At 71.2% G+C, this 56,840-nt stretch carries 51 protein-coding genes and 1 pseudogene (2 of these 52 running past the window's edge); 29 read left to right on the top strand and 23 right to left on the bottom strand.

Annotated elements, in window-relative coordinates:
* Positions 1–862, bottom strand: partial view of a helix-turn-helix domain-containing protein gene (locus ACGFWE_RS07460; RefSeq protein ID WP_352381406.1) — the 5' portion only. The gene continues 335 nt to the left of window position 1, outside the view; the window shows 862 of its 1,197 coding nt (coding positions 1–862); it begins with the start codon at positions 860–862; its stop codon lies off the left edge, out of view.
* A gap of 180 nt (positions 863–1,042) precedes the next feature.
* On the opposite strand from ACGFWE_RS07460, the gene ACGFWE_RS07455 reads away from it, so the two are divergent.
* Genes ACGFWE_RS07455 through ACGFWE_RS07435 form a run of 5 tightly spaced genes read left to right on the top strand, consistent with a single transcriptional unit; the run spans position 1,043 to position 5,858 of the window.
* Complete coding sequence (locus ACGFWE_RS07455) at positions 1,043–1,837, top strand: ABC transporter ATP-binding protein (protein WP_352381404.1); 795 nt, start codon at positions 1,043–1,045, stop codon at positions 1,835–1,837.
* 5 nt (positions 1,838–1,842) lie between these two features.
* Positions 1,843–2,628, top strand: coding sequence for an ABC transporter ATP-binding protein (locus tag ACGFWE_RS07450; protein ID WP_393598543.1), 786 nt, complete (start codon positions 1,843–1,845; stop codon positions 2,626–2,628).
* Positions 2,625–3,515 carry a branched-chain amino acid ABC transporter permease gene (locus ACGFWE_RS07445; protein WP_393598541.1) on the top strand — a complete coding sequence of 297 codons (891 nt, stop codon included), beginning with the start codon at positions 2,625–2,627 and terminating at the stop codon, positions 3,513–3,515. The genes ACGFWE_RS07450 and ACGFWE_RS07445 overlap by 4 nt, the downstream gene beginning before the upstream one ends.
* The gene (locus ACGFWE_RS07440; protein ID WP_393598539.1) at positions 3,508–4,590 is read left to right on the top strand and encodes a branched-chain amino acid ABC transporter permease; all 1,083 of its coding nucleotides are present in this window, start codon (positions 3,508–3,510) and stop codon (positions 4,588–4,590) included. Before ACGFWE_RS07445 ends, ACGFWE_RS07440 begins: the two co-directional genes overlap by 8 nt.
* Complete coding sequence (locus ACGFWE_RS07435) at positions 4,587–5,858, top strand: ABC transporter substrate-binding protein (protein ID WP_393598537.1); 1,272 nt, start codon at positions 4,587–4,589, stop codon at positions 5,856–5,858. The genes ACGFWE_RS07440 and ACGFWE_RS07435 overlap by 4 nt, the downstream gene beginning before the upstream one ends.
* Before the next feature lie 57 nt (positions 5,859–5,915).
* On the opposite strand, the gene pssA is transcribed toward ACGFWE_RS07435, so the two are convergent.
* From pssA to ACGFWE_RS07370, 13 genes are all read right to left on the bottom strand, one after another.
* Positions 5,916–6,734, bottom strand: a complete 819-nt coding sequence (gene pssA, locus ACGFWE_RS07430; protein WP_280854046.1) for a CDP-diacylglycerol--serine O-phosphatidyltransferase — start codon at positions 6,732–6,734, stop codon at positions 5,916–5,918.
* Between the two features lie 22 nt (positions 6,735–6,756).
* A complete protein-coding gene (locus ACGFWE_RS07425) occupies positions 6,757–7,413 on the bottom strand; it encodes a phosphatidylserine decarboxylase (RefSeq protein WP_393598963.1) in 657 nt (218 codons plus the stop codon).
* Between the two features lie 170 nt (positions 7,414–7,583).
* A complete protein-coding gene (locus ACGFWE_RS07420; protein WP_352381393.1) occupies positions 7,584–8,798 on the bottom strand; it encodes an acyl-CoA dehydrogenase family protein in 1,215 nt (404 codons plus the stop codon).
* Between the two features lie 4 nt (positions 8,799–8,802).
* Positions 8,803–9,309 (bottom strand): MaoC family dehydratase, encoded by a 507-nt coding sequence (locus tag ACGFWE_RS07415; RefSeq protein ID WP_007385824.1) that lies wholly within the window; start codon positions 9,307–9,309, stop codon positions 8,803–8,805.
* 5 nt (positions 9,310–9,314) lie between these two features.
* Positions 9,315–10,277 carry a CoA ester lyase gene (locus tag ACGFWE_RS07410; RefSeq protein WP_352381390.1) on the bottom strand — a complete coding sequence of 321 codons (963 nt, stop codon included), beginning with the start codon at positions 10,275–10,277 and terminating at the stop codon, positions 9,315–9,317.
* The gene (locus ACGFWE_RS07405; RefSeq protein ID WP_393598534.1) at positions 10,274–12,301 is read right to left on the bottom strand and encodes a protein meaA; all 2,028 of its coding nucleotides are present in this window, start codon (positions 12,299–12,301) and stop codon (positions 10,274–10,276) included. The genes ACGFWE_RS07410 and ACGFWE_RS07405 overlap by 4 nt, the downstream gene beginning before the upstream one ends.
* A 16-nt stretch (positions 12,302–12,317) precedes the next feature.
* Complete coding sequence (gene ccrA, locus ACGFWE_RS07400; RefSeq protein ID WP_352381386.1) at positions 12,318–13,661, bottom strand: crotonyl-CoA carboxylase/reductase; 1,344 nt, start codon at positions 13,659–13,661, stop codon at positions 12,318–12,320.
* Between the two features lie 335 nt (positions 13,662–13,996).
* Positions 13,997–14,797: a hypothetical protein gene (locus ACGFWE_RS07395; protein ID WP_393598532.1), complete on the bottom strand. Its 801-nt coding sequence runs from the start codon at positions 14,795–14,797 to the stop codon at positions 13,997–13,999.
* Complete coding sequence (locus ACGFWE_RS07390; protein ID WP_393598530.1) at positions 14,794–16,857, bottom strand: polysaccharide deacetylase family protein; 2,064 nt, start codon at positions 16,855–16,857, stop codon at positions 14,794–14,796. Before ACGFWE_RS07390 ends, ACGFWE_RS07395 begins: the two co-directional genes overlap by 4 nt.
* 100 nt (positions 16,858–16,957) lie before the next feature.
* Positions 16,958–18,454, bottom strand: coding sequence for a glycosyltransferase (locus ACGFWE_RS07385; RefSeq protein ID WP_352381378.1), 1,497 nt, complete (start codon positions 18,452–18,454; stop codon positions 16,958–16,960).
* Positions 18,451–19,728, bottom strand: coding sequence for a nucleotide sugar dehydrogenase (locus ACGFWE_RS07380; RefSeq protein WP_393598528.1), 1,278 nt, complete (start codon positions 19,726–19,728; stop codon positions 18,451–18,453). Before ACGFWE_RS07380 ends, ACGFWE_RS07385 begins: the two co-directional genes overlap by 4 nt.
* Positions 19,729–20,041: 313 nt before the next feature.
* Positions 20,042–20,875, bottom strand: coding sequence for a TetR family transcriptional regulator (locus ACGFWE_RS07375; protein WP_352382513.1), 834 nt, complete (start codon positions 20,873–20,875; stop codon positions 20,042–20,044).
* Between the two features lie 142 nt (positions 20,876–21,017).
* A complete protein-coding gene (locus ACGFWE_RS07370; protein WP_352381374.1) occupies positions 21,018–22,823 on the bottom strand; it encodes a 3-hydroxybutyryl-CoA dehydrogenase in 1,806 nt (601 codons plus the stop codon).
* A 378-nt stretch (positions 22,824–23,201) separates the two neighbouring features.
* Here ACGFWE_RS07370 and ACGFWE_RS07365 point away from each other — a divergent pair, with 378 nt between their 5' ends.
* Complete coding sequence (locus ACGFWE_RS07365; protein WP_352381372.1) at positions 23,202–23,777, top strand: adenylosuccinate lyase; 576 nt, start codon at positions 23,202–23,204, stop codon at positions 23,775–23,777.
* Positions 23,778–23,892: 115 nt separating this feature from the next.
* Here the strand turns inward: ACGFWE_RS07365 and ACGFWE_RS07360 are convergent, their stop codons facing one another.
* From ACGFWE_RS07360 to ACGFWE_RS07345, 4 genes are all read right to left on the bottom strand, one after another.
* Positions 23,893–24,423, bottom strand: coding sequence for a GNAT family N-acetyltransferase (locus tag ACGFWE_RS07360; protein ID WP_393598525.1), 531 nt, complete (start codon positions 24,421–24,423; stop codon positions 23,893–23,895).
* A 40-nt stretch (positions 24,424–24,463) separates the two neighbouring features.
* Entirely contained in the window at positions 24,464–24,862 is a 399-nt protein-coding gene (locus tag ACGFWE_RS07355) for a RidA family protein (RefSeq protein ID WP_393598523.1), read from the bottom strand.
* A 57-nt stretch (positions 24,863–24,919) separates the two neighbouring features.
* A complete protein-coding gene (locus ACGFWE_RS07350; RefSeq protein WP_393598521.1) occupies positions 24,920–26,491 on the bottom strand; it encodes an alpha/beta hydrolase in 1,572 nt (523 codons plus the stop codon).
* A 136-nt stretch (positions 26,492–26,627) separates the two neighbouring features.
* A complete protein-coding gene (locus ACGFWE_RS07345; RefSeq protein ID WP_352381365.1) occupies positions 26,628–27,665 on the bottom strand; it encodes an Rv2578c family radical SAM protein in 1,038 nt (345 codons plus the stop codon).
* 144 nt (positions 27,666–27,809) lie between these two features.
* On the opposite strand from ACGFWE_RS07345, the gene ACGFWE_RS07340 reads away from it, so the two are divergent.
* The 4 genes from ACGFWE_RS07340 to ACGFWE_RS07325 all read left to right on the top strand — a co-directional run bounded on the left by ACGFWE_RS07340 (position 27,810) and on the right by ACGFWE_RS07325 (position 34,207).
* On the top strand, positions 27,810–28,253 hold the full coding sequence (locus ACGFWE_RS07340) for an SRPBCC family protein (protein ID WP_352381363.1): 444 nt from the start codon (positions 27,810–27,812) through the stop codon (positions 28,251–28,253).
* Positions 28,254–28,401: 148 nt separating this feature from the next.
* The gene (locus ACGFWE_RS07335) at positions 28,402–30,753 is read left to right on the top strand and encodes an MFS transporter (protein ID WP_393598519.1); all 2,352 of its coding nucleotides are present in this window, start codon (positions 28,402–28,404) and stop codon (positions 30,751–30,753) included.
* 132 nt (positions 30,754–30,885) lie between these two features.
* Positions 30,886–33,342: a SpoIIE family protein phosphatase gene (locus tag ACGFWE_RS07330; protein ID WP_393598517.1), complete on the top strand. Its 2,457-nt coding sequence runs from the start codon at positions 30,886–30,888 to the stop codon at positions 33,340–33,342.
* A 139-nt stretch (positions 33,343–33,481) separates the two neighbouring features.
* On the top strand, positions 33,482–34,207 hold the full coding sequence (locus ACGFWE_RS07325) for a class I SAM-dependent methyltransferase (RefSeq protein ID WP_393598515.1): 726 nt from the start codon (positions 33,482–33,484) through the stop codon (positions 34,205–34,207).
* 21 nt (positions 34,208–34,228) lie between these two features.
* Here the strand turns inward: ACGFWE_RS07325 and ACGFWE_RS07320 are convergent, their stop codons facing one another.
* On the bottom strand, positions 34,229–35,344 hold the full coding sequence (locus ACGFWE_RS07320) for an acyltransferase family protein (RefSeq protein WP_393598513.1): 1,116 nt from the start codon (positions 35,342–35,344) through the stop codon (positions 34,229–34,231).
* Positions 35,345–35,490: 146 nt separating this feature from the next.
* Here ACGFWE_RS07320 and ACGFWE_RS07315 point away from each other — a divergent pair, with 146 nt between their 5' ends.
* The 5 genes from ACGFWE_RS07315 to ACGFWE_RS07295 are packed head-to-tail and all read left to right on the top strand — an operon-like array spanning position 35,491 to position 41,103.
* Entirely contained in the window at positions 35,491–36,324 is an 834-nt protein-coding gene (locus ACGFWE_RS07315) for a M55 family metallopeptidase (protein WP_393598511.1), read from the top strand.
* A complete protein-coding gene (locus ACGFWE_RS07310) occupies positions 36,317–37,621 on the top strand; it encodes a M20/M25/M40 family metallo-hydrolase (protein WP_393598509.1) in 1,305 nt (434 codons plus the stop codon). The genes ACGFWE_RS07315 and ACGFWE_RS07310 overlap by 8 nt, the downstream gene beginning before the upstream one ends.
* Positions 37,622–37,637: 16 nt before the next feature.
* Positions 37,638–39,587, top strand: coding sequence for an LpqB family beta-propeller domain-containing protein (locus ACGFWE_RS07305; RefSeq protein WP_393598507.1), 1,950 nt, complete (start codon positions 37,638–37,640; stop codon positions 39,585–39,587).
* A complete protein-coding gene (locus ACGFWE_RS07300) occupies positions 39,584–40,507 on the top strand; it encodes an LD-carboxypeptidase (protein WP_393598505.1) in 924 nt (307 codons plus the stop codon). The genes ACGFWE_RS07305 and ACGFWE_RS07300 overlap by 4 nt, the downstream gene beginning before the upstream one ends.
* A gap of 20 nt (positions 40,508–40,527) precedes the next feature.
* Entirely contained in the window at positions 40,528–41,103 is a 576-nt protein-coding gene (locus ACGFWE_RS07295; RefSeq protein WP_393598503.1) for a GNAT family N-acetyltransferase, read from the top strand.
* On the opposite strand, the gene ACGFWE_RS07290 is transcribed toward ACGFWE_RS07295, so the two are convergent.
* Positions 41,075–41,422 carry a DUF6204 family protein gene (locus ACGFWE_RS07290; RefSeq protein WP_393598501.1) on the bottom strand — a complete coding sequence of 116 codons (348 nt, stop codon included), beginning with the start codon at positions 41,420–41,422 and terminating at the stop codon, positions 41,075–41,077. The two genes, ACGFWE_RS07295 and ACGFWE_RS07290, sit on opposite strands and share 29 nt — an antisense overlap.
* A gap of 59 nt (positions 41,423–41,481) precedes the next feature.
* On the opposite strand from ACGFWE_RS07290, the pseudogene ACGFWE_RS07285 reads away from it, so the two are divergent.
* Positions 41,482–42,374: pseudogene (locus ACGFWE_RS07285) on the top strand (arginase family protein).
* Between the two features lie 46 nt (positions 42,375–42,420).
* Positions 42,421–44,346 (top strand): DUF5107 domain-containing protein, encoded by a 1,926-nt coding sequence (locus ACGFWE_RS07280; protein ID WP_393598499.1) that lies wholly within the window; start codon positions 42,421–42,423, stop codon positions 44,344–44,346.
* A gap of 13 nt (positions 44,347–44,359) precedes the next feature.
* Here ACGFWE_RS07280 and ACGFWE_RS07275 read toward each other — a convergent pair whose 3' ends face one another.
* Positions 44,360–44,710, bottom strand: a complete 351-nt coding sequence (locus ACGFWE_RS07275) for a VOC family protein (RefSeq protein ID WP_352381340.1) — start codon at positions 44,708–44,710, stop codon at positions 44,360–44,362.
* A gap of 57 nt (positions 44,711–44,767) precedes the next feature.
* On the opposite strand from ACGFWE_RS07275, the gene ACGFWE_RS07270 reads away from it, so the two are divergent.
* Together ACGFWE_RS07270 and ACGFWE_RS07265 are read left to right on the top strand one after the other, a co-directional pair.
* Positions 44,768–45,232: a phage holin family protein gene (locus tag ACGFWE_RS07270; protein WP_352381339.1), complete on the top strand. Its 465-nt coding sequence runs from the start codon at positions 44,768–44,770 to the stop codon at positions 45,230–45,232.
* Positions 45,233–45,264: 32 nt separating this feature from the next.
* A complete protein-coding gene (locus ACGFWE_RS07265; RefSeq protein WP_393598496.1) occupies positions 45,265–46,272 on the top strand; it encodes an SDR family oxidoreductase in 1,008 nt (335 codons plus the stop codon).
* A gap of 23 nt (positions 46,273–46,295) precedes the next feature.
* Here ACGFWE_RS07265 and ACGFWE_RS07260 read toward each other — a convergent pair whose 3' ends face one another.
* Both ACGFWE_RS07260 and ACGFWE_RS07255 read right to left on the bottom strand, forming a co-directional pair.
* The gene (locus ACGFWE_RS07260) at positions 46,296–47,387 is read right to left on the bottom strand and encodes an enolase C-terminal domain-like protein (protein WP_393598494.1); all 1,092 of its coding nucleotides are present in this window, start codon (positions 47,385–47,387) and stop codon (positions 46,296–46,298) included.
* A gap of 3 nt (positions 47,388–47,390) precedes the next feature.
* Positions 47,391–48,350, bottom strand: coding sequence for an LLM class F420-dependent oxidoreductase (locus tag ACGFWE_RS07255; RefSeq protein ID WP_352381333.1), 960 nt, complete (start codon positions 48,348–48,350; stop codon positions 47,391–47,393).
* 149 nt (positions 48,351–48,499) lie between these two features.
* Between ACGFWE_RS07255 and ACGFWE_RS07250 the strand changes: the two genes are divergently transcribed.
* The 10 genes in view from ACGFWE_RS07250 to ACGFWE_RS07205 are tightly spaced (at most 60 nt apart) and all read left to right on the top strand, a layout consistent with a single transcriptional unit that may run on beyond the window.
* Positions 48,500–50,227 (top strand): FAD-dependent oxidoreductase, encoded by a 1,728-nt coding sequence (locus ACGFWE_RS07250; RefSeq protein ID WP_393598492.1) that lies wholly within the window; start codon positions 48,500–48,502, stop codon positions 50,225–50,227.
* Positions 50,224–52,071 carry a transketolase gene (locus tag ACGFWE_RS07245; protein ID WP_393598491.1) on the top strand — a complete coding sequence of 616 codons (1,848 nt, stop codon included), beginning with the start codon at positions 50,224–50,226 and terminating at the stop codon, positions 52,069–52,071. Before ACGFWE_RS07250 ends, ACGFWE_RS07245 begins: the two co-directional genes overlap by 4 nt.
* Positions 52,068–53,000, top strand: coding sequence for a non-homologous end-joining DNA ligase (gene ligD / locus ACGFWE_RS07240; protein WP_393598489.1), 933 nt, complete (start codon positions 52,068–52,070; stop codon positions 52,998–53,000). The genes ACGFWE_RS07245 and ligD overlap by 4 nt, the downstream gene beginning before the upstream one ends.
* A gap of 44 nt (positions 53,001–53,044) precedes the next feature.
* Positions 53,045–53,413 carry a gas vesicle protein gene (locus tag ACGFWE_RS07235; protein ID WP_352381326.1) on the top strand — a complete coding sequence of 123 codons (369 nt, stop codon included), beginning with the start codon at positions 53,045–53,047 and terminating at the stop codon, positions 53,411–53,413.
* A gap of 60 nt (positions 53,414–53,473) precedes the next feature.
* Positions 53,474–53,899, top strand: a complete 426-nt coding sequence (locus ACGFWE_RS07230; protein WP_352381324.1) for a gas vesicle structural protein GvpA — start codon at positions 53,474–53,476, stop codon at positions 53,897–53,899.
* Positions 53,896–54,666, top strand: a complete 771-nt coding sequence (locus ACGFWE_RS07225) for a GvpL/GvpF family gas vesicle protein (RefSeq protein WP_352381322.1) — start codon at positions 53,896–53,898, stop codon at positions 54,664–54,666. Before ACGFWE_RS07230 ends, ACGFWE_RS07225 begins: the two co-directional genes overlap by 4 nt.
* A gap of 7 nt (positions 54,667–54,673) precedes the next feature.
* Positions 54,674–54,937 (top strand): gas vesicle protein GvpG, encoded by a 264-nt coding sequence (locus ACGFWE_RS07220; protein WP_352381320.1) that lies wholly within the window; start codon positions 54,674–54,676, stop codon positions 54,935–54,937.
* The gene (locus tag ACGFWE_RS07215) at positions 54,934–55,665 is read left to right on the top strand and encodes a DNA primase (protein ID WP_393598486.1); all 732 of its coding nucleotides are present in this window, start codon (positions 54,934–54,936) and stop codon (positions 55,663–55,665) included. The genes ACGFWE_RS07220 and ACGFWE_RS07215 overlap by 4 nt, the downstream gene beginning before the upstream one ends.
* A complete protein-coding gene (locus tag ACGFWE_RS07210) occupies positions 55,665–56,813 on the top strand; it encodes an SRPBCC family protein (RefSeq protein WP_393598484.1) in 1,149 nt (382 codons plus the stop codon). The genes ACGFWE_RS07215 and ACGFWE_RS07210 overlap by 1 nt, the downstream gene beginning before the upstream one ends.
* Positions 56,810–56,840 carry the start of a gas vesicle protein gene (locus ACGFWE_RS07205; RefSeq protein WP_007385866.1) on the top strand. Its footprint extends 308 nt past the window's final position, so the window shows 31 of its 339 coding nt (coding positions 1–31); its start codon is at positions 56,810–56,812; the stop codon falls past the right edge of the window. Before ACGFWE_RS07210 ends, ACGFWE_RS07205 begins: the two co-directional genes overlap by 4 nt.

Raw genomic sequence — 56,840 nt, 5'->3', positions numbered from 1 at the left:
CGTCCGGCGGACACGTGCGCAGCGCCAGCTCGGCGAGCCGCCGGGCCCGGCCCAGCTCGGCCAGCCCCGGCACCACCGGACTGATCCCGCCCGGCCCCGAACAGCGCCCCTCCAGCGCACGCGCCACCCCGTCCAGGCCCTGCCCGGGCGCGAGCGCCACCACCGCCACCTCGCCGTCCGCCCGCATCCGCCAGATGAACCGGAACCCGGCACCCCGCACCGGCCGCTCGGCCGCCTCCCGCCGCTCGGCCCGCAGCACCACCACCGCGTACCGCCCGTGCTCCGGCAGATCGAGCCCCGCCGCCGCCCGCGCCGCGAGCCCGGGAGTCGCCTGGCCCTCCAGCAGGGCGTCGAGGAGCGCCTGGAGCTGTTCGTCGGTACGCCGTCTGAGCTCCGCCTCGGTGGCCCGGTACGCCTCCGACGCCGCCTGCGCCTGCGCGTCCACCGCCGACCACACCATCGTCGTCGACCGCATCAGCGCCGCGAGCCGCTCCGGCTCCCGCCCGGCCGTCCCCTCCACGAGCGCGTCCCACACCAGATAGCCGGCGTTCCGGTAGGCGTGCACCAGGAGGTCCAGCGGCAGCCCCTGGTGGGCCCGGCGCCGGCCCGCGTCCTCGGCGTACTCCAGGTCGCGCCGCGGTGAGTCCCGTGGCGCGGAGATCGTCTCGATGCCGATCCGTATCGCCTCCTCCGCCTCCCGCCACTGCTGGTCGTACGCCAGCACCTGCCCGTAGACGGGGGAGTGGTCGGTGAGTTGTCGCAGGTGCTCGTCGACCAGCTCCGGCACCCGATCCAGCAGCGCCGTGCAGGACTCCGCGAGCAGCTTCCAGTCATGACCGGTCCGCGGCCGTCGCCCTCCCATGGCCGGAGGATGCCACCCGGACCCGCCCGCGCACAGGCCCCTGACACGCGGTGTTGTGCGCGCGCACAACGGCGGCACCGGCCCGCTGGGCACCCGCAGCGATTGTGCCGCGGGCCGTGGACGCACGCCCGCGCCGGTGCTGGGGTGAGCGCCACACCGAGTCGGACAAGGGGGGAGTCCATGACCGGAGCCGGACTGGTCGTCCGAGACCTGTCGGTCGGATACGGCCCCGTGCGCGCCCTGCGCCGGGTGTCCCTGAACATTCCCGCGGGCGCCGTGGTGACGGTGCTCGGCGGCAACGGCGCGGGCAAGTCCACACTGCTGCGCGCGATCAGCCGGACCCTCGCCTTCCATGGCGGCGCGGTCACCGAGGGCACGGTCACCCTGGACGGCCGCCGACTCGACGGGCTGAGCCCGGACCGGGTGGTCGCCGCCGGCGTCTGCCAGGTACCCGAGGGGCGACGGGTGTTCGCCCGCATGACGGTCGCCGACAATTTGCGCGCGGGCGCCCTGGGCGGCACCCGTCAGGGACGGTCCGCGGCCCTCGACCGCGTCCACGAACTGTTCCCGGTACTCGCCGAACGCGCCGCGCAGCGCGCCGGACTCCTGTCCGGCGGCGAACAGCAGATGCTCGCCGTCGCCCGCGCCCTGATGGCAGCCCCGCGCGTGCTGCTGCTCGACGAACCCTCCCTAGGCCTCGCCCCGCTCATGGCCCGGCGGATCGCCGACACCGTCCGCGAGATCAACACCCAGGGCACCTCGGTCCTCCTCGTCGAACAGAACGCGGCCCTCGCCCTGGGGCTCGCCACACGCGCGTACGTCCTCGAAGTCGGCGAGGTCACCCTGTCGGGTCCGGCCGCCGAACTGTCCGCCTCCGACGAGGTCCGCCGCCGCTACCTGGGCGTGGTCGACGAGGACGCGGCCGCCGACGCGGACCGGGCGACGGGCCGGGTCCTCACGCGATGGAAGGGGTGACGGCGATGGAATCCCTGCGGATCCAGGAGGATGCTCTGGAGGTCCGGGGCCTGACCGTCCGTTTCGCCGGACTCACCGCCCTCGACGACGTCGGCTTCACCGTCCCCCCCGGCACCGTCCACGCCCTCATCGGCCCCAACGGCGCCGGAAAGTCCACCTGCTTCAACGTCCTGTCCGGTGTCCACCGGGCCACCGCCGGCAGCGTCCGCTTCGGCGCGCACGAGCTGACCGGCATGCCCGCGCACCGCATCGCCGCCCTCGGCGTCGCCCGCATCTTCCAGAACCTCGCGCTGCCGCCCCGTGCCTCGGTCGAGGACTGCCTCCTCCTCGGCCGGCACCGGCTGACCCGGACCGGCTTCCTCGCCGCGGGACTCCGGCTGCCGTCGGCGGCCCGCGAGGAACGGCTGCACCGCGAACGCGTCCGGGAGATCGCCGAGTTCGTCGGCATCGCGGACTGTCTGGGACAGCCGGCGGGCTCCCTGCCGTACGGCCGGCAGAAACTCGCCGAACTCGCCCGCGCGCTCTGCATGGAACCGCGCCTGCTGCTCCTGGACGAGCCGGTCGCAGGCATGACCGCCGACGAACGGCGCCGAACCGCCGCCGTGATCGCGGGGGTTCGCGACTCCCTCGGCATCTCGATCGTGCTGGTGGAACACGACATGGGGGTGGTGATGCGGCTCGCGGACGCGGTGACCGTACTGGACTTCGGGCGCCGGATCGCCGACGGCGCCCCCGCCGACGTACAGAACGATCCGGCCGTCGTGCAGGCCTACTTGGGGGCAGCGTCATGAGCACCTTCGCCGAGATCCTGCTGAACGGCGTCTCGTTGGGGTCGGTGTACGCGCTCATCGCACTCGGCTTCGTGGTGATCTTCCGGGCCACCGAGGTCGTCAACTTCGCCCACGCGTCCCTGCTGCTGGCGGGCGGATACGTCACCGCGGTCCTCCACGACGACATCGGTTTCTGGCCCGCGCTGCTCGTCGGGATCGCGGGTGCCGCGCTGGTCGGGGCCGCCGTGGAGTTCCTGGTGATGCGGCGCTACCGGGGCGGCGACCACAGCGTCCTGGCCATCGTCACCATCGGCGTGGACATCCTGCTCACCACCGAACTGACCCGCCGTATCGGCACGGACGTCCTGACGCTCGGTGACCCGTGGGGCGACACGGTGCTGAGGCTCGGGCCGGTCTCCCTGGCCCACACCCGGATCGCCGCGTTCGCGGCCGCCGCGCTGCTCATCACGGCGTTCCTGCTGGTGTTCCGGTACACCTCGTGGGGAGTCGCGATGCGGGCGGCGGCCGAGAGCCCGGAGACGGCCGCGCTGATGGGGGTGCGGCTGGGACGGGTGTCGCTGGGCGCCTGGGCGGTGGCGGGCGGACTCGCCGCCGTGGCCGCCCTGTTCCTCACCGTGTTCCCGACGCCGGGTCTGGAGCGGGCGACCTCGCTGGCCGCGCTCAAGGCGTTCCCGGCCGCCATCCTCGGCGGCCTCGACTCCACGACGGGTGCGCTGGTGGGCGGCCTGCTGGTCGGCGTCACGGAGTCCCTGGCGACCGGCTACCAGAGCGATCTGACCTTCCTGGGCCGCGGGCTGGGAGACCTCGCCCCCTACCTCGTGATGGTCGCGATCCTGCTCGTACGGCCCGCCGGGCTGTTCGGCACTAAGGAGCTCGCCCGTGTCTGAGGCCCTGGCGAGACCGCTCAGGCTCCTGAGCACGCGGACGTACCTCTGGACCGCCGCAGCCGTCCTTCTCCTGGCCCTGCCCTTCTACCTGGACCGCTTCTGGCTCCAGGCGGGCCTGTTCGCGATGGCCGCCGCGATCGGCGCGATCGGCATCAACCTCCTCACCGGCGCGACCGGCCAGCTCTCCATGGGGCACTCCTTCTTCCTCGCCGTCGGGGCCTACGGCTACTGCGTGTTCGCGGCGGACGGCGGCGACGGGCTGACCGGACTCGGGCTGCCGGCCTGGCTCGCGGCCGTGCTCGCGGTCGGGGTCACGGGCGTCGCGGGCGGACTGTTCAGCCCCATCTCCGGGCGGCTCAGCGGCGCCTACCTGGGCATCGCCACGCTCGCGCTCGTCTTCATCGGCCAGCACGTCATGTTCAACGCCCACGACCTGACCGGCGGCGCCAACGGCCGTGACGTCCCGCCGCTGAGCCTGTTCGGCCTCACCTTCGACGACCGGGAACTCCTCGTCGCCGCCGTGCCGTTCGGGTCGGCCGAGAAGCTCTGGTACGCGGGTCTGGTCCTGCTGGCGGCAGGCGCCCTGTTCGCGCGGGGCGTCCTGCGCGGCCGGCCGGGCCGGGCCATGAACGCGATCCGTGACCACCGCATCGCCGCCGGTGTGCTGGGCGTGCCCGTCGCCCGGCAGCGGGCCGCGGTCTTCGTGCTGTCGTCGATGTACGCGGGTCTGGCGGGCGTACTGCTCGCGCTGGTCTTCCAGCGGACGGTGCCCGACTACTTCGGCATCACCCTCTCGCTCGAATACCTCGCGATGATCGTCATCGGCGGGCTCGGCTCGGTCTCCGGGGCGGTCGCCGGGGCCGTGTTCGTGTCCCTGCTGCCGCAACTGCTGACCCGCTACAGCGACGCGCTGCCGCTGGTCTCCGCCCCCGGCACGGGCGGCGTCGCACCGGGCGAGGCATCCCGGTACCTCTACGGCGCCGCCGTCGTGCTGGTGGTGCTGTTCCTGCCCGGCGGCCTGACCGGGACGGCCGTACGGCGTCGAGTCACCACCCACCCAGGGGAGAAACGATGATCAGGACATACGGCGCCAGGGCCGCCGCGGGCGCGCTCGCCGCGCTGCTGGTGCTGGCCGGATGCAGCTCCAAGGCCAAGGACTCCGACAACGGGGACGGCGACAAGGCGGCCGCGGGCGGGGTGAAGACCGGGGAGGGCATCTCCGGGAAGACGATCACACTGGGCGCGCTCACCGACATGACCGGCGTCTACGCGACCCTCGGCAAGAGCGTCACCCAGGCCCAGCAGCTGTACGTGAAGCAGCTGAACGCCGCCGGAGGCGTCTGCGGCTACAAGGTGGCCCTCTCCGTCCGCGACCACGGCTACGACCCGCAGAAGGCCGTCTCCGGCTACACCGAGCTGGAACCGAAGGTGCTGGGCTTCACCCAGTTCATCGGCTCGCCCTTCGTCGCCGCGGTCAAGCAGCGCATCGACGGCCAGGACAAGGGGCTGGTGCTCCCGCAGGCATGGTCGGCCGCGCTGCTCGGCAGCCCGTACATCCGGGTCATCGGATCCACCTACGACATCGAGACCATCAACGCGGTCGACTTCCTGATCAAGGAGAAGGGGCTGAAGAAGGGCGACAGGATCGGCCACGTCTACTTCGAGGGCGACTACGGCGAGAGCGCCCTGGCCGGCTCGAAGCACATCGCGAAGCAGGCCGGGCTGACCGTCGTCGAGCAGAAGATCAAGCCCACCGACAACGACATGACCGCCCAGGTCACCGCCCTCAAGCAGGCCGGCGTCAAGGCGATCGTGCTCAGCGCGGGCCCGCGCCAGGCGGCCTCGCTGGTCGGGGTGGCGGCGGCGAGCGGCTTCGCCGTACCGGTCATCGGCAACAACTCCGCCTTCGCACCGCAGCTCCTCGCCACCCAGGCGGGCCCGGCCCTGACGAGGAACTACTACGTGGCCTCGCCCTCGCTCCCCATCGGCGCGGACACCCCGCAGGCGAAGAAACTGGTCGCCGACTACCGGGCCGCCTACCCGGACGCCTCGCTGGACAACGGCATCGTGGCCGGCTGGACCGCCGCGTCGGCCTTCGGCGAGGCGCTGAAGAAGGCCTGCTCCGACAAGGACCTCAGCAGGGAGGGAGTGGACAAGGCCCTGTTGTCGATCGACTCCTACGACATCGGCTTCGGCGTCAGTCAGGACTTCACCGACCCCGCGTCCCCGTCCTCCCGCGAGAGCGTGATCCTCCAGCCGGACAAGAGCGTCACGGGCGGCATGAAGGTCGTACGGGAGGCCGGCGCTTCGGAGGTGGCCAGGACGTACACCCCGGGAGCCTGAGAACGGCTGAGGGGCTCGAACCGGCGTCGGTTCGAGCCCCTCACCCATCAATAACCGCTACGGCAGCTGCGCCGCCCGCGCCTCGCGCCGGTTGCCCCGGAAGTTGTTCACCCGGCGGGCCGTGGCGAACAAGGGGATCACGGCGCCCATGACGAGCTGCAGGGCGCAGCCGGTCTGGAGCAGGAGCTGGCCGCTGGGAGCGCCGAAGGCCCAGGCCGCGAGCAGCCCCATCGCCAGCACGATCCAGGAGAGCATCGCCACCGCGAGCCGCCCCCGCGGCTTCGGGTACTCCACCCGGCTCACCATCAGCCACGCGGTGCCCAGGATCGCCAGGAGCGTCGCCACGAAGGGCAGCTCCAGCAGCACGATCGCGACCACCGTGAGCGCGCCGAACGGGGACGGCATGCCCTGGAACATGCCGTTCGCCACGGTCACGCAGGAGAATCTGGCCAGGCGCAGGACCACGGCAAGCAGCACCACCACGGCACCCACCGCCGCCACCCGCTGCGAGGCGTCGTCGGCGACCATGCCGTAGACGAGCACGAAGTACGCCGGCGCGAGGCCGAAGCTGATCAGGTCCGAGAGGTTGTCCAGCTCGGCGCCCATCGGCGAGGAGCGCAGCTTGCGCGCCACCAGGCCGTCGAAGAGGTCGAAGACCGCCGCGCACAGCATCAGGATGACCGCCGTGGCCGCGCTGTTGCGCGCCATGCCGGATTCCTGGCTGTCGGTCAGGTGCGGGATCAGGATGCCGGTGGTGGTGAAGTACACCGCCATGAAGCCGCACGTGGCGTTGCCGAGGGTGAGGGTGTCCGCTATCGACAGGCGGAGAGAAAGAGGCATCTCCTCGTCGTCGTCGACCTCGTCGGCCTCGGGCACCCAGCCCGCCTGGGTCTCAGGATCAATCACGGTCAATGCGAGTCACCCCAGCCACCGTCTTCTGCCCGACCTCGACCGCGACCTCCACGCCCTCGGGCAGGTAGATGTCGACGCGCGAGCCGAACCGGATCAGACCGATGCGGTCACCCTGCTCGACCTTCGTGCCCTGCGGGATGTAGGGGACGATGCGACGGGCCACCGCGCCGGCGATCTGGATCATCTCGATGTCACCGAGTTCGGTGTCGAAGTGCCAGACGACGCGCTCGTTGTTCTCGCTCTCCTTGTTGAACGCCGGAACGAACCCACCGGGGATGTGCTCGACCGACGTCACCGTGCCGGAGAGCGGCGCGCGGTTGACGTGGACGTTGAGCGGGCTCATGAAGATCGCGACGCGGGTGCGACCGTCCTTCCACGGCATGATGCTCTGCACCACACCGTCGGCGGGCGAGATGACCCGGCCCGGGGCGATCTCGCGCTCGGGGTCGCGGAAGAACCACAGCATGCCCGCCGCCAGCGCGGTGGCGGGCACGGCGACGGCCTTGGCGGCGCCGGACTTGCGCGCGCGTACCAGGCTCAGTGCTGCGGTGGCGACGGTCGGCAGGAGCCACGGCGATGCTCCGCGCGCGAGGCGTACGCCTGCCCGGCTGTCGCGAGGTGCAGAGGTTTGGCTGTGGGGCATGGATGACCTTCGTAGCGGATGATGCCGCGCACTAGACGGGGGACGGCGGCTTACCGGGATCGTACCGGTCGCGGGCCACAACTGGGCAAGCCAGGAAGCCGAGTCGGCGGCTGAACCGTCCTGACGGGGTGTGATCTTCTTCTCCAAGAAAACACCCCGTATCCGGACATCTAGCCCTGGAACCGATACTCTTCGAGCAGCCTGCGACCGATGATCATTTTCTGGATCTCGGCGGTACCTTCACCGATCAGCAGCATCGGAGCCTCACGGTAGAGGCGCTCGATCTCGTACTCCTTGGAGAAGCCGTAGCCGCCGTGGATCCGGAAGGCGTCTTCGACGACCTCCTTGCAGTATTCGGAGGCGAGGTACTTCGCCATCCCTGCCTCAAGGTCGTTTCGCTCCCCGGAGTCCTTTTTGCGTGCCGCGTTGACCATCATCGCATGCGCGGCCTCGACCTTGGTAGCCATCTCGGCCAGCTTGAACTGAATCGCCTGGTGCTGAGCGATCGGCTTGCCGAAAGTGTGACGCTGCTGGGCGTACGAGACGCCCAGCTCGAAGGCACGCTGAGCGACGCCGCAGCCACGCGCCGCCACATTCACGCGGCCCACCTCGACGCCGTCCATCATTTGGTAAAAACCTCGGCCGGTGGTCCCGCCGAGCACCCGATCGGCCGGAAGCCGCAGGCCATCCATGATCATCTCGGTGGTGTCGACGCCCTTGTAGCCCATCTTGTCGATCTTCCCGGGGATGGTGAGGCCGGGGCGGACCTCTCCGAAGCCGGGTTCCTTCTCGATCAGGAAGGTCGTCATTGACTTGTGCGGTTTGGCGGCCGCCTCTTCGGGGGAGTGTCCTTCGTCACTTCGGACGAGAACGGCGACCAGAGTTGACGTTCCGCCATTCGTGAGCCACATCTTCTGGCCGTTCAGGACGTATTCGTCGCCGTCCCTGACCGCCTTGGAGGTGATGGCGGACACGTCGGAACCGAGGCCCGGCTCGGACATCGAGAAGGCGCCCCGCACGTCGCCGGCCGCCATCCGCGGCAGGAAGTGGTCCTTCTGCTCCTGCGTGCCGTGCTGCTTGAGCATGTACGCCACGATGAAGTGGGTGTTGATGATGCCGGACACCGACATCCAGCCGCGGGCGATCTCCTCCACGCACAGCGCGTACGTCAGGAGGGACTCGCCCAGACCGCCGTACTCCTCGGGGATCATCAGGCCGAACAGGCCCAACTCCTTGAGCCCGTCGACGATCTGCTGCGGGTACTCGTCGCGGTGCTCCAGCTCGGTCGCGACCGGGATGATCTCCTTGTCCACGAAGTCCCGGACGGTGGACAGGATCTCCTGCTGGATGTCCGTGAGGCCGTGGGTCTGGGCGAGGCGTGCCATGGGCTCAGCCCTCCTGAAGTTCCGGGCGGCCGGGCTGTTCGCCGCCGCGCTCCTTGATGTAGGTCTCGGTGGGCACCATGACCTTGCGGCGGAACACGCAGACCAGCGTGCCGTCCTGCTTGTAGCCCTTGGTCTCGACGTACACGATCCCGCGGTCGTTCTTCGACTTGGAGGGCCACTTGTCGAGCACGGTCGTCTGGCCGTAGATGGTGTCCCCGTGGAAGGTCGGCGCCACGTGCTTGAGCGACTCGATCTCCAGGTTGGCGATCGCCTTGCCGGAGACGTCCGGTACGGACATGCCGAGCAGCAGGGAGTAGATGTAGTTCCCGACCACGACGTTCTTGCCGAAGTCCGTCGTCTTCTCGGCGTAGTTGACGTCCATGTGGAGCGGGTGGTGGTTCATGGTCAGGAGACAGAAGAGATGGTCGTCGTACTCCGTGACCGTCTTCCCGGGCCAGTGCTTGTAGACCGCCCCGACCTCGAACTCCTCGTAGGTGCGTCCGAACTGCATCGCGCTCAGGCCTCCGGGATCTCGAACTTCGACGTGCGCTGCATGCCGGCCGCACGGCCCTTGCCGGAGATCACCAGCGCCATCTTGCGGCTGGCCTCGTCGATCATCTCGTCGCCGAGCATCGCCGAGCCCTTCTTGCCGCCCGCCTCGGAGGTGTAGTAGTCGTACGCGTCCAGGATCAGCTCGGCGTGGTCGTAGTCCTCCTGGGAGGGCGAGAAGATCTCGTTGGACGCCTCGACCTGGCCCGGGTGCAGCACCCACTTGCCGTCGAAGCCGAGGGCCGCGGCACGCTGGGCGACCTCGCGGTAGCCGTCGATGTTGCGGATCTGCAGGTAGGGGCCGTCGATCGCCTGGAGGTTGTTGGCGCGGGCCGCCATCAGGATCTTCATCAGGATGTAGTGGTAGGCGTCCGCCGGGTAGCCGGGCGGCTGCTCGCCCACGACCAGCGACTTCATGTTGATCGACGCCATGAAGTCGGCCGGGCCGAAGATGATCGTCTCGACGCGCTGGGACGCGGTGGCGATCTCGTTGACGTTGTTGAGGCCCTGCGCGTTCTCGATCTGCGCCTCGATGCCGATCTTGCCGACCTCGAAGCCCATCGTCTTCTCGATCTGGGTCAGCAGGAGGTCGAGCGCCACGATCTGCTCGGCGCTCTGCACCTTCGGCAGCATGATGCAGTCGAGGTTCTGGCCGGCCCCCTCGACGACCGTGACGACATCGCGGTACGTCCACTCCGTCGTCCAGTCGTTGACCCGCACGACCCTCGTCTTGCCGGTCCAGTCGCCCTCGTTGAGGAACTTGACGATGGTGTGCCGCGCCTCGGGCTTGGCGAGCGGGGCGCACGCGTCCTCCAGGTCGAGGAAGACCTGGTCCGCCGGGAGGCCCTGCGCCTTCTCCAGGAAGCGGGGATTGCTGCCGGGTACGGCCAGGCAGGAGCGCCGCGGGCGAAGGCGGTTGACGGTCGTCATGCGGGGACCTCCAGGGGGTCGAGCTTGTTCGCTTTCCGGATCTCGTCGACGATGCGGCCGATGATGCCGGTGATGTCGAAGTCCTTCGGGGTGAAGACAGCGGCCACTCCGGCTGCCCGCAATTGCTCGGCGTCTCCATTGGGGATGATCCCACCGGCGATGACAGGTACCTCTGTGGCGCCTGCCACATGGAGCCTCTCGAGCACGTCCGGCACCAGCTGGGCGTGCGAGCCGGACAGGATCGACAGTCCGACCGCGTGCACGTCCTCGGCGAGAGCCGCGTCCACGATCTGCTCGGGGGTCAGCCGGATGCCCTGGTAGACCACCTCGAAGCCCGCGTCACGCGCGCGTACGGCTATCTGCTCGGCCCCGTTGGAGTGACCGTCCAGGCCCGGCTTGCCGACCAGGAAGCGCAGCTTGCCGACGCCGAGGTCCTTGGCGGTCACCTCGACCCGGCGGCGGACGTCGGCCATGGGCGAACCCGCCTCCGCCGGAACCGCGACCGGCGCCGAGGAGACGCCCGTGGGCGCCCGGAACTCGCCGAACACCTCCCGCAGGGCCCCGGCCCACTCCCCGGTCGTGACACCCGCGCGGGCGCACTCCACGGTGGCTTCCATGAGGTTGTCGGTGCCCTTGGCGGCCTCCTTCAGCCTCTCCAGCGCCTTGCAGGGGCGCGGGTGGTTGAAGGGCGGCTGGTAGCGGGTGTCGCGCCAGTGCTGGAGTCCGGCGATGACCCGGGCCTCGACGGCCGGGTCCACCGTCTGGATGGCGGTGTCCAGGTCGGCGGTCAGCGGGTTCGGCTCGGTCGTCTCGAAGATGTTGACGCCGATGATCTTCTCCTGCCCGGCCTCGATGCGGGCCCGGCGCTCGGCGTGCGAGGAGACGAGCTGCGACTTGAGGTAGCCCGACTCGACGGCGGCCATCGCGCCGCCCATCTCCTGGATCCGGTCGATCTCGGCGAGGGACTCCTCGACCAGCGTGCTCACCTTCGCCTCGACGACGTGCGAGCCCTCGAAGATGTCCTCGTACTCCAGCAGGTCGCTCTCGTAGGCCAGCACCTGCTGCATCCGCAGCGACCACTGCTGGTCCCAGGGCCGGGGGAGCCCCAGGGCCTCGTTCCAGGCCGGCAACTGGACGGCACGCGCGCGTGCGTCCTTCGAGAGGGTCACGGCCAGCATCTCGAGGACGATCCGCTGGACGTTGTTCTCCGGCTGCGCCTCGGTCAGTCCGAGCGAGTTGACCTGGACGCCGTACCGGAAGCGGCGGTGCTTGGGGTTCTCGATGCCGTACCGCTCACGGGTGACCTTGTCCCAGATGCGGCCGAAGGCGCGCATCTTGCACATCTCCTCGATGAACCGGACGCCCGCGTTCACGAAGAAGGAGATCCGGCCGACGACATCGCCCATGCGCTCCTGCGGCACCTGGCCGGAGTCCCGGACGGCGTCCAGGACCGCGATCGCCGTCGACATCGCGTACGCGATCTCCTGGACCGGCGTGGCGCCCGCCTCCTGCAGGTGGTAGCTGCAGATGTTGATCGGGTTCCACTTCGGGATGTGGGAGACCGTGTACGCGATCATGTCGGTCGTCAGGCGCAGGCTCGGCCCCGGCGGGAAGACGTGCGTCCCCCGGGACAGGTACTCCTTGACGATGTCGTTCTGGGTCGTGCCCTGGAGCTGGGTGATGTCGGCGCCCTGCTCCTCGGCGACGACCTGGTAGAGCGCCAGAAGCCACATGGCGGTGGCGTTGATCGTCATCGAGGTGTTCATCTGCTCCAGGGGGATGTCCTGGAACAGCCGGCGCATGTCACCGAGGTGCGCGATCGGCACGCCGACCCGGCCGACCTCGCCGCGGGCGAGGACGTGGTCGGAGTCGTAGCCGGTCTGCGTCGGCAGGTCGAACGCCACCGACAGACCGGTCTGGCCCTTGGCGAGGTTGCGCCGGTACAGCTCGTTGGACGCCTCGGCCGTGGAGTGACCGGCGTACGTGCGCATGAGCCACGGCCGGTCCTTCTGACGCTCAGTCATCTTGACCCCGGGTGTCTCAGATGTTGCGGAAGCGGTTGATGGCGTCGATGTGCTGGGCGCGCTTCTCCTCGTCGCGCACCCCCAGGCCCTCCTCGGGGGACAGGCACAGGACGCCGACCTTGCCCTGGTGGAGATTGCGGTGCACGTCGTAGGCCGCCTGGCCGGTCTCCTCCAGGGAGTACACCTTCGACAGGGTCGGGTGGATCTTCCCCTTCGCGATGAGCCGGTTGGCCTCCCAGGCCTCGCGGTAGTTGGCGAAGTGCGAGCCGATGATCCGCTTCAGGGACATCCACAGGTAGCGGTTGTCGTACTCGTGCATGTAGCCCGAGGTCGAGGCGCAGGTGGTGATGGTGCCGCCCTTGCGGGTGACGAACACGGACGCGCCGAAGGTCTCGCGGCCGGGGTGCTCGAAGACGATGTCGATGTCCTCGCCGCCGGTGAGTTCGCGGATGCGCTTGCCGAAGCGCTTCCACTCCTTGGGGTCCTGGGTGTTCTCGTCCTTCCAGAACTTGTAGCCCTCGGCGTTGCGGTCGATGATCGCGTCGGCGCCCATCGCCCGGCAGATCTCCGCCTTCTGCGGCGAGGACACGACACAGATCGGGTTGGCGCCGCCGGCCAGCGCGAACTGCGTGGCGTAGGAGCCGAGTCCGCCGCTCGCGCCCCAGATCAGGACATTGTCGCCCTGCTTCATCCCGGCGCCGTTGCGGGAGACCAGCTGGCGGTAGGCGGTGGAGTTGACCAGCCCGGGGGCGGCCGCCTCCTCCCACGACAGGTGGTCGGGCTTGGGCATCAGCTGGTTGGACTTGACGAGCGCGATCTCGGCGAGACCGCCGAAGTTGGTCTCGAAGCCCCAGATCCGCTGCTCGGGGTCGAGCATGGTGTCGTTGTGGCCGTCGGAGGACTCCAGCTCCACGCTCAGGCAGTGCGCGACGACCTCGTCACCGGGCTTCCAGGCGTTGACGCCCGGGCCGGTGCGCAGGACGACGCCCGCGAGGTCGGAGCCGATGATGTGGTACGGCAGGTCGTGCCGCTTGGCCAGGTCGTTGGTGCGGCCGTAGCGCTCCAGGAACCCGAAGGTCGACAGCGGCTCGAAGATCGAGGTCCACACCGAGTTGTAGTTGACACTCGATGCCATGACGGCGACGAGCGCCTCGCCCGGGCCCAGTTCGGGCAGGGCCACCTCGTCGAGGTGGATCGACTTGCGCGGGTCCTTGTCGCGGGTCTCCAGACCCGCGAACATCTCCGTCTCGTCCTTGTGCACGGTGATCGCGCGGTACGACTCGGGGAGCGGCATGGCGGCGAAGTCGGCCGGCGTCGAGTCCGGCGACTGGATCGCGTCCAGGATGTCCTTCACGGTCACGGTGTTGCCTCCGGCGAATGGCGTCTTGAGGGGAGACGCTGAGGGTTACGTCGGTGCCGTCGGTTCGGCGGTCATGCTGTTCGGCAGCGCTTTGTGGCGCGGGAGGTTGCCTGTGACGCAGGCGTCCGGGCGGGCAAATCGATGACTTGCTGGGACAGCCGGCGTACGTATGGTCTCTGCACGCCGGCCGCCCGGACTCCCCTCAACGTAAGACACCGCGTGCCACCGTGCAAGGCACTGAGTGCCAGAGATTGCTCTCAGATGAAATCTTTACGTAACAAATGAGCGATGATCGATCAAACCTACCGGCGAGTAGGGTGTTCGTCCCGTTTATGTCATTCCGGCTGTGCCGAGAAGTCACGGAACATGAACTCGGTGTTGTCACCGCGGATGCCGACGCCGCCCGGCTGGTACAGGCCTCCAGGTGAGGCGTCGGTCACGTCCAGCACCTGGTGGCCCGCGAGCTCCAGCGTGATGCGTACCCGGCCGTCCGGGAGATCGGTGGCGGTGGCCACCGCGAGGGTCCAGGCATCCGGCGCGAGCACGGCGGACGCCGTGGCGAGGGTCACGTAGGTGCCCCCGTTGGCCGGGCCGCCGGGCGTCTTGCGCTTCACCACGACCTGCCCGTCCCGCCGGACGACGCTGACCGCGTAGCACTCCTGCTCACTGTGGAAGCGCAGCCACAGATGGACACCGTCGTACGGCTGTGCCGGGGTCCGCGGTGTCGTCACCAGGTCCGTCAGACGCAGCCGCAGGGACAGCCGGGTGTCGCCGAAGTCCCGGCGTCGCGAGGCCAGCCGGAAGACCGCCGAGTCCGTGGCCCGGACGGACTCCGCGTCGGGACGCTCACCGTCGGGGTGTCCCGACCAGCCCGCGCCGTCGAGCCCGAACAGCGAGCCGCTGGTCATGGCCCAGTCGGGGGAGTGGCGTGCGCCGGGGGCGTCGGGGTGCCAGTACGCGAACTCGTTGGTGACCAGGCCCCGTTCGGGAAACTCGGGCCGGAACTCCGAGGATGCGCCGCCCCGGCCTGCGTCGCGCAGCGTCAGTCCGCCCGCGAACGCCGACAGCAGCAGCACGGCGAGCAGGACCCCCGTCAGGAGCCCTGCCCGCCGACGCCGCACGAGCCGCCGGATCACGCCGTACGTCCTCCGTCGACCGCGCAGTCCGCGAACCCGGGCCACGGCTGGACCGGTGACCGCCGGTACACGCCGAGGGCGATGCCGCCGGTGCCGCCCGCTGCGGGCACGGACGTGTGCACCAGCCCGGCGCCCACCGTGACGTCCGTCCGCCGCGCCCCGACCGTCACCCGGACGTCGCGTTCCGCGGCTTCCGGCAGCTTGCGGGAGAGCACGGTACGAGGATGGGCGCCGGGGCCGGACAGGAGCGTGATCCAGCCGCGGGAGAGGCGGACCGTGAGCTGGTCCGGGGCGCCGCGGCGCACCACGACCGAGCTGTGCAGGCCCTCCTCCGACAGCCCCGTCAGCCGGGTGTTCAGCGTGTAGCCGGACCAGTGCGCGGTGTTGCCGGGCCGGTAGGCGGCGAGGGTCCAGCCGCGCGGGCCGATCGGCTGCACGCCACCGGCCCCGATCACCGCCCGCGCCCGGCGGCCGTCCCCGTCGGACCAGCCGGCCGGGCCGTCGAAGGGCCGGGCGGCGGCGGGCGGGCCGGGCAGCGCGGCGGTCTCCACGTGGGCGAACGCGGGCCAGGACGGCCCGGTCTCCCCGCGGGACAGAGCCAGGGCGATCCCGCCGGTGCCGCGCACCCCGCTGCTGTTCGGCACCGTGAACCGGTGGCGGCCGTCCACCACCGCCTCGGTCCGGGCACCGTCCACGGTCAGCCGGACCTCGTGGGAGGGGCCGGGAGTCAGCGCGTGCTCGGCCAGGACACGGTTCCGTGTCCGGCCGCCGACCACCTGGGCGGTGCCGTGGGAGACACGCACCCCGACCGTGGCGTCCCCGCCGACCCGCGCGAACACCGTGGCGCTGCCGCCTCGCGCGGGCAGGGCGGTCAGCCCGGCGGTGACCGAGTAGTGGTCCCAGTCGGCGGCGCCGTACGGAGCGTAGGCACCGTAGACGTAGCGGTCGGAGACCGAGCCCTTCCCGGTGAGCACGTCGGTGCTTCCGAGCGGCTTCCAGCTGATGCCCGTCCAGCGCTCCGGGAAGCGCAGCGGGTCGCCCGACGGAGGCACCGGCGTCCGGGCCGCGACCTGCGCGAGCAGGGCGTCGGGGCTGGTGTCCGCGAAGACCTCGAGACGCTGGTACTCCTGGTGGACCGCCGATCTGCGGGCCGCCGGTTCGGGGGTGAACGTCTTGTCCGTCAGGGCCGCGGCGAAGGTCCGCTCGATCAGGTCCCGCACGTACGACGTCTGCTGCGGATCCGCCGATTCCGAGAACGGATAGGCGAACAGGCTGGGCCGGGGCAGGCCGTGCCGCTCGAAGTCCGCCAGGGAGCTGGTGAAGTCCGCCCTGACCCTGCGCCGGTAGTGGTCCGTACTCTCCAGGCCTCCGGTGGAGGCGAGGTACCTGCGGTGGGCGAGCAGCGAGCCCAGTTCGCCGTGCGGGCCGATCCGGGTGCGGCTGTGCAGGTCGTGGGTGTGGTCCTCGAAGTCCCAGCGGCCCGAGCGGGACATCCGGGCGATCTCCTGCCAGGACAGGTAGTAGGGCCGGTGCCGGCCCACCCTGCCGGTGATGAGGAACGAGACGGCGTTCATGCGGTGCCGCGCGAGAATGCGGTCCCCGTAGGTCCACAGGCCGTGCGTGCCGTCGTCGAAGGTCAGCATCACCGAGCGCGCCGGCACCGGGCCGCCGAGCAGGTAGGAGACGAACTCGTCGGTGGTGAGGGTGTGGTAGCCCGCGGCCTGCAGGGCACTGAGCTGCCGTTCGAACACGGCGGGATCCACGATGTAGCGACTTCCGCTGTGCGGCTTCAGGTCGTGGTAGGTGAGGATCACCGGCGCCGCGCGCTCCGGTAGTCCGGCTCCGACGGCCTTCCAGCGCGCGGTGGTCGCCGCGTCGACCCGCGCGGCCGGCACGCTCACCTGGCGGGTGACGTTGCGCTGCTCGACGTAGACGCGCCAGGCGACCACGAAGGGCACGGTGAGCACCAGTGCGGTCAGGGCGGCCAGCGCGGTGCGCACGCTGCCGCGGCGCAGACGGGCGGTGAGGCGGGACCGCCTCCCGGTCACAGGGCGGTCCACGGCTGCCAGCTCCCCCGGGTCAGCACCAGCAGATACAGGGCGATGACGACGCCCGTGGCCAGCAGCGCGGCCAGCGCGCGCCCGACGGCTCGTACGGCCTTCATGACAGCCTCCTCGACCAGACACCGCGCCGGATGGTCAGCAGCGAGTACGGCAGCAGCCAGGACAGCACCACCGACGACAACAGGCTCATCAGCGGCCGGTACCGCCACCGCGTGGAGCGGGGGTTGTCCGCCTTGAAGGCCAGGCCCCACACCACGCCCTTGAGGAGGACACCCGCCAGATACAGCCCGGTCAGGAACCACAGCCCGTGGTACGGCGCCCAAACCAGGTGGCGCACCGCCATCAGCGGGGCACACAGCACCCACAGGACGTGCCCGTAGAAGAGCACCGCCGGACCGAGTCCGCGCCGCCACATGAAGGTGCCGGTGAAGAACAGATTGCGGATGAAGCTCTTCTTCCAGCGCACCTGCTGCCGCATGAAAGGCCTGAATCGAGCCGGCACGGTCGTCCAGACCTTCGCGGACTGCACATAGCCGATACGCCACGGAAGTTCCGGATGGTTCTGCTCGGTGACGAAAGGGGAATCGGCGTACTGCGCCTTGAGTTTGCGCCCCTTCCATTTCTGGCCCAGGACGTATCCGGTCAGCTGCCGGTCGGTGGCGAAACGGAATTCACCGCCGAGGAAACGGTCGCCGGCCCAGGCGGGGAGGTAGTTCACAATGGCGTCCCGGCGGAACACGGCGAGCGGTCCGGACACGCACGAGACGGACCCGAAGGTCGCCTCCGCGGCCTTGGCGACCCGGAACTGACCCTCGTACCAGACGTCCTGAGCCTTGGACAGCACGCTCTCGTCCGCGTTGAGCGCCCGGGCGTGACCGCTGACCGCGCCCAGTTCCCGGTGCACCGTCAGCGCCCTCACGCACCGCCGAAGCGCGTCGGGGGCGAGTACGCAGTCGGAGTCGGTGAAGGCGAGGACGTCCCCGTCGGCGAGCTCGGCGGCCCGAACCAGGGCGTGCTTCTTGCCGACGTTGCGTTCCAGGTACAGCACCCGCAGGGGCAGTTCGCGCGACAGGCGCCGCAGCACCGCGCGGGTGCCGTCGGTGGAGGCGTCGTCGACCACCACGATCTGCAGGTCCGGGTAGTCGCTCCCGGCCATGGAACGCACACACGCCTCGATGCCGTCCTCCTCGTCCTTGACCGCCACCAGGAAACTCACCCGTGGTCGCACGGGAAGCTCGGGGAACCGGTCCAGGTGGCGCGGGCGCCCGCGCAGCGTCCGCCGGGAGGGATCGTCGTAGCGGCTGTAGGCGATGAACAGCATGGAGACCGTCACCGTCAGGACCAGGAAGCCGTACCCGAGCACCAGGGGGGCCTGGACCAGCCGGGGCGCCTCGTGGGCCAGGATCAGCAGCAGCGGGAGCAGCACGATCACCACGAGCAGGCGGCGCGCGGCGTGCCGTACTCCCGGGTCCATGCGGTCGGTCAGTGCGGTGAGGCGGGCCCGGCCGGGACGCGGCGCGCCGCGCTGACCGGGCACGAACGGGGAGGGCTCGGGCCCGCCGGGGGTGGCGGGCCGCTGGGCCTGGACGCTCATACCACCGCCCGGTGCTTGAAGTCCTGCAGCCGGTAGGTGGTGTCCAGGACCGGGAGGTCGTCCCCGATCCACGACAGGTCCTGCCGCGGGTGCACGCCGTGGACCAGCACCAGGTCCCAGTCCCGCTCGCCGGGCTCCGGCTCGGAGAGCAGCAGCCGTCCGCCCAGGGACACCTGCGGGATGAGCGGATCCGTGTACGCCACTTCGGCGCCGGCCTCGCCGAGGGCGCTCATGATCTCCAGGGACGGTGACTCCCGGAGATCGGCCACCCCCGGTTTGTACGTCACCCCGACCACCAGCACCCGGGCCGTGCGCAGCGGTACGCCCCGGTCGGCGAGGACCTCCCGGGCGCGCTGCACCACCGCGTGCGGCCGGGTGGCGATCGCGGTCATCGCCGTGTCGATCAGCGGCGAGGCGACCCGCTTCTCGCGCAGCTGCCACAGCAGGTAGTGCGGGTCGCAGGGGATGCAGTGCCCGCCCACTCCGGGTCCGGGAAAGAACGGCATGAACCCGTACGGCTTGGTGGCCGCCGCCTGGATGACCTCCAGGGCCTCCAGGCCCAACTCCCCGCAGATGGTGGCGAACTCGTTGGCCAGGGCGATGTTCACCGCGCGGAACGTGTTCTCCAGCAGCTTGGTCATCTCGGCGGCCTCGGGCGAGAGCACCTCGTGCACCTCGGCGCCGGTGCGCCGCAGGACGTCGGCGGCGCGCCGGGTGCACTCGGGACTGACCCCTCCGACCACCCGCGGGGTCGTGCTCTGGGTGTGTTCGGTGCTGCCCGGGTCGATGCGCTCCGGGGCGTAGGCCACGCTCAGGTCCTCGGGCACCCGCAGTCCGCGCTCGGCCAGGGGGTCGAGAAGCAGGTCCCGGGTGGTGCCGACATAGCTGGTCGAGGTCAGCACGAGGGTCTGCCCCGGGACCGCGTGGGCCGCGGCGGTGGCACAGGCACCCGACAGGGCCCGCAGGTCGGGCACCAGGTGGTCGTCGACGGGGGTCGGGACGCAGATCAGGATCGCCTCGGCAGCGCGCAGGGCCATGGGGTCCGTGGTCAGGACGAACCGGTCGGCACCGGGGCCGTCACCGGTGTGGGCGCGCAGTCGGCGGTGGTCGTCGGGGACCAGATCGACGCGGTGGGCGCGGATGGCGTCCAGCCGGGCCGGGTCCACGTCGAGGCCTATGACGGTGAGACCCGATTCCAGCAGGGCGAGAGCCGTGGGCAGCCCGACATAGCCGAGCCCGATGATGCCGACGACGGGTGGCGTGGAAAAGGACAAGGAAATCCCCCCTGAAGAATGCCGCGGGCAGGCGGCACAAAGGATTGCGAGGGCGCGCGCCGAGCCTCATTCCCCTGTTTCCCCGAGGCTTTTCCCGGCGTCCGCGCCAATACCGCAGGCCTCCCCAGGCCGCGGTTTTTCTCCGATGGTCCGACAGCCTGCCATGCCGCCGGACCGCGAGAGGGATTTTCGGTGAAGATCGCCAAGGAGCTGGACCATCCTTGGCGAAGAGTTCGAAGAGAAACATTTCTTCGAACGCGAAAAGGGCCGGTACCGGGGTTTTCCCGGTACCGGCCCTCGATGTCCGCGTGCGTCAGGAATGCTCTTTGAGCGCCTGCTCGATGGTGCGCATGACCTCGTCCAGCGGGGCGTCGGTGCGGGCGACCGCGACCAGGACCTCGCCCTGGGCGGAGAGCGTCGCCGCGGCCGGCTGCGCAGAGGCCGTGGTGCGGCCCGCCCCGATGCCCGTCCCGAAGGTCTTCCGCACGATCGCGAAGGCATGGTCCAGCTGCGCCTCGACGTCCCCCTGCCCGCCGGCCCGCAGCCACCGCCGCAGCACGTGGTTGTGCGCGGTGACCACGGCCGACGCGGCGACCTCCGCCAGCAGGGGATCGTCGTTGGCGTCGTCGTCATGGGCGTGCTCGTCGAAGTGCCCGAGCAGATACCGCGTGAACAGCCGCTCGTAGCGGGCCACCGAGGCGATCTCCGCCTCCCGCAGCGTCGGCACCTCGCGCGTCAGCTTGTAGCGGGCCACCGAGATCTCCGGCCGGGCCGCGTACATCCTCATGACTTCCTTGATGCCGCGGCACACCGTGTCGAGCGGGTGCTCGTGCGCGGGGGCCGCGTTGAGCACGGCCTCCGCCCTGACCAGGGTGTCGTCGTGGTCGGGGAAGATCGCCTCTTCCTTGGAGCGGAAGTGGCGGAAGAAGGTGCGGCGGGCGACACCGGCCGCGGCCGCGATCTCGTCGACGGTCGTCGCCTCGTAGCCCTTGGTGGAGAACAGCTCCATCGCGGCGGCGGCCAGTTCTCGGCGCATCTTGAGCCGCTGGGCGGCCGCGCGGCTGCCTGCGGCACTCTCCGGCACATCGGGCGTGGCTGGTGTACGGGACGACTTGGCGGGCTGGGGCATGACCCGAACGTACTGCATGTGCGCAGGTTGGTGCGCGTGTCCGGGGTTTGTCCCGTGCGGGGCGGGCGGGGAGCCGCCGGGTCCCGTGGGCGGGGGAGGACTGCCCGGATCGAGCAGTCCGCCCCAGTCCTCGCCGCCGGTGAACCAGTCGCCGGCGTGCTCAGCGGCGGGCATATTCGCGGAAGCCACGGCCGGTCTTGCGGCCGAGGCAGCCCGCGGCCACCAGGTGCTCCAGAAGCGGGGCCGGAGCCAGACCCGGGTCGCGGAACTCGCGGTGCAGGACCTTCTCGATGGCGAGCGAGACGTCCAGGCCGACGACGTCCAGGAGTTCGAAGGGGCCCATCGGGTAGCCGCCGCCCAGCTTCATCGCCGCGTCGATGTCGTCGAGGGACGCGTAGTGCTCCTGCACCATCTTGATCGCGTTGTTGAGGTACGGGAAGAGCAGGGCGTTGACGATGAAGCCCGCGCGGTCGCCGCAGTCCACGGCGTGCTTCTTGATCCTGACGCAGACCTCGCGGACCGTCGCGTGGACGTCCTCGGCCGTCAGGACCGTGCGCACGACCTCGACCAGCTTCATCGCCGGCGCCGGGTTGAAGAAGTGCATCCCGATCACGTCCTGCGGACGCGAGGTGGCGCGGGCGCACGCGACGACGGGCAGTGAGGAGGTCGTGGTGGCCAGGACCGCGCCCGGCTTGCAGACCTTGTCCAGCGCCTGGAACAGCTGCTGCTTGATCTCCAGGTCCTCGGCGACGGCCTCGACGGCCAGGTCGACGTCCGCGAAGGACTCGTACGAGCCCGCCGCGGTGATCCGGTCCAGGGTCTGCGCCGCCGCCTCGGCGGTCATCCGGCCCTTGTCGACAGAGCGCGAAAGAGACTTGCCGATACGGGCCTTGGCCGTCTGCGCCTTCTCCTCGCTGCGGGCGGCGAGCACGACCTCGTACCCGGCCTTGGCGAAGACCTCCGCGATACCGGACGCCATGGTCCCGGACCCCGCGACCCCGACGGAGCGGACCTCACGGCCCCCGACCCCCGCCGAGCTCTCCAGCGGTGTCAGCGCGTCCCGCACGACCGTCGCGCTGCCCGGAGCCTCGTACGTGTAGAAGCCGCGTCCCGACTTACGGCCGGTCAGGCCCGCCTCGCTGAGCTGCTTGAGGATCGGGGCGGGGGCGTGCAGCCGGTCCTGGGACTCGGCGTACATGGCCTCCAGGACCGTGCGGGCGGTGTCCACGCCGATCAGGTCGAGCAGGGCGAGGGGACCCATGGGCAGACCGCAGCCGAGCCGCATCGCCGCGTCGATGTCCTCGCGGGAGGCGTACTTCGCCTCGTACATCGCGGCCGCCTGGTTGAGGTAGCCGAACAGCAGCCCGTCGGCGACGAACCCGGGCCGGTCGCCGACCGCGACGGGCTCCTTGCCGAGGTCGAGGGCGAGGTTGGTGACCGCGGTGACGGCCGCCGGGGCGGTGAGCACCGAGGAGACCACCTCGACCAGCTTCATCGCGGGCGCAGGGTTGAAGAAGTGCAGCCCCAGCACCCGCTCCGGGCGGGCCGAGTCGGCGGCCAGCCGGGTCACGGACAGGGCGTTGGTGCCGGTCGCGAGGATCGTCTCGGGGCGCACGATCCCGTCGAGCTCGCGGAAGATCTGGTGCTTGATCTCGTACGACTCCGGAGCCACCTCGATGACGAGGTCGGCGTCGGCCGCCGCCCGCAGGTCGCTGGAGGTGCGGATACGGCCGAGGACACCGGCGCGCTCCTGCTCGGTGAGCCGGCCGCGCTCCACGGCGCGGGCGGTCGCGGTCTCCAGGAGGGCGACGGCCTTGGCGGCCTGCGCCTCGCTGATGTCGATGCCGACGACCTCGCGGCCGGCCCGGGCGAGGACCTCGGCGATGCCGGTGCCCATGGTGCCGAGGCCGATGACGGCGATCGTCCTGAGCGGGGACAGGGAGGGGTCGGACAGGGGAGTGGCCATCGCGGAACTCCAGGAATGAGGGTGACGGCTGGGAGCGCGACCCGGTACGCCGAGAGGCGCACCGGGTGCGTGAAGAGAGCTGCTGCATGCGGGTGTTGCCGGGCTGCGAGCGCACACGCCCGGACCGTCGTCGCAGGCCCTGCACGAGCCCGGAGAACGGTGGAACCGACCGGCCCTGTCCCAGGCCGGGTCGTACTGGTGGTACTCGAGGTACCGAACCGACTGCTCTCGCGGCGGCTGCGTCACCAGGCCACCGCAAGGAGTTCCGCGAGTGGGTAACTCGCTCGTCTGAGCTTAACCGGTGGGTAACGAGCGCGCCAGCCCCCGGATTTGTGATGTACGTCCCGCGCCCCGGGCGGGCCGCCTAACCTCGGGTTCATGGACGAAGAGTTGCGATCGCTCACGGAGCGCTTACGGCAGGAGTCGGGAGCGCCGGCCGCCTTCGGCCGTCTGGTGGCGACCGAGGACCTGGACGAGCTGGCCGCAGTGCTCACCGAACCCGGGCAGCCGTTGTGGGCCCGGGAGCTGGCCGCGTTCCGGCTCGGCCTCGCCGGGGACCGCCGGGCCTTCGAGGCGCTCGTCCTGCTCCTCAACCATCGCGATCCGCCGCGCTGCGCCGCCGCCGCGTACGCCCTAGGCCGGCTCGACGACCCGCGCACCGCCCGCGCGGCCGCCACCCTCGCCACCAACGAACTCCGGGTCGCCTACGCCCTGCACCCGGTCCGGCTGCTGGCCGAGCTGCGTGCCCCCGAGTCCGTCCCGGCCCTCATCACCACGCTGGAGCGCCGGCTGCGCCCGCACGACCCCTACCGTCGCGTGGCGCTCGCCTGCGTGGAGGGCCTCGGCACCCTGGCCGACGCCCGCGCCAGACCCGTACTGAACGAGGCCCTCGCACATCCGGCGCTCGCGGAGGCGGCGGTGCACGCGCTGGCGCGGATTCCGAAGCAGCGGTGAGTCGGTGGGCGGCGGGATAGCGCGTCGGCCGCCGCCGGTGAGCTCCGTACCCGGCAGCGCGCCCGCGTCACGCACCGTGCCGTGCGGCGGTGACGGCCCCGGAACCGCCGGGCGGTCAGGCGCTGAGTGTCCGTGCGTACCGCACCTCCGCCACCGGGACGCCGTCCGCCTCGAAGGGCTCCTCGGTGCCGTCGGCCGCGAAGCCCGCCCGCTCGTAGAAGCGCCGGGCACGACTGTTGTCCTTGAGTACCCACAGGAACATGCGGTCGTGGCCCACGGCCGCGCGGTGGCGCAGGGACTCCAGCAGCAGGGCGTGTCCGATTCCGGCGCCGTAGTGCCGAGGGTTCACGTAGACGGCGTACAACTCGGCGTCCGGGGTGCGGACTTCGCCGTCCCGGTACGGGCCGTGACAGGCCCAGCCCAGGACCTCGCCGGCCCGCTCGGCCACGAGGTTCACCACGCTGCCGTCCCCCTGCCCGAAGCGGGCGCGGTGCCGCTCGGCGTCCCGCGCCACGCTCATCGCGTCGAGGTACGACTGCGGGATCAGGCCCTGGTAAGCGCTCTGCCAGCCGCGGACACGGATCTCGGCCACGCGGTCGCAGTCGGCGAGGGTCATCGGGCGGATGAGGAGTCGGTCGTCGTCCATGGCGGCACCCTAGGCAACTTCAGCCGGCGCCGGCCTCCCGTTATTCGCCGAGCACTGCGAACGCCTCGATCTCCATCAGGAACTCCGGCCGCACCAGCCCGGCCACCCGCACGGCCGAGGCCGCCGGCAGCCGGTCGTCGGGTATGTGCTCGGCACGGGCCGCGCGGATCGCCGGCATATGGGCCATGTCCGTGACGAAGCAGGTGAGTTTGACGACGTCGTCGAAGGTCGCTCCGACGGCGGCCAGGCAGCGGCGGAGGTTCTCGAAGACCTGGCGGGCCTGGGCCGCGGCGTCGCCGTCCCCGACGAGCTTGCCGTCCTCGTCGAGGGCGACCTGGCCCGAGACCGCGACGAAACGGCCGCGGCCCAGCACCACGTGGGAGTACTGGGCCGCGGGGGCGACGCCGTCGGGGGCGGGAATCCTGGTCAGCTCACTCATGCGTCCATGGTGGACCACGGCACTGACAACGCCCGTCCCCGACGGAGCGTCAGGCGCTCAGCCGCGTGAGCCGAGCAGCCTGTGCAGCGCCGCGCCGCGCGAGGACGTCGACGCCGCCTTGGCGGTCAGCGGCTTCGGATCGGGCAGCGCCTGGCAGACCGCGTCGGCCTCGCCGCCGCCACGCGGCACCTTGCCATCGGTCAGATACGCGGCCAGGTACGTGTCCAGGCACTTGCTCCCGCTCAGTGTGATGCCGTGGTTGCCGCCGCCCTCCTCGACGACCAGGCTGGAGTCGGCCAGCAGACGGTGGACCGTCGCACCGCCCTCGTACGGGGTGGCCGCGTCGTTCGTCGCCTGGAAGAGCAGCGCCGGCGGCAGCTTGCCGTTGGCGATGTTCACCGGGCTCAGCGACTTCGTGGGCCAGAACGCACACGGCGCGTTGTACCAGGCGTTGTTCCAGGCCATGAACGGCGCCTTTTCGTACACGGCCCAGTTGTCCTTCTGCCACTGGCGCCAGTCGCGCGGCCAGGAGGCGTCACGGCACTGCACCGAGGTGTAGATGCTGTAGCCGTTGTCCCCGGAGGCGTCGACGGCGGCGAAGTTCTCGTACGCCTCGACCAGCGGGTCGGCCTTCTTGTCGTTCACGTACGCGGCGAACGCCTCGGCCAGGTAGGGCCAGTAGCCGTTGTAGTAGCCGCCGGGGATGAAGGTGTCCTCCAGCTCGGAGGCACCGACCTTGCCGCCCGCCGGCTTCTTGGCGAGCGCCGCCCGCATCGCGTACCACTTGGCCTCGATCCTCTCCGGATCGGTGCCGAGCCTGTACTTGGCGTCGTACTTGGCGATCCAGGCCATCAGCGCCCGGTGCCGGTCGTTGAAGGCGTAATCCTGGGCGAGGTTGTCGTCGTACCAGACGCCGGTCGGGTCCACGATCGAGTCCAGGACCAGGCGGCGCACCTGGTGCGGGAAGAGCTTCGCGTAGACCGCGCCCAGATAGGTGCCGTACGAGTAGCCGAAGTAGTTGATCCTCCTGGCGCCGAGGGCCCGGCGGATGCAGTCCATGTCCCGCACGGCACTGACGGTGTCGATGTACGGCAGCACGCTCGCGTACTTGTGGCCGCAGGCGGCGGCGAAGGACTTGGCGCGCTTGAGGTTGGCCCGCTCGATCGCGGGGGTGCTCGGCACGGAGTTCGGGCGCACCGGGTTGAAGTGGCCCGGCTTGCAGTCGAGGGCGGGCTTGCTCTTGCCCACCCCGCGCGGATCGAAGCCGATGACGTCGTACTGGGCCGCGACCGCCTTGGGCAGGCCGGAGGCGATGAACCCGGCGAAGGTCAGACCGCTGCCGCCGGGGCCGCCGGGGTTGACCAGCAGCGGGCCCTGGTACTTCTTCGCGGTGTGCGGGACGCGGGACAGTGCCAGGGTGATCTGCCGCCCGCGCGGGTTGGCGTGATCGAGCGGCACCTTGAGGGAGGCGCACTGGAGCGTTGGGTAGTCGGCGGTGCCGCACTTCTTCCAAGCGACCTTCGCCGGTGATGGGGTGCTCACGGACGGGCTCGCCTCGGCCGGAAGGGCCGTGAGTGTCCCGGCCAGTACGGCGGTCACGCCGCACAGCACGGCTGCGCGTTTTCTCATGCAGTCCTCCCAGGACGGAGGGTTTCTGGACCGCGAAGGTCACGGTCCACGCCGCATCGTCCCGGAAAGTCCGCCCGGAAGAACCTGTTCTGTCAATAGTTGACCCGATTGGTCAGTCCGATGCGCTCGAACGCTATCAGATCAACGTGAGTTGGACAGGTTCGGACACCGGCTCGACCTCGGGCTCCGGCTCCCGGATCCGCCGGGGCATCCCCGCGCCCGCGGGACCGATGCCGTACTCCTCGGCCAGCTCATGGACCTGACGGGTGATCCGGCGCTGGTACCACTTCGGGGCGTAGGAGCCGTCCGCGTAGAGCCGCTCGTAACGGCGTACCAGATACGGGTGCTCCCGGTTCAGCCAGGCCATGAACCACTCGCGGGCGCCCGGCCGCAGATGCAGCACCAGCGGGGTGACCGACGTGGCGCCCGCGGCGGCGATCGCGCGCACGGTGGCCCGCAGTTGCGCGGGGCTGTCGCTCAGGAACGGGATCACCGGCGCCATCAGCACCCCGCACCCGATGCCGTGCTCGCCCAGTGTCCGTACGACGTCCAGGCGCCGCTCCGGGGCGGGCGTACCCGGCTCGACCGTGCGCCACAGTTCCGGGTCGGTGAAGCCGACCGAGACCGAGATGCCGATGTCCGTCACCGCGGCGGCCTGCTGGAGCAGGTCGAGGTCGCGCAGGATCAGCGTGCCCTTCGTCAGGATCGAGAAGGGGTTCGCCCGGTCGCGCAGGGCGGCGAGGATGCCCGGCATCAGCCGGTAGCGGCCCTCCGCGCGCTGGTAGCAGTCGACGTTGGTGCCCATCGCTATGTGGTCGCCGGTCCAGCGGCGCGAGCCCAGCTGGCGGCGCAGCAGCTCCGGGGCGTTCACCTTGACCACGATCTGCGAGTCGAAGCCGAGACCGGTGTCCAGGTCGAGATAGCTGTGGGTCTTGCGGGCGAAGCAGTACACGCACGCGTGGGAGCAGCCGCGGTAGGGGTTCACCGTCCACTCGAAGGGCATGCGGGAGGCGCCGGGCACCCGGTTGATGATCGAGCGGGCCCGGATCTCGTGGAACGTGATCCCGGCGAACTCGGGTGTGTCGAAGGTACGGCTGACCACCGCGTCGGCGCCGAAGAGAGCGGCGTCGGCCCGTCCGTGTTCCGCGGACTCGGTGAGGTTCTCCCAGCGCATGAGGCCTCCTCGGTAGCACTGCCCTTCGAGTGAAACACTTGTTCGATTTTCTGCGCAACCCCGATTTGGGCGCCCGTGGGCGGGGGTGGTTGGCTTGCTCCCAGCCCGAGAACACCCGAGAACCCGAAGTCCTGGAGGAAGTCGATGGCGCAGGTCGAGGCCACTACGGAGCGGATCGTCGCGGCGGACGCGGAGAAGGTGTTCGACGCCGTCGCCGACTACAGCGGCACGCGCGGGAGGGTGCTCCCCGAGCAGTTCAGCGAGTACGAGGTGCGCGAGGGCGGCGACGGCGAGGGCACCCTCGTCCACTGGAAGCTCCAGGCCACCAGCAAGCGGATCCGTGACTGCCTCCTGGAGGTCACCGAGCCCACCGACGGCGAGCTCGTCGAGAAGGACCGCAACTCCTCCATGGTCACCACCTGGCGGGTCACCCCGGCCGGTGAGGGCAAGTCCCGGGTCGTGGTGACCACCACCTGGCAGGGCGCCGGCGGCATCGGCGGCTTCTTCGAGAAGACCTTCGCCCCCAAGGGCCTCGGCCGGATCTACGACTCCCTGCTCGACCGGCTCGCCGCCGAGGTCGAGAAGTAAGTCCCCAGCACTCGGCGGATGTTGCCCTCGGTCACCGGATCGAGTGGATCTCCGTACGGCCCACCGGCCTGCCGTAACTCGTCGCGCTTGCTCGTAGTTGTCGCCTTATGCGGGAAATGCGTGGCAGGCGCGACGAGGGGAGCGGGACGTGGGCGTGACCACTGCGACGCACGGGGAACGGGTCGAAGCGCCACCGCAGGCCCCCGCCCCGGCCGTCGAACTCGGCCCGCGGCGGGTGCGGTTCGTCTTCTTCGGGCTGATGCTCGCGCTGCTGCTCGCCGCGCTGGAGCAGATGATCGTCGCCACCGCGCTCCCGAGGATCGTCGGTGAACTGCACGGCCTGGACCGGATGTCCTGGGCGATCACCGCCTACCTGCTCACCGCCACCATCGGACTGCCGGTCTACGGCAAGCTCGGCGACCAGCTGGGCCGCAAGGGCGTCTTCCAGTTCGCGATCCTCGTCTTCGTCGCCGGCTCCGCGCTCGCCGGACGGGCCGCGACCATGGACCAGTTGATCGCCTTCCGCGCGGTCCAGGGCGTCGGCGCGGGCGGCCTCATGATCGGGGTGCAGGCGATCATCGCCGACATCGTGCCGCCCCGGCAGCGCGGCCGCTTCATGGGCCTGATCGGCGCCGCCTTCGGACTCGCCTCCGTCGCGGGCCCGCTGCTCGGCGGCTACTTCACCGACCACCTCTCCTGGCGGTGGTGCTTCTACATCAACGTGCCCTTCGGACTGCTCACCCTGGCCGTCGTCACCGCCGTGCTGAAGCTGCCGAAGCCGAAAGTGCGGCCCCGGTTCGACGTTCTCGGCGCGCTGCTGCTCGCCGCGGCGTCCACCTGCCTGGTGCTGCTGACCAGTTGGGGCGGCACCGAGTACCCCTGGGACTCGCGGGTGATCCTCGGCCTCGGGGCCGGAGCGGCGGCCGCCACCGCCCTGTTCCTGGTCGCCGAGCACTTCGCCGCCGAACCCCTCATCCCGCTGCGGCTGTTCAGGGACTCCGTCTTCACCGTCACCGGCCTGGTGGGTCTGGTGATCGGGGTCGCGCTCTTCGGGGCCGCCAGCTATCTGCCGACCTTCCTCCAGATGGTCGACGGGGCGAGCGCCACCGAGTCCGGCCTGCTGATGCTGCCCATGATGGCGGGCATCGTCGGCGCCTCCGTCGTCGCCGGACAGCTCATCAGCCACACCGGGCACTACCGGATCTGGCCGATCCTCGGCAGCGCCCTCGCCGCCGTCGGCATGTGGCTGCTGTCCCGGCTCGAGGTCGACACACCCCGGCTGCACTACAGCGTCTGGATGGCCGTCCTCGGCACCGGGATCGGCATGGTGATGCCGGTGCTGATCCTCGCCGTGCAGAACTCCGTCCGCCCGGCCGACCTCGGCACCGCCACCAGCGCCAACAACTACTTTCGGCAGATCGGCGGCAGCGTCGGAGCGGCGATCTTCGGCACCCTCTTCGCCGACCGGCTCGCGGACTCGCTGCGACACCGGCTCCCCACCGCGCAGGGGCTGCCCGACCCCGAGTCCATCACCCCGCAGCTCGTCCACGCCCTGCCCCCCGCGCTGCGCGACGGCTACATCGGGGCCTACGCCGACGCCATGCCGAGGATCTTCCTCTACCTCGTGCCGGTGCTCGTCCTCGGTCTGCTCATCGCCTTCTTCCTCAAGGAGAAACCGCTGGTGACCCACCCCACCGTCGACACGGACACCGCCCCCGTCCCGCACGCCCGCCCGGCACGCACCGCGGGGGCTCCCGTGTGCGGCACCGTGCGGCACACCGACGGGACCGCCGTCCCCCGGGCCGCTCTCACCCTGATCGACATGGCCGGAGCGCAGATCGGGCGCGGCAGCAGCGGCGAGGACGGGCGGTTCGCGCTGTCGACGCCCGGAGCGGGGTCGTACGTCCTCATCGCCGCCGCGAGCGGCCACCAGCCGCAGGCCGTCTCCGTCATGATCGGCGCGCGCCCCCTCGAACTGGACATCGTCCTCGGCGGCGCCGGACGGCTCACCGGCCGCGTGCTCACCGACGGCACACCCGTGCGGGACGCCACCGTCACCCTCACCGACGCGCACGGACAGGTCGTGGCCACCACCCGCAGCGGACATGACGGCGTCTACGTCATCACCGAACTGGTCGCGGGGGAGTACACCCTCGCCGCCGGCGCGCCCGCGTTCCGCCCCGTCGCGCTCCCCGCCACCGTCCGGGCCTCCCGCGACACCCGTCTGGACGTCGAACTCGCCGGCGGCGCCGTGCTGCGCGGCACCGTGCGGGCCGGTGGCGGACGGTCCGTCGAGGACGCGCGAGTGACACTCCTGGACGTCGCCGGCAATGTGGTGGACACCCTCACGACCGGCCCCGACGGCACCTTCCGCTTCGGCGACCTGTCCGGCGGCGAGTACACCGTCATCGCCGCCGGTTACCCGCCGGTCGCCACCGTCCTCCAGGTGGCCGGAGGGGGCCGCACGGAGCGGGATCTCCAGCTGGGGCACGAGGACTGACGGAGCGTCAGCGCGGGGCGCGCGCCGGGGTGAGCCGGTCCGTCCCAATTCCCGTGTTGCCGCACACCCTGACGGCCCGGCGCCGTACGGTGGAGCAGCCGGCACAGATCTTGCGGAGAGAGGGCCTGGGCCATGGACCGTGGCACCGAGAGGGGCGTACCTCCCAGCCGCGGAGCTGGGAACGGCGTGGCGGACGGACCCGCCGCCGCCGGACGTGTCCCGCTGGCCGTGATCGTGGTGGACCGCGACGGTCTGGTCTCCCATTGGAGCCGGGGCGCGAGCCGGCTGTTCGGCGCCGGCAAGGAAGAGGCCATCGGCCGTGCCGCGGCCGACCTGCTGCCCGTCTCCGGAGCCCTCCCCGAGCAGGACTACGGCATGTACGCCGCCTACGACGGACTCGGACCCGGCCTGGAGTCCTCGCTCGACGGCGGCCTGTCCTATCCGGCCGCCGGCCGCGCCCGTCTCACCGTGCCCGGCGCGGACCGCGTCGACGTCCTGTGGTGGGCCTACCCGCTGGTCGGCCCCGGCCGGGAGCGTCTGCTGGTGCTGGCCGCCGACGCGGGCGGACTCCGCCGGGATCCCGACCCGGACGAGCAGGGAGCGGCCGTCGAGCGGATCGCGCCCGCCTTCGCCCTGCACACCGACCTCCCGGGCGCCGACGAACTCGCCCACCGGCTCCCCGAGATCCTGCCCAGCATGAGCGTCGGTGAAAGCGCCCGCATCGTCGCGCAGATCCTCGAACTGGGCTATCCGGTCCTGGAGTTCAGCCAGAACGACCGGGTGCCCGTCACTCCCGACTGGGGTGTGCCCCGGCGCGCCGAGCGCAGGGCCCGCCGCGAGCGGGCGGCCCGGGCGGCCGCACAGGGCCTGCCCGTGCCGCAGGGCGAACCGGACGAGGGCGAGGACCTCGAGTACGTCGCCGTGCGCGAGAGGCTGGAGTTCCTCAACGAGGTCAGCGGGAAGATCGGCACCTCCCTCGACCTGTCGCGGACCATCGTCGAGGTCAGCAGGGCCGTCGTGCCCCGCTTCACCGACGTCGCCGGCACCTATCTGCGTGAACAGGTCGTCGCCGGCGAGGGCTTCCCCGACGGTGTGCCAGACACCACCACCATGTGGCACCGGGTGGCCCTGGAGCACACCGACGAACCCGGCCGCTGGGACGACGTGGTGCCGGTCGGCGAGGCCATGCCGTTCCCCGCGCACACCCCGTTCTTCCAGTGCATGACCACCGGTGAGCCCGTCCTCGTGCCTCGCATCAGCGAACAGATGGGGCACGCGATCGCCTCGCAGTTCGAGAAGCGGGACATCAGGCCGCTGATCACCGGCCGCTCCATGCTCGTCGTCCCGCTGAAGGCCCGCAATGTGGTCCTCGGGTTCATGATCCTGCTACGGCACCCCGAGCGCGTCGAGTTCAACGACATGGACCGCGTCACCGGCGCCGAACTCGCCGCCCGCGCGGGCCTCGTGCTCGACAACGCGCGCATGTACACCTTCCAGGAGTCCGTCGCCGAGACCCTCCAGGACAGCATGCTGCCGCACATCCCGCCGCGCATGGCGGGCTGTGACATCGCCACCCGCTATCTGCCGGGCACGCTCCTCGGGCGCGTCGGCGGCGACTGGTTCGACTCCGTGAAACTGCCCGGCGCGCGCACGGCCCTGGTCGTCGGCGACGTCATGGGACACGGGCTCAACTCGGCCGCCATGATGGGCCAGTTGCGCACGGCCGTACAGACCATGGCCGCGCTCGACCTGCCGCCGGCCCAGCTGCTGCGCAACCTCGACGACCTCGCCCAGCGCCTCGGCGACACCTACCTCGCGACCTGTCTCTACGCCGTCTACGACCCGATCGCCAGCGAACTCCACCTCGCCAACGCGGGCCACATCCCGCCGGTGATCGTGCGGGCCGCGGACGGGCGCAGCGAGCTGCTCGACCTGCCCACCGGCGCACCCATCGGCGTCGGCGGGGTGCCGTTCGAGGCGGTACGCGTGCGCGTGGAGCCCGGAGACCGGCTGCTGATGTGCACCGACGGGCTGGTGGAGGTGCGGGGCGAGGACATAGGAGTGGGGCTCGCGACGCTCACCGAGTCCGCCGCGCACCCGGCCGCGTCCATGGACGACGCCTGCGACGCGATCATCCGCGCGCTCAACCCGCGCGGGGGGCGCAAGGACGACGTGGCGCTGCTCATGGTCCGGCTGGGCGGCATCGAGCCGGACGACGTGGCCGAGTGGCGGATCCTGCTCGATCCGGCCGAGGTGGGGCGGGCCCGTGCGGTGGTGCGGGAACAGCTTCACGACTGGGGCCTCGCGAAGCTGGCCGACAGCGCGGAGCTCATGGTGAGCGAGCTGGTCACCAACGCCGTACGGCACTCGCACAGCCGGCCTGTCGAACTGCGGCTCGTGCGGGAGGACACCTTGCTGTGCGAGGTGGACGACGACGACCACGAGCTGCCGAACCTGCTGAGCGCGGGACCCGCCGATGAGCGGGGACGAGGACTCAGGGTGGTCAGCACACTGGCCCGGGAGTGGGGGGCGAGCCGTACGAAGGCCGGGAAGACCGTCTGGTTCGAACTGACCCTGCCGCGCCGCTGAGCGGTCCCCACAGGGGGCGTGTCTCTCGAACTGGCAGTGAAGGAATGCGCCGTGCGCTTGTCCGAGTGAGTCCGGCGCGATACACCGTACTGGCCCGTCAAGTGTGACGGGTTTGTGGCACATCCTGGGGAGTTGGGGCATGAGCGTGACTGGTCAATACCGGGAGTCCTGGGAGGGCTTCTGGCGGGAGGCCCCGGGACGGCAGGGGGCCGTGTTCTGGGACGCGGAACCGGTGTTGACCGCCGGAGTCCACCTCGCCCACTTCGAGCCGCTCCTGGTCGATCCGGGACTGCCCCTCGTGGACCTGGGCTGCGGGAACGGCACCCAGAGCCGTTTCCTCGCCGCCCACTTCACCCAGGTCATCGGCGTCGACCTGGCCGTCGCCGCCCTCGACCGCGCCCGCGACGCCGACCCCGAGGGACAGGTGACGTACCGGCTGCTGGACGCCTCCGACAAGAGCGAGCCGGAGAACCTGCACGCCGAACTCGGCGACGTCAACGTCTACATGCGGGGCGTGCTGCACCAGGCCGCGCCCGAGGACCGGCAGCAGCTGGTCGACGGGATCGCCACGCTCGTCGGGGAGCGCGGCCGGGCCTTCCTCGTCGAGCTCTCCGAGGCCGCCAAGGCCGTCCTGGTGGGCCTGGCGCAGAGCCCCGACGGACCGCCCGCCAAGCTGGCACCCGTCTTCGCGCACGGCATCGCACCGGGAGAGGTCGCCGACGAGGCGGTGCCCGTGTACCTCGGGGCGGCCGGGCTGACGATCGTGGCGAGCGGTGAACTGCCGCTCATCACCACCGAGTACCGCTCCGACGGCACCCGGATCGAACTGCCGTCGAAGTGGTGGGCGGTGGGCCGCACCGCCTGAGCGCCCTGCGCGCCGGCCGGCCTAGCGGTGCCCCTGAGAGGGCACCCGGACCGTGTCGGGCGGGGTCTTCCGGAACGCCCACTCCATCCGCGGTTCCATCACACACCGGAAGAGGCGCCGCACGGGCGCGGTGCACAGCGCGGTCACCACCGCACCGGCCACCAGCGTGACGGCGATCTCGCCGAGCGGGGTGTGCGCCCACCGGTGACCGGCCCAGTCGACGTGGTTGCCGGCCTGCACGACGAAACCGTGCAGCAGATAGCCGTAGAGCGTGCCCGCGCCCAGCGTCGTGAACCACATGCTGCGCCCCGGCACCCAGGACAGGAAGCAGGCGACCAGGACGAGCGAGCAGGCGAAGAGCGCCAGCGTCATCGGCGGTCCGTACCAGGCCGGCACGCCGAAGTGATCGGCGGCGTCGCGGTGGAAGAACCAGGCGTAGTCCATGCGCGGGACCGCCCAGTACGAGAACACCGCCGCGCCGGCGAAGACCGGAACCGCGAGCAGCCGCACCCGCCACCGGCGTACCAGCGAGAAGTGCTCCGGGCGCAGACACAGGCCGAGCACGAAGTACGGCAGGAACTGCAGGGTGCGCTGGAGGTCGAGGTCGTGGCCGATGGACGGGCTGAGCGTGGCGAGCGCGGCGATGGTGAGGGCGATCGGCAGCGGCCACCGCACGACGCGCCAGATCGGGGTGGTCAGCCGCCAGATGAACAGGGCGGCGAGGAACCACGTCAGGTACAGCGGGTCCAGCAGACTGATCGCACGGTCCGGGACGCCGTCGGACCACCGGGTGAAATAGGTGTACGCCGTCTCGAACACGACGTAGGGGACGACGACCCCGGTGACCAGCCGCTTGATCTTCGCCGGGCTCGCGTCGAAGGAGCGGGAGAAGTAGCCCGAGACGATGATGAACGCCGGCATGTGGAAGGCGTAGACGAGCGTGTACAGCGCGGTGACGGTACGGCTGCCGGAGCGCAGCGGCTCCCAGGCGTGTCCCATGGCCACCAGCACGATCGCCAGGTACTTGGCGTTGTCGAAGAACGCGTCGCGCTGCTTCGGACGTCCGGGCGCGCTTCCCGGCGCGGCGGTCGCCGTCGTGGGCCGTGCCGGCCGGACCGGCTGTGCGGTGTCGCTCACTCTTCTCCTCGACCGTCTCCTGTGGAACCCGCGAGGGAGGATACGCGTCTCCTGGGAGTTGCCTGTGCGGCAGGGGTGAGCGCCATTCGGATCGGCTCACCCCTCGCGGGCGACGCAAACCTCCGCGACGCGTAACGTGGCGGACCATGAAGATCCTGATCAGCGCCGACATGGAGGGCGCCACCGGCGTGACCTGGCCGGCCGACGTGCTGCCGGGCACACCGCAGTGGGAGCGGTGCCGGTCGATGTTCACCTCGGACGTGAACGCCGCCGTGCTGGGCTTCTTCGACGGAGGCGCCGACGAGGTGCTCGTCAACGAGGCCCACTGGACCATGCGCAACCTGCTCCTGGAGCGGCTCGACGAGCGGGCGCAGATGCTCACCGGGCGGCACAAGGACCTCTCCATGGTCGAGGGCGTCCAGCACGGTGACGTCGACGGCATCGCGTTCCTCGGCTACCACGCGGGCGCCGGCCAGGAGGGCGTCCTCGCCCACACGTACCTCGCCAACTCCATCACCGGGGTCTGGCTGAACGACGTGCCCGCGAGCGAGGGGTATCTCAACGCCCATGTGGTGGCGGAGTACGGCGTGCCCGTCGTCCTCGTCACCGGGGACGACGTGGCCTGCGAGGACGCCCTCGGCTACGCCCCCGAGGCGCTGAAGGTCGCCGTCAAGGACCACGTCTCGCGCTATGCCGCCGTGTGCCGCACACCGGCCCGCACCGCCGCCGACATCAGGTCCGCGGCCAAGGAGGCGGCCCAGCTGGCGGTCCGTCAGGAGCCCGTGCAGGCAGGCCCGTTCACGATCGCCGTCGAGTTCGACGCCGAGCACCTCGCCATGGCCGCCACCGTGGTGCCGGGCGTGCGGCGGATCGGGGAGCGGAAGGTGGCGTACACCAGCGAGACCATGTACGCGGGAATCCGCACGTTCAAGGCGGTCACCACCATCGTCTCGGCCGCCGTGGAGGAGCAGTATGGCTGACCAGCAGGCACTGGACGAGGTCGTCCGGTTCACCTCCGACCTCATCCGCATCGACACCACCAACCGGGGCGGCGGCGACTGCCAGGAGCGCCCCGCCGCCGAGTACGCGGCCGAGCAGCTGGCCGGGGCGGGCCTTCAGCCCCTGATGCTGGAGCGCACCAAGGGCCGTACGAACGTCGTCGCCCGCATCGAGGGCACCGACCCGTCGGCGGACGCGCTGCTCGTCCACGGTCATCTGGACGTGGTGCCCGCCGAGGCCGCGGACTGGAGCGTGCACCCCTTCTCCGGGGAGGTCCGCGACGGGGTCGTCTGGGGGCGCGGGGCGGTCGACATGAAGAACATGGACGCGATGATCCTGGCCGTGGTGCGGGCCTGGGCCCGGCAGGGCGTACGGCCCCGGCGGGACCTCGTGATCGCGTTCACCGCCGACGAGGAGGCCAGTGCCGAGGACGGCTCCGGGTTCCTCGCCGACGAGCACCCCGAGCTCTTCGAAGGCTGCACGGAGGGGGTCAGCGAGTCGGGGGCGTTCACCTTCCACGACGGCGCCGGGCGGCAGATCTACCCCATCGCGGCGGGGGAGCGCGGCACCGGCTGGCTCAAGCTCACCGCGCGCGGCCGCGCCGGACACGGCTCCAAGGTCAACAAGGAGAACGCGGTCACCCGCCTCGCCGCCGCCGTGACCCGCATCGGCGAGCACGAGTGGCCGCTGCGGCTCACCCCGACCGTCCGCGCGGCCCTCGCCGAACTCGCCGCGCTCTACGGCATCGAGACCGACCTCACCGACGTGGACCGGCTGCTGGAGAAGCTGGGCCCCGCCGCCCAGCTGGTCGAGGCGACCGTCCGCAACAGCGCCAACCCGACCATGCTGGAGGCCGGTTACAAGCTCAACGTGATCCCGGGGGAGGCGGTGGCCTACGTCGACGGCCGCTATCTGCCCGGCGGTGAGGACGAGTTCCGTGCGACCCTGGACCTGCTCACCGGCCCCGACGTGGACTGGGAGTTCAGCCATCGCGAGGTCGCCCTCCAGGCGCCGGTCGATTCGCCGACGTACTCCCGGATGCGTACCGCCGTCGAGGAGTTCGCGCCCGAGGGGCATGTGGTGCCGTACTGCATGTCCGGCGGCACGGACGCCAAGCAGTTCTCCCGGCTGGGTATCACCGGGTACGGGTTCGCGCCCCTGAAGCTCCCGGAGGGCTTCGACTACCAGGCCCTGTTCCACGGGGTCGACGAGCGCGTCCCCGTCGAAGCACTCCACTTCGGCGTGCGGGTACTCGACCGCTTCCTGCGAACGGCCTGAGCGAGTGGGGGAGAACGTGCAGACGTCGCCATACGGTTCCTGGCCCTCGCCCATCGACGCGGCGCTCGCGGCCGCGCACGACGGGCACCCCGAATGGCTGGGCTTCGTCGGGGACGAGGTGTGGTGGACCGAGCCCCGGCCCGCCGAGGGCGGCCGCCGCACCCTGGTGCGCAGACGCGCCGACGGGACCGAGGAGCCGGTGCTGCCCGCGCCGTGGAACGTGCGCAGCCGGGTCATCGAGTACGGCGGCCACCCCTGGGCCGGTGCGGTGGTCGACGGCGCGCCGCTCGTGGTGTTCGTGCACTTCGCCGACCAGCGGCTGTACCGGTACGAGATCGGCGGCGAGCCGGTCCCGCTCACACCCGTCTCCCCGGTGGGCGGCGGACTGCGCTGGGCGGAGCCGCAGTTGAGGCTCGCCCTCGGCGAAGTGTGGTGCGTCCTGGAGGAGTTCACCGGGGACGGGCCCACCGACGTCCGCCGGGTCCTCGCCGCCGTACCACTCGACGGCTCGGCCGCGCGGGACCGTGACGCGGTGCGTGAACTCACCGACGACCGCCACCGGTTCGTCACCGGCCCGCGTATCTCTCCCGACGGCACGCGCGCGGCCTGGCTCGCCTGGGACCACCCGCGCATGCCCTGGGACGGCACGGAACTGGTCGTCGCCGAGGTCCTGGGCGGCACACTCCGGGAGCCCCGCACGGTGGCCGGCGGCCCCGAGGAGTCCATCGCCCAGGCCGACTGGTCGCCCGACGGCCGTCTGCTGTACGCGAGCGACCGCACCGGCTGGTGGAACCTCTACCGTGACGGAGAGCAACTCTGCCCGCGCGAGGAGGAGTTCGGCGGAGCCCTCTGGAAGCTCGGCCACCGCTGGTTCGCCCCGCTGGACAGCGGACTGATCGCCGTCGTGCACGGCACCGGCTCGACCGCCCTCGGCATCCTGGACCCCGAGACCGGCGAACTCGTCGACGCGGCGGGCCCCTGGACCGAGTTCGCGCCCACCCTCGCGGTGCACGGCGAACGGGTCGTCGCCGTCGGCGCCAGCCCCCGCACCGCCCACGAGGTCGTCGAGCTGGACACGCGCACGGGCCGGGCCCGGGTGATCGGCGCCGAGCACGACGACCCGGTCGACCCCGCGTACTACCCCGAGCCCCTGATCCGCGTCTTCACCGGACCGGACGGCCGGGACATCCACGCCCACGTGTACCCGCCGCACCACCCCGGGTACCGGGCGCCGGGCGACGAACTGCCGCCGTACGTCGTCTGGGCGCACGGCGGACCGACCGGCCACGCACCCCTCGTGCTCGACCTCTCCATCGCCTACTTCACCTCGCGCGGGATCGGCGTCGCCGAGGTCAACTACGGCGGCTCGACCGGCTACGGACGCGAGTACCGCAACCGGCTGCGCGAGCAGTGGGGCGTGGTCGACGTCGAGGACTGCGCGGCCGTCGCGCTCGCCCTCGCCGACGAGGGCACCGCCGACCGCGACCGGCTGGCCGTCCGCGGCGGCAGCGCCGGCGGCTGGACCGCGGCCGCCTCGCTCACCACGACGGACGTCTACGCCTGCGGCACGATCGCCTACCCGATCCTCGACCTGGCCGGCTGGGGCACGGGGGAGACCCACGACTTCGAGTCCCAGTACCTGGAGAGCCTGGTCGGACCGCTCGCCGAGGTCCCCGGACGGTACGCGGAACGCTCGCCCGTCGAGCACGCGGACCGGGTCACCGCGCCCTTCCTGCTGCTCCAGGGCCTGGACGACGTGATCTGCCCGCCCGCGCAGTGCGAGCGGTTCCTCGCCCGGATGGCCGGCCGACAGGTGCCACACGCATACCTCGCCTTCGAGGGGGAGGGCCACGGGTTCCGCCGTGCCGACACGATGATCCGCGCCCTGGAAGCCGAACTCTCCCTCTACGCTCAGGTGTTCGGGTTGAACCCGCCCGGCGTCCCGACATTGGAGCTCAGCAAGTGAAGGAACTCGTACGACCGTCCAGGCTCGCGCCCGGAGCCCGCGTGGCCGTCGTCGCCCCCAGCGGACCGGTGCCGGAGGAGCGACTCCTCGCCGGACTGGACGTATTGCGCGGCTGGGACCTGGACCCGGTCGTGGCCCCCCATGTCCTCGACCGGCACGGTGAGTTCACCTACCTGGCGGGCACGGACGCCGACCGGGCGGCCGATCTCCAGAACGCCTGGTGCGACCCCTCCGTGGACGCCGTGCTGTGCGCCCGCGGCGGATACGGCGTGATGCGCATGGTCGACCTGCTCGACTGGAACGCCCTGCGCGCGGCCGGTCCGAAGGTGCTCGTCGGGTTCAGCGATGTCACCGCGCTGCACGAAGCGTTCGCCGCCCGGCTCGGCCTGGTCACGCTGTACGGTCCGATGGCCGCCGGCATCGACTTCATCAAGAACGCGCGGGCCCAGGAGCATCTGAAGTCCACGTTGTTCGCGCCGGAGACGGTCCGCACAATCGCCTCAGGCGGCACGGCCCTCGTCCCCGGCCGGGCCCGCGGGGTCACCCTGGGCGGCTGTCTGTGCCTGCTCGCCTCCGAACTGGGCTCCGCGCACGCCAGGGCCGGTGCGCGCGGCGGGCTGCTCTGCCTGGAGGACGCCGGCGAGGAGACGTACCGCCTCGACCGCTACCTCACCCAACTCCTGCGCGCGGACCGGCTCGACGGGGTGCGCGGGGTGCTCCTCGGGTCGTGGGAGAGGTGCGATCCGTACGAGAGGGTGCGGGCGCTGCTCCTCGACCGGCTGGGCGGCCTCGGCGTGCCCGTCGTCGAGGAGTTCGGGTTCGGGCACTGCGAGGGGGCGCTGACGATCCCGTTCGGGGTGTCCGCCGAACTCGACGCCGACGCGGGCACCCTGACCCTCGACGAACCGGCCCTGAGCTGACGGCGTCGTAGGGTGGCGGGATGCCGCACACCGCACCCCGCCACCTCGCCGAAGGCCCCCGCGTGGGCATTCGTCCCTTCACCTACGAGGACGCCGCCGAGTTCACGGCGCGGGCTCGGGAGAGCAAGGAACTGCACCAGCCGTGGCTGTTCCCGCCGGACAGCGAGAGCGCGTACCGCGCGTATGCCGGCCGGCTGATCGAGGACCCTTCCAAGGCGGGGTTCCTGGTCTGCCAGAAGGACGGCGAGAAGAACGGTGAGCGGGGCGACGGGGCCCTCGCCGGGTTCATCAACATCAACAACATCGTCGAAGGCGGCTTCCGGTGCGGGGCCCTCGGCTACGGCGCCTTCGCGCACGCCGCCGGGCGCGGGCTGATGCGCGAGGGGCTGGACCTCGTGGTCGACCACGCCTTCGGGCCGATGCGGCTGCACCGCCTGGAGATCAACGCCCAGCCCCGCAACACCGCCTCCCTCGCCCTCGCCCGCAGCTGCGGCTTCCGGCTCGAAGGGTTCTCCCCGAAGATGATCTACATCGACGGGGACTGGCGGGACCACGAGCGCTGGGCGATCACCGCCGAGATGCGGGCTTCCGGTTGATCTTCATGGTGTCGAGGTCCGTGACCGTCGACCTCAGGTCGCGGAAGCCGTAGCCGAGTCCCCGGAGTGCCGTCTCCGCACGGTCCTCGGCGATCGCGCCCGCCATCTCCTCGCCGTCCGCCGCGTCCGACACCACCACGTAGCGCATCGAGAAGTGCTTCAGCGGCACCGGCTCGTACGACAGCGAGCCCTCCTCGGAGAACCGCATGCTCGCCATGCCATGGTCCGCCGCCTCGGCGAGCAGCCGGGCGCGGGCCTCGTCGGTGAGCCCCTCCCACGTGCCGCGGACGATCACCCGGTAGGTGTGCTGCTCACTCACTGCCGCTCCCTCGCGTATCTCCGTGGACGGTCGACTGTACGTCGGCGAGGATGATCCGCATGCGGAATATCGTCGTGCTGGACGCCCCCTCCAACCTCGGCCTGCGTCCGCCCGCCCACGGCACCGTGCCCGGCTGCTACAAGCTCGCAGGCGCCCTTCGGGAGCAGCGGATCGTGCAGCGATTGAACGCCCTGGAGGGCGGGGTGGTGGTGCCGTCGCGCTACGACCGCGGGGACTGGCAGGAGGGCGACGGCGTCTTCAACGCCCCCGCGATCGCCGCGTACACCGTGAGACTGGCCGACCGCATCGAGCGCCATGTGCGCGCCGGGGACTTCCCCGTCGTCCTCGGCGGCGACTGCTCCATCCAGCTCGGCGCCTCCCTCGCCCTGCGCCGCATCGGACGCTACGGACTGGCCGCGGTCGACGCCTCCCCGGACTTCCGGCACCCCGGCAACTCCGACCGGATCGGCGCGGCGGGCGGCGAGGAGGTCGCGCTGGGTACCGGGCGCGGGCAGGAGGACCTGACGGACCTGGAGGGGCTGAAGCCCTATCTGCGCGACGAGGACGTGCGGTTCTTCGGAATTCGCGACGCGTTCGAGGAGGACCGGGCCGAACTCGCCGCCCTGAAGATCCCGGTCGTGACCGTCGGCGACCTCCGGGAGTGGGGCGCGGACGCCCTGGCCCGGGCCACCGCCCAGGCCTTCGAGACCCCCTGGATCGACGGCTTCTGGGTGCACCTGGACGCCGACTGCCTCGACCCGTCCGTCATGCCCGCCGTCGACAGCCCGACCCGGAGGGGCTCCTGCCCGCCGAACTCGTCGCACTGCTGCGGCCGTTGCTCGCCTCCCCCTCCTGCGTCGGCCTCAACATCACCATCTACGACCCCGACCTGGACCCCGAGGGCACCGCGGGCGCGCTGCTGACCGACATCGTCGTGGACGCCTTTGCGTAATCCTGACCGGCAGCTCCCCTGGCCGACTCACCGACGAGCGGTTTCCATGGTGATCGTGACGACGATCCGGCGAGACGTACTCACCCTGCCCGCCGCACCGCTGGGCCCGGACAACCCCCTGCCCCCGCTGCGGCTCCTCCACGAGGTGCATCGCCTCGACGTACGCGACCGGGACGACCTCCCCCGGGAGATGGCCCGGCAGGCCGGTTACGGGCAGCTCGGGAGCCTGCTGCCCGTCCGCGTCCGGGACGGCTACGGCAGAGAGCGCGCACCCCGCGAGCTGGAGACGATCGTGATCGAGAACGACCGGCTCAGGGCCACGGTCCTCCCCGGCCTCGGCGGCCGCGTCGCCTCCCTCTTCCACCAGCCGACCGGGCGCGAACTCCTCTACCGCAACCCGGTGTTCCAGCCCGCGAACTTCGCCCTGAACGGCGCCTGGTTCTCCGGCGGCATCGAGTGGAACATCGGCGCCACCGGCCACACCACCCTGTCCTGCGCCCCCCTGCACGCCGCCCGCGTGCCCGCCCCGGGCGGGGGAGAGATGCTCCGCCTGTGGGAGTGGGAGCGCCTGCGGGACCTGCCCTTCCAGGTCGACCTCTGGCTGCCGGAGGGCTCGGACTTCCTGTACGCCGGGGTACGGATCCGCAATCCGCACGAACGCCCGGTGCCGGCCTACTGGTGGTCGAACATCGCCGTGCCCGAGCAGCACACGGTGCTCGCCCCGGCCGAGGAGGCCTGGCACTTCGGATACGAGCGGCACCTGAGCCGGGTGCCCGTCCCGCCGGACCCGCAGGCCGGCCCGCATGCCGCCGACTACTTCTACGACCTGCCCGACGCGCAGCGCCGCTGGATCGCCGCCCTCGACTCCGAGGGGCACGGGCTGGTTCAGACGTCCACCGACGTGCTGCGCGGCCGCAAGCTGTTCGTGTGGGGGACCGGTCGCGGCGGCCGGCGCTGGCAGGAGTGGCTGACCGAACCCGGCACCGGCGGCTACTGCGAGATCCAGGCCGGGCTCGCCCGCACCCAGCTGGAGCACGTACGGCTGGAAGCGGAGAGCGAGGTGGCGTGGCTGGAGGCGTACGGGCCGCTCGGCGCGCCGCCGGTGCCGGCCGAGGCGGAGGCGCGCCTGGAGGCCGTACTGCCGCGTGCCGCCGTCGACGAGGCCTACGCCGCCTGGAAGCCGTACGCCGACACTGAACCCGGCGAGACCCTGGCCGTCGGGTCGGGCTGGGGCGCCCTCGAAGTGCTGCGCGCCGACCTGAAGCTGCCCGGCACACCCTTCGACGAGACCACCCTCGGCCAGGCCCAGGCGCCCTGGCTGGAGCTGCTGCGGGCCGGGTCCTTCGCCGAACCGCGCCGGGTACGGCCGCCCGGCGAGAGCCTGGTCGCGCCGCACTGGCGGGACATGCTGGAGACCGCGCCCGCCACCCCGCTCACCGAGTACCACCTGGGAGTGGCCCAGTGGCACGCCGGTGACCGGGCGCAGGCGGTGCGCAGTTGGGAGCGGGGGCTCGAACTGGCGCCCTCGCGCTGGCCGTTGCTGCGCTGTCTCGCCGTCGCCGACCGCGAGACCGGCAACCGCGAGCGGGCCGCCGACCGGTACGCCGACGCCTTCGACGACCTGTGCCACGAGCGGCGCGACGACGGCGAGTCGTGGACGGCGGCCACCGCCGCGCTCGGCCGCGAGACGCTTCAGGCGCTGCTCGCGGCGGGGCGTACGGCCGAGGCGCGTGCCGTGTGGGAGCGGCTGTCCCCGGCGATCCGGGCACGCGGCCGGTTCCGGCTGGTCGAGGCCCGACTGCTGCTCGCCGAGGAACGGCCCGAGGCGGCCCGGGCCGTCTTCGACGAGGGCTTCGAGGTCGCCGACCTGCGGGAGGGCGCCGAGGCGATCGGCGACCTGTGGAACCGCGTCAGCTCCCCCGAAGAACCGCTGCCGCCGCACTACGACTTCCGTATGCGGCCCGAGACATGACGCCGCGGGCCCACTAGCCGACGTTGCGGTCCACGTACTCGTACACCACTCCGTCGGGATGCATCGCGATCAGATTGCGGCCCACCGGCGTGGGCACCGGGCCCGCGAGGACACGGGCGCCCAGCTCGCTGAGCAGCCGGTGGGCCTCGTCGACGTCCTTCACCGCGATGGTCGCCGCGACCTTGCGCAGCACCTCCAGCTCGGCCTCCGGGCCGCTCATCAGCAGGAAGCAGCCCACCGCGGCCACGTGGACGCCGCCGCGCTCGAAACGGAGGGCCTTGGCGCCCGCCAGCCGTTCGTAGAAGACGACCGCGGCCTCCAGATCGTCGACACAGACACGCAGCGTGGTTCCCAGAATGTCCATGCGGAGGAGCCTAATGGGGCGGCGTTATGCGCACGCCCGTGCGGGTACCCGGCGGCCATGGAGCGCTTGGATCACCTGGAGCATCTGGACAGGCATCTCGTCGAGGAACTGGCGCAGGTGGCGCGCGAGACCGTACGGGACGAGCTGCGCGAGCAGACGCGCAAGCAGCGCCGTACGGCCATGTTGTACGCCGCGTCCGGCGCCGTCGCGCTGTACGCGGGAGCGGCCCTGGCACTGGCCGTGGGTCTCGCCCTCGCCCTCGGGCTGCCCGACTGGGCGGCCGCGCTGATCACCGCCGTGATCCTGGGGGCCGTGGCCTATGCGCTGCGCGGAGCCGCCAGGCCCGCCGCGTCCCGGCCCACGGCCGGCCGGGCGGAGACGGTGGCCACGCCGCCGAGCGGGGCCGGGACGCCGATTCCGCCCATGCCGCCGGTCGCCCCCGGGGCGACGGGCACCGCCGAACCGGGCGTGGCGCCGCGGCAGGACGACAGCGACCCCGAGCAGCCGCACCACCGGGCGTGACACGTGGTGCGCGACGCAGGAAGGACACCCGCGTGAAGCACGGCAAGGTCGTCGTGGTGACCGGGGCCACCGGCGGCGTGGGACGGGCCACCGTCCGGGCCTTCGCCGAACGCGGAGCCCGCGTCGCCCTGCTGGCCCGGGGCCGCGAGGGCCTCGCGGCCGCCGCCGACGAGGTGCAGCGGGCCGGTGGTGAGACGCTCGTCGTGAGCGTGGACATGGCCGACCCCAAGGCGGTCGACGACGCGGCCCAGCAGGTCGTCGACGCCTACGGGCACATCGACGTCTGGGTCAACAACGCCTTCTCCGGGGTCTTCGCGCCGTTCACGGAGATCACCGCGGACGAGTTCCGGCGGGTGACCGAAGTGACGTACCTGGGCTATGTGTCCGGCACCCGGGCCGCCCTGCGCCACATGCTGCCGCGGGACCGCGGCACGATCGTGCAGGTGGGGTCCGCGCTGGCCTACCGGGGCATTCCGCTGCAGTCGGCGTACTGCGGGGCCAAGCACGCCATCCAGGGCTTCAACGAGTCCCTGCGGTGCGAGCTGCTCCACTCGGGCAGCGGTGTGCGGACGACGATGGTGCAGATGCCGGGCCTCAACACCCCCCAGTTCGACTGGGTGTTGAACCGGATGCCCGGGCGGGCGCGGCCGGTGGCGCCGGTGTACCAGCCGGAGGTCGCCGCGCGCGCGATCGTGCACGCGGCCTTCCACGGGCGCCGGCGGGAGTACTGGGTCGGCGGGTCCACGGTGGCCACGCTCATGGCCAACGCGGTCGTGCCGGGGCTGCTGGACCGCTACCTCGCCCGCACCAACGTCGAGGCACAGCAGGAAGAGGGCGAGCACGGCGGTCCCGGGAACCTGTGGGCCCCCGCGGACGGGCCGCACGGGCGGGACTTCGGCGCGCACGGCCGGTTCGACGAGGAGGCCGTGTCCTCCAGCCCGCAGGACTGGCTGTCCCGGAACCGGGGACGCGTGCTGGTGGCCGCGGCGGCCGGTGGGCTGGGCGCCGCGGTGACCGCCGGGCTGCGGCGACGGGGCTGAGCGAGCCCTGATCGGGAGGCTTCTCAGGCCACCCGGTACTCCTCCACCTCGTCCGTGCGCAGCGTCAGGCCGTGTCCCACCCCCGCCACCGGGCGGACCGTGCCGCCGGTCGGGTCCAATGCCCCGTCGAAGAACATGTCCTCGATGCGGACGTGGTCGTGGAACCACTCCATGTGCCGAATGTTGGGGATCGCGGCGGCGGCCGCGGCGTGCGCGTGCGGGGCGCAGTGCGTGGAGACCTCCAGGCCGTGGGCCTGGGCCAGCGCCGCCGCGCGCAGGAACTCCGTCACACCACCGCAGCGGGTCGCGTCCACCTGGAGACAGTCCACCGCGCCGGCCGCGATCATGCGGGCGAAGTACGGCAGGTCGTAGCCGTACTCACCGGCCGTGACGTCACAGACGAGTGCGTCACGGACCAGGCGCAAACCTGTCAGGTCGTCCGAGGACACCGGTTCCTCGAACCAGCCGACACCGAGTTCCGCCAGGGCGTTGCCCACCCGGACCGCCTGCTTGCGGGTGTAGGCGCCGTTCGCGTCGACGTACAACTCCGCGTCGGGGCCGATGACTTCACGGGCCGTACGGACCCGGGACAGGTCGCGCGGGACCGCCCGGCCCCAGCTCTCGCCGATCTTCAGCTTGACGCGGGGGATGCCCTGACCGTGCACCCAGCCGTTGAGCTGCGCGGCGAGATGCGTGTCGTGGTACGTCGTGAAGCCGCCGCTGCCGTAGACGGGAACGCGTTCGCGGACGACGCCGAGCAGGCGCGCCAGCGGGAGTTCCAGGAGGCGGGCCTTCAGGTCCCACAGGGCGATGTCCAGGGCCGAGATCGCGCAGGCCGCGATGCCCGGACGGCCCGCGTTGCGGACCGAACGGCACATCGCGTCGTGCAGCGCGGGGATGTCCAGCGCACTGCGGCCCTCGACCAGCGGTCCGAGCTGCTCGGTGAGGAAGTCACCGACCGCGGCCGGGCCGTACGTCCAGCCGGTGCCGGTCTCCTCACCGGTCGTCACCTCGGCGATCACCATGGTCGTGGTGTCCCAGGCGAACGTGCCGTCCGCTTCGGGGGCGTCGGTGGGCACCGTGTACGCCGAGACGACGGGCCGGTGCAGTTTCATCGTTCACCCCTGCTGGAGCTGGGGCAGCACCTTCGTACGGTAGAAGTCGAAGAAGCCGCGCTGGTCGGGGCCGATCTGGTTGACGTAGATCCGGTCGAAGCCCGCGTCGGCGAAGGCGTTCAGGGCGGAGACGTGCTCGTCGACGTCGTCCCCGCACACCGACTTCTCGCGCACCATGTCCTCGGTGACCAGCGGCTCCAGCTGTTCGAAGTGGCGCGGCGACGGCAGGATCTGGGCCATCTCGCCGGGCAGGAACTCGTTGAACCACAGCTTGCGGACCGTACGGACGCACTCGTCGCGGTCGATGCCGTAACAGACCTTCGTGCCGCCGATGACCGGTTTGCCGGCCCCGCCGCCCTTGCGGAACTGCTCCACCATCGACTCGTCCGGCATCATCGTGATGAAGCCGTCGCCGACCCGGGACGCGAGCGCCGTCGCCGCCGGGCCGAAACCGGAGATGTCGATCGGGACGGGCTCGTCGGGGACCGTGTACAGGCGGGCGTTCTCCACCGTGTAGTGCTTGCCGTGATGGTTGACCTCCTCGCCCGTGAAGAGGCGCCGCATCACCTGGATGGACTCCTCCAGCATTTCCAGCCGGATGTGCGCGGGCGGCCAGACATGCCCGAGAACGTGCTCGTTGAGGGCTTCGCCGGAGCCGACGCCGAGGCGGAAGCGGCCGTTCGTCATGACGGCCGAGGTCGCCGCGGCCTGCGCCACCACCGCCGGGTGGATCCGCACGGTCGGGCAGGTCACCGCCGTCTCGATCGGAAGGGACACCGCCTCCGAGAGCGCGCCGATCACCGACCACACGAAGGGGCTCTGGCCCTGCGCGTCGTTCCACGGGTGGTAGTGATCGGAGATCCACAGCGAGCTGAAGCCCGCCTGCTCGGCCATCCGCGCCTGTTCGACGAGGTCCGCGGGACCGAACTCCTCGCACGACAGGAAATAGCCGTATTCGGGCATGGGGGGTACCTCCGGCGGTTCTGGCGGTTCCGTGATGAGAGGGGCCTTGCCCGAGTACCCGGCGGCCCGTACGGAAACCGGCGTTTGGGTGCCCTGGCCGGGGGGACGCGGAAGGCTCCCGAGGTACGCGACAGCCCCGGAGGCGAACCGTGAGTCGACCCCGCATCGTGATCGTCGGTGCCGGCTTCGCCGGGTACCGGACGGCCAAGGAACTGTCCCGAAAAGCCCGCGGCAAGGCCGACATCACCCTGCTCAACCCGACCGACTACTTCCTGTATCTGCCCCTGCTGCCCCAGGTCGCCGCCGGGATCCTGGAACCCCGGCGGGTGACCGTCTCCCTCTCCGACACCCTGCCGCGCGTGCGGCTGGTGCTCGGCGAGGCCGACGGCATCGACCTGGACGCCCGCACCGTCCACTACACCGACCCCGAGGGCACAGGCGGCACGCTCGCCTACGACCGGCTGGTGCTGGCCGCCGGAAGCGTCAACAAACTCCTGCCCGTCCCCGGAGTCGCCGAGCACGCGCACGGCTTCCGGGGCCTGCCCGAGGCGCTGTACCTGCGCGACCACGTGACCCGGCAGATAGAACTCGCCGCGACCGCCGACGATCCCGCGACCTGCGCCGCCCGGTGCACCTTCGTGGTGGTCGGCGCGGGCTACACGGGCACCGAGGTCGCCGCGCACGGGCAGCTGTTCACCGAGGCGCAGGTGCGGAGGCACCCGCTGCGGGAGGGCATGCGGCCGCGCTGGATCCTCCTCGACACCGCGGAACGGGTTCTGCCCGAGCTCGACGCACACCTGTCCCGCACCGCCGACCGCACGCTCCGGGAACGGGGTGTGGAGGTGCGGATGGGCACCTCCGTGAAGGAGGCCACGCCGGACGGCGTGCTGCTGACCGACGGCGAGTTCGTCCCGACACGGTCGCTGGTGTGGTGCGTGGGCGTACGGCCCGATCCGCTCGCCGAGTCGCTCGGACTGCCCCTGGAGCGCGGGCGGCTGCTCGTCGACCCGAACCTGCAGGTGCCGGGGCGCCCCGAGGTGTTCGCGTGCGGTGACGCGGCCGCGGTGCCCGATCTGGACAACCCGGGTCAGTACACGCCGATGACGGCACAGCACGCCTGGCGGCAGGGCCGTACGGCGGCCCTCAACGTCGCCGCCTCGCTGGGCGCCGGGGTGCGCCGCCCCTACGAACACCGGGACCTGGGCTTCGTCGTGGACCTCGGCGGAGTGAAGGCCGCGGCCAACCCGCTGGGCGTCCCGCTCTCCGGTCTCGCGGCCGGTGCCGTCACCCGCGGCTATCACCTCGCCGCGATGCCGGGCAACCGTGTCCGGGTCGCCGCCGACTGGCTGCTGGACGCCGTACTCCCGCGCCAGGCCGTCCAGTTGGGACTCGTGCGGTCCTGGTCGGTACCGCTGGACACCGCCTCCCCGGAGCTGGCACGGATGCCCGCACGGCCGACGGCACGCCAGGAGGCCGAGGCGCGCTCGGGGCCCGGGGCGGCGACGGAGGAGGAAACGAGGCCGGGCGGGCACGCACCCGAGCAGGCCGGGCCGGAACAGGCCGCGACCGTACACGCCGATCCGGAGGAACCCGTGGCCGTACAGAGCGATGCGGAAGAGCCGACGTTCGTGGCGAGCGCGGGCGAGGCGGTGATCTCGGAGGCGAAGGCCCGCGAGGCGGCCGATCAGGACCCGCCTGAGCGGCAGCCTTCTGGGCAGGAGCTGTCAGAGGGGCGGGCGCCCGAGCAGAAGGCTCCGGAGCCCGCGAAGAGCCAACCTGGCCCCGAACCCGCCAAGAACCAACCCGGCGGTGAGCCGGGTCAAGCCCCCGGCCCCGTCGAGCGCGCTGACACGGACCCCGCAGAAGGAGACTCATGAACACCGGTGAACTCGTCGAACTCGCCCAGCAGTTGCGCGTGGACAGTGTCCGCTCGTCGGCCGCCGCGGGCTCCGGGCACCCGACCTCCTCGATGTCCGCCGCCGACCTGATGGCCGTACTCCTCGCGAACCACTTCCGCTACGACTTCGACCGCCCCGAGCACCCCGGCAACGACCGCTTCGTACTGTCCAAGGGGCACGCCTCGCCGCTGCTGTACTCCGCGTACAAGGCGGCCGGTGTCGTCGACGACGAGGAGCTGCTGACCTTCCGCAAGCTCGACAGCCGCCTCGAAGGACACCCGACCCCGCGCAAGCTGCCCTGGGTCGAGACGGCCACCGGTTCACTCGGCCAGGGGCTCCCCGTGGGCGTCGGCATCGCGCTGTCCGGGAAGCGGCTGGACCGCACCGACTACCGCGTGTGGGTGCTGTGCGGTGACAGCGAGCTCGCCGAGGGCTCGATCTGGGAGGCCGCCGAGCACGCGGGCCACGAACACCTGGACAACCTCACCGCGATCGTGGACGTCAACCGGCTCGGCCAGCGCGGCGCCACCCGGCACGGCCACGACCTCGACGCCTACGCCCGCCGCTTCCAGGCCTTCGGCTGGCACACCGTCGAGATCGACGGCCACGACGTGGACGCCATCGACCGCGCGTACGGCGAGGCCGCGTCCACCAAGGGCCAGCCCACCGCGATCCTCGCCCGCACCCTCAAGGGCAAGGGCGTCGCCGACATCGAGGACCGCGAGGGACTGCACGGAAAGCCGCTGAAGAACGCCGACGACGCCATCGAGGAGCTCGGCGGCGTACGCGACCTCCGCGTCCAGGTGCAGGAGCCGCCGGCCGCCCGCATCCTGCACGCCGTCCACGGCGGGGACCTCGAACTGCCCCGCTGGGACACCGGCGAGGAAGTGGCGACCCGGGACGCCTACGGGCAGGCCCTCGCCGCCCTCGGCACCGGACGCGGCGACGTCGTCGCCCTGGACGGCGAGGTCGGTGACTCCACCCGTACCGAGCTCTTCGCCAAGGAACACGCCGACCGCTACTTCGAGTGCTACATCGCCGAGCAGCAGATGGTCGCGGCCGCCGTGGGACTCGCCGCGCGCGGCTGGGTGCCGTACGCCGGAACCTTCGCGGCCTTCCTCACCCGCGCCTACGACTTCGTCCGCATGGCCTCCATCAGCGGAGCCGGCCTCAACCTCGTCGGCTCGCACGCGGGCGTAGCCATCGGGCAGGACGGACCCAGCCAGATGGGCCTGGAGGACCTGGCGATGATGCGGGCGATCCACGGCTCGACCGTGCTGTACCCGTGCGACGCCAACCAGACCGCCCGCCTGATCGCCGAGATGGCCGACCTGGACGGCATCCGCTATCTGCGCACGGGCCGCGGCGAGAGCCCGGTGATCTACGGCGCCGACGAGGAGTTCCCGATCGGCGGCAGCAAGGTGCTGCGCTTCTCCCAGAGCGACCGGCTGACGATCGTCGCCGCGGGCGTCACCGTGCACGAGGCACTGAAGGCCGCCGAGGCGCTGGACCAGGAGGGCATCCGCGTCCGGGTCGTCGACCTGTACTCGGTCAAGCCCGTCGACCGGGAGACCCTGCGGCAGGCCGCCGAGGACACCGGCTGCCTGCTGACCGTGGAGGACCACCGCGAGGAGGGCGGCCTCGGCGACGCCGTCCTCGACGCCTTCACCGACGGCCGGCCCGTACCGCGCCTGGTACGCCTCGCCGTCCGTACGATGCCCGGCTCGGCCTCGCCCGACGAGCAGCTGCACGCCGCGGGCATCGACGCCGAGTCGATCGCGGCCGCCGCACGGCTGCTGGTGGAGCAGGCGATCGTGCCGTGAGCGGGGACGACGTACGGACCGTACGCGCGGGGAAACACACCGTCGAGGTGCACCGGCCGGACAAGGTGCTCTTCCCCGGCGGCGACGGCGCCAAGGAGTACACCAAGGGCGATCTCGTCGACTACTACCGGTCCGTCGCGCCCTTCATGCTGCCGCACCTGCGGGGCCGTCCGCTCATGCTGGAACGGCATCCGGACGGGGTCACCGGCCCCCGGTTCATGCAGAAGAACACCCCGGACTCCTACCCGGAGTGGATCGGCCGCGTCGAGGTGCCGAAGGAGGGAGGCACCGTCTGTCACACCGTCTGTGACGACACCGCCACCCTCCTGTACCTCGCCGACCAGGCCTCCCTCACCCTGCACCGCTGGCTGTCCCGGGTCGGGAGCGTCGAGCGGCCCGATCGGATGGTCTTCGACCTCGACCCGGCCGGGGACGACGACTTCGCCGCGGTGCGCGAGGCGGCCCAGCTGCTCGGGGAACTGCTCGACGAGCTGAAACTGCCCTCGGCGCTGATGACCACCGGCTCGCGGGGCCTGCATGTGATCGTGCCCCTCAACGGCCGGCACGGCTTCGACGAGGTCCGGGAGTTCGCCAGGGACGTCGCCGACACCCTGGTCGCGGGGCACCCCGACCGGCTCACCACCGCCGCCCGCAAGAAGGACCGCGGCGACCGCCTCTACCTCGACATACAGCGCAACGGCTACGCGCAGACCGCCGTCGCACCCTTCACCGTACGTGCGAAACCCGGGGCACCGGTGGCGACCCCGATGGCCTGGGCCCAGCTGGACGATCCCGGCCTGGACGCCCGTCGCTGGACCATCGCCGACGCGGTCGAACAGGCCCGCACCAATCCCTGGGCCGGGGTCATGACCAAGGGGCGCGCCCTCGGTCCCGCCCGGCGCAGGTTGAACGCGTTGATGTCCGCTTGAAGGTTTGGCGAAGGATCGAGCGGCCACCCGAGGTGAGAGGTGCCATGTCGAACACAAACAACTCATCGGAAGCACAGGATTCACGGAACTCCCGCAAAGGGACAGAAGAGGACGCGGAAGAGAACGTGGCGGAGAACAGGCGGCCCAAGCCCATGGAGGTGCTGCGCAACGCGCGCACCCAGCTGGCCGAGCTGACCGGCATGGACGCCGAGAACGTGTCGTCCTTCGAACAGACCGAGGACGGCTGGTCGCTCGAGATCGAGGTCCTCGAGCTGTCCCGCGTGCCCGACACGATGAGCCTGATGGCGAGCTACCAGGTCGAACTCGACCCGGAAGGCCAGCTCACCGGCTATCGGCGCGTTCGCCGTTACGAACGCGGGCGCTCGGACGCACAGCGGCAGGGCGGCCGCTAGCCGGCTCCGCCACGCAGACATCCGTTCACCAGCACACACAGAAAAGGAGGCGCGGTCGACATGACCGTTGTCCCGGCACAACAGGGCGGTGGCGGAGGCGGCTCCAGCGGCCTCTACGACGTTCTGGAACTGGTCCTCGACAGGGGTCTCGTCATCGACGCGTTCGTACGGGTCTCCCTGGTCGGCATCGAAATCCTCAAGATCGACGTACGGGTCGTGGTGGCCAGCGTCGACACGTATCTGCGGTTCGCCGAGGCGTGCAACCGGCTCGACCTGGAGGCCGGGCCGCGCAAGGACCCCGGCCTGCCCGACCTGGTCGGCGAGATGACCGAGTCCGGCGCCCGCGGCAAGTCCAAGGGAGCGCTGTCCGGCGCCGCCGAGACCATATCCGGTGCCTTCAAGCAGGCCCGTGAGGAAGGTCAGACGGAGTCCAGGCCGCGCGCCCGCAAGGCGACGTCCTCGCGCCGGAAGGAGGAAGAGGAGTGAGCACGTACGTCTACGGCATCACCGCCGCTTCCCACCCCACGCTGCCCGAGAACCTGGTGGGCGTCGGTGACCCCCCGCTGCCGGTGCGGGTGCTCACGGAGGGCGAGCTGGCGGCCATCGTCAGTGACTCCCCCGAAGGGCTGCGGCCCAAGCGCCGTGACCTCCTCGCCCACCAGAACGTGCTGAGTGAGGCGGGTGCGGAGGGCTGCATCCTGCCCATGCGGTTCGGCAGTGTGGCCCCCGACGACGGCACCGTCACCGGGGTGCTCGCGGAACGCCAGGAGCACTACCAGGAGCGCCTGCGGACCCTCGACGGCAAGGTCGAGTACAACGTCAAGGCCACCCACGACGAAGAGGCCGTACTGCACCGCGTGATGTCCGACAACCCGGACGTCCGCGCCGTGGCCGAGGCCAACCGGAAGGCGGGCGGCGGCAGTTACGACGACCGTCTCCGGCTCGGCGAGATGGTCGTGGCCGCGGTCAAGGCCCGCGAGGCCGAGGACGCCGGCGAGGTGCAGCGCACCCTGGAACCGGTCGCCGACGCGATCAGCGTGGGCCCCGAGTCCTCGGGCTGGCTCGCCAACGTGTCCTTCCTCGTGGAGCGCGACTCGGCCGCGTCCTTCCTGGAGGCGGTGGACGAACTCCGCAAGGCCCATCCGCACCTGGACCTGCGGGTCAACGGCCCGCTGCCGCCGTACAGCTTCGTCGACCCGGGCCCGGGCGAGCCCGCGGGCACCACGGTCGGCATCGACCACGCGGAGGAGTGAGGCGGCCATGGGTCTCATAGGAGAGGTGCTGCTGCTGCCGTTCGCCCCGGTACGCGGCAGCGGCTGGGTGATCAAGCAGGTGCTGAACGAAGCGGAGCGCCTCTACTACGACCCGGCCACGGTCCGGGCCGAGCTCGCCAAACTCGAGGAGCGACTCGAGGCGGGCGAGATCGACGACGAGGAATTCGATCGACAGGAGGACGAACTCCTCGAACGACTGGAGATCGGCCTGCGCGGCGGCGCGGGGACTGGCGACGGGACGATGCGATGAACCGAACGGGACTGGGCCTCGCCGTAGGGGCCGGATACCTCCTCGGACGTACGAAGAAACTGAAACTGGCGTTCGCCGTCGGCACGCTCGTGGCCGGCAAGCGGATGCATCTGAGCCCCAAGGCGGTGGCCGACCTGGTCTCCCAGCAACTGCTGAAGAACCCGCAGTTCAAGGAGATAGGCGACACGCTCCGCCAGGACCTGCGAGGCGTCGGCAAGGCCGCCTCCGGTGCCATGGTGGAGCGGCAGATCGACGCGATCGCCGACCGGCTGCACGGCCGTACCGCCCAGGTCCGCGACCAGCTCTCGGGTGTGGCGCCCGACCTCTCCGAGGACGAGGACGACGAGTCCGAAAGGGACGAGGAGCCCGAGGAGGAGGAGACTGGGACCGCGGAGGACGAGGCCGACGAGGAGCCCTCGGACGAGGACGAGGCCGACGACGAGGCCGACGACGAGGCCGACGAAGAGGCCGACGAAGAGCAGGAAGAGGCTCCGGCCCCGGCGAAGCGGACCGCCAAGAAGGCCCCGGCCAAGAAGTCGGCCGCGAAGAAGGCGCCGGGCCGCACGCCGCCCGCGAAGAAGACGGCGCAGAGCCAGGGCGGCACGGCCGGCAAGAAGACCGCGGCCAAGAAGACCACGGGGAAGAAGACGGCCGCCAAGAAGGCGACCGCGGCCAGGGGCGCCGGCCGGAGTACCCGTGCCCGGCTGCCGAAGGGAGGCGGTGAGTGATGACCGAGACACTCGGGTCCGCCCGTGACGCCACCGACAAGGCGAAGAGCAATCCGCTCACCGACATGGCCCACAGCGAGGCGGCGGACCGGCTCAAGTCCGAGCTGCAGGAGTACGTCTCCGCACAGGCCCAGCGCCTGCTGGTCGGTGTCGGCCGCAAGCTGGGCGAGACCACCGGCAAGCTGAACGACATCGCCGAGGGCAACAGCCCCGGATTCGCCAAGCTCGCCCTCGACGGCGGCCGCAAGCTCGCCGAGGGCAAGGGGCCGGTGCGCAGCGCGGCCGAGCTGGGCTTCTCGCATGCCAAGGACAAGGTGGTCGGCGCCTTCAAGAACCTCGGCGGCGGCAAGGGCAAGCGCAAGGGCGGGTCCGGTCAGAAGCCGATGGTGATCATCGAGTTCATCGATGTCGGTGTGGATCTGCGCACGGCCTACGACCAGTGGACGCAGTATCAGGACTTCTCCACCTTCGCGAAGGGTGTCAAGAGCGCGAACCGCGCCGACGACACCCACACCGACTGGCAGATGAAGATCTTCTGGTCCAACCGCAGCTGGAAGGCCACCACCACCGAGCAGATCCCCGACGAACGGATCCAGTGGACGTCGGAGGGTGCGAAGGGCACGACCAAGGGCGTCGTCTCCTTCCACAAGCTCGCCGACAACCTCACCCGCGTCCTGCTGGTGATCGAGTACTACCCCCAGGGCCTGTTCGAGAAGACCGGCAACATCTGGCGCGCCCAGGGCCGCCGGGCCCGGCTGGACCTCAAGAACTTCGCCCGCTTCATCACCCTCAAGGGCGAGGCGGAGGACGGCTGGCGCGGCGAGATCCAGGACGGCGAGGTCGTCAAGAGCCACGAGGACGCGGTGGCGGAGGAGGAAGAGGCCGAGGGCACCGAAGAAGGGGCCGAGGACGCCGAGGACTCCGAGGAAGAGGACGAGCAGGAAGGCCCGTACGCCGAGGACGAGACCGAGGACGAGACCGAGGAGGAGCCCGAGGAGGAGGGCGAGCCCGAGGACGAGTACGAGGAGTACGACGAGGAGGAGCCCGAGGAGGAGGCCGAGGACGAGGCACCCGCGGGCGAGGAAGACGTACCCGAGGAAGAAGAGGAAGAGGACTACGAGCACGCCGAGGGCGGGAGCCGACGATGAGCATGCCCAGCCGGCTTCCGGATCCCT

It is taken from the genome of Streptomyces sp. NPDC048523, assembly GCF_043199815.1.
Lineage (GTDB): Bacteria > Actinomycetota > Actinomycetes > Streptomycetales > Streptomycetaceae > Streptomyces.
This window is presented reverse-complemented; position numbering and strand designations above follow the sequence as displayed.

Excerpts from the sequence above, each read along its gene's own strand:
- ACGFWE_RS07215 (WP_393598486.1), top strand. The coding sequence starts at position 54,934 with ATGAACCGAACGGGACTGGGCCTCGCCGTAGGGGCCGGATACCTCCTC.
- ACGFWE_RS07270 (WP_352381339.1), top strand. The coding sequence starts at position 44,768 with ATGGAGCGCTTGGATCACCTGGAGCATCTGGACAGGCATCTCGTCGAG.
- ACGFWE_RS07410 (WP_352381390.1), bottom strand. The coding sequence starts at position 10,277 with ATGACGACCGTCAACCGCCTTCGCCCGCGGCGCTCCTGCCTGGCCGTA.
- ACGFWE_RS07210 (WP_393598484.1), top strand. The coding sequence starts at position 55,665 with ATGACCGAGACACTCGGGTCCGCCCGTGACGCCACCGACAAGGCGAAG.
- ACGFWE_RS07385 (WP_352381378.1), bottom strand. The coding sequence starts at position 18,454 with ATGAGCGTCCAGGCCCAGCGGCCCGCCACCCCCGGCGGGCCCGAGCCC.
- ACGFWE_RS07365 (WP_352381372.1), top strand. The coding sequence starts at position 23,202 with ATGGACGAAGAGTTGCGATCGCTCACGGAGCGCTTACGGCAGGAGTCG.
- ACGFWE_RS07280 (WP_393598499.1), top strand. The coding sequence starts at position 42,421 with ATGGTGATCGTGACGACGATCCGGCGAGACGTACTCACCCTGCCCGCC.
- ACGFWE_RS07310 (WP_393598509.1), top strand. The coding sequence starts at position 36,317 with ATGGCTGACCAGCAGGCACTGGACGAGGTCGTCCGGTTCACCTCCGAC.
- ACGFWE_RS07255 (WP_352381333.1), bottom strand. The coding sequence starts at position 48,350 with ATGCCCGAATACGGCTATTTCCTGTCGTGCGAGGAGTTCGGTCCCGCG.
- ACGFWE_RS07315 (WP_393598511.1), top strand. The coding sequence starts at position 35,491 with ATGAAGATCCTGATCAGCGCCGACATGGAGGGCGCCACCGGCGTGACC.
- ACGFWE_RS07420 (WP_352381393.1), bottom strand. The coding sequence starts at position 8,798 with ATGGCACGCCTCGCCCAGACCCACGGCCTCACGGACATCCAGCAGGAG.
- ACGFWE_RS07340 (WP_352381363.1), top strand. The coding sequence starts at position 27,810 with ATGGCGCAGGTCGAGGCCACTACGGAGCGGATCGTCGCGGCGGACGCG.
- ACGFWE_RS07220 (WP_352381320.1), top strand. The coding sequence starts at position 54,674 with ATGGGTCTCATAGGAGAGGTGCTGCTGCTGCCGTTCGCCCCGGTACGC.
- ACGFWE_RS07330 (WP_393598517.1), top strand. The coding sequence starts at position 30,886 with ATGGACCGTGGCACCGAGAGGGGCGTACCTCCCAGCCGCGGAGCTGGG.
- ACGFWE_RS07455 (WP_352381404.1), top strand. The coding sequence starts at position 1,043 with ATGACCGGAGCCGGACTGGTCGTCCGAGACCTGTCGGTCGGATACGGC.
- ACGFWE_RS07355 (WP_393598523.1), bottom strand. The coding sequence starts at position 24,862 with ATGAGTGAGCTGACCAGGATTCCCGCCCCCGACGGCGTCGCCCCCGCG.
- ACGFWE_RS07345 (WP_352381365.1), bottom strand. The coding sequence starts at position 27,665 with ATGCGCTGGGAGAACCTCACCGAGTCCGCGGAACACGGACGGGCCGAC.
- ACGFWE_RS07370 (WP_352381374.1), bottom strand. The coding sequence starts at position 22,823 with ATGGCCACTCCCCTGTCCGACCCCTCCCTGTCCCCGCTCAGGACGATC.
- ACGFWE_RS07275 (WP_352381340.1), bottom strand. The coding sequence starts at position 44,710 with ATGGACATTCTGGGAACCACGCTGCGTGTCTGTGTCGACGATCTGGAG.
- ACGFWE_RS07450 (WP_393598543.1), top strand. The coding sequence starts at position 1,843 with ATGGAATCCCTGCGGATCCAGGAGGATGCTCTGGAGGTCCGGGGCCTG.
- ACGFWE_RS07260 (WP_393598494.1), bottom strand. The coding sequence starts at position 47,387 with ATGAAACTGCACCGGCCCGTCGTCTCGGCGTACACGGTGCCCACCGAC.
- ACGFWE_RS07445 (WP_393598541.1), top strand. The coding sequence starts at position 2,625 with ATGAGCACCTTCGCCGAGATCCTGCTGAACGGCGTCTCGTTGGGGTCG.
- ACGFWE_RS07325 (WP_393598515.1), top strand. The coding sequence starts at position 33,482 with ATGAGCGTGACTGGTCAATACCGGGAGTCCTGGGAGGGCTTCTGGCGG.
- ACGFWE_RS07375 (WP_352382513.1), bottom strand. The coding sequence starts at position 20,875 with ATGCAGTACGTTCGGGTCATGCCCCAGCCCGCCAAGTCGTCCCGTACA.
- ACGFWE_RS07415 (WP_007385824.1), bottom strand. The coding sequence starts at position 9,309 with ATGCAGTTCGGACGCACCTACGAGGAGTTCGAGGTCGGGGCGGTCTAC.
- ACGFWE_RS07405 (WP_393598534.1), bottom strand. The coding sequence starts at position 12,301 with ATGACTGAGCGTCAGAAGGACCGGCCGTGGCTCATGCGCACGTACGCC.
- ACGFWE_RS07425 (WP_393598963.1), bottom strand. The coding sequence starts at position 7,413 with ATGCCCCACAGCCAAACCTCTGCACCTCGCGACAGCCGGGCAGGCGTA.
- ACGFWE_RS07245 (WP_393598491.1), top strand. The coding sequence starts at position 50,224 with ATGAACACCGGTGAACTCGTCGAACTCGCCCAGCAGTTGCGCGTGGAC.
- ACGFWE_RS07230 (WP_352381324.1), top strand. The coding sequence starts at position 53,474 with ATGACCGTTGTCCCGGCACAACAGGGCGGTGGCGGAGGCGGCTCCAGC.
- ACGFWE_RS07435 (WP_393598537.1), top strand. The coding sequence starts at position 4,587 with ATGATCAGGACATACGGCGCCAGGGCCGCCGCGGGCGCGCTCGCCGCG.
- ACGFWE_RS07360 (WP_393598525.1), bottom strand. The coding sequence starts at position 24,423 with ATGGACGACGACCGACTCCTCATCCGCCCGATGACCCTCGCCGACTGC.
- ACGFWE_RS07235 (WP_352381326.1), top strand. The coding sequence starts at position 53,045 with ATGTCGAACACAAACAACTCATCGGAAGCACAGGATTCACGGAACTCC.
- ACGFWE_RS07350 (WP_393598521.1), bottom strand. The coding sequence starts at position 26,491 with ATGAGAAAACGCGCAGCCGTGCTGTGCGGCGTGACCGCCGTACTGGCC.
- ACGFWE_RS07295 (WP_393598503.1), top strand. The coding sequence starts at position 40,528 with ATGCCGCACACCGCACCCCGCCACCTCGCCGAAGGCCCCCGCGTGGGC.